This window comes from Paenibacillus ginsengihumi DSM 21568 (assembly GCF_000380965.1).
In the GTDB taxonomy this organism is placed as follows: Bacteria; Bacillota; Bacilli; order Paenibacillales; family NBRC-103111; genus Paenibacillus_G; species Paenibacillus_G ginsengihumi.
In genome coordinates, this window is record NZ_KB905588.1 from 1 (window position 1) to 46,411 (window position 46,411).

The following is a 46,411-nucleotide window of genomic DNA, read 5'->3' on the forward strand; positions in this document are numbered from 1 at the left end:
CCGGAACCGGGAACGTTACGTACAAGGACTTCTGGTCGAATGTAACCGTGAACGATTTGGTACATAAAGTCAAGCACTAACTTTGATGTTGAGCCTAAATTTATTGAAAATATCGTATACGCCGTTTTTTGAATCCTGTAAAATGGTAAGCAGGTATTATTTTGCTCATTCGACAATGCCGCTTGCGAATGTTCAGTAGCCGATCATTTTGAACCTTTTTCCTATTTGATCCGTTATATATAGTTAATGCGCTTTATTCCAACATTGTTGAGGAGGACAGGACATGGCGACGATCATCAGGGACGACGTGGAGGCCTTAAAACGCATCCAGGCCAATCTGGAGGCGTGCATCCTCGGCAAGCCCGAAGAAATCCGGCTGCTGTTGACAGCGCTTTTAGCCGGCGGACACGTGCTGCTCGAAGACGTTCCCGGCACCGGCAAAACCGTGCTGATCAAGGCTTTAGCCCGTTCGATACAAGGTACGTTCCGGCGTATTCAATGCAATCCCGATTTGCTTCCTACCGATATTACGGGCGTCTCCATCTATCACCCGCGGGATGAGGTATTCGTCTTCCGTCCGGGCCCGATCATGACCCATATTTTGCTGGCGGACGAAATCAACCGGGCAACGACCAAAACGCAATCGGCGCTGCTGGAAGCGATGGAGGAGCGCCATGTCACGGTGGACGGGGAAACGCATGAGCTGCCGCAGCCGTTCCTGCTGCTGGCGACCCAGAACCCGATCGACTTCGAAGGCACCTACACGCTGCCCGAGGCGCAGCTGGACCGCTTCATGATGAAGTTCAGCCTCGGCTATCCGGATGAGGCGACAGAGACGCGGATGATCGTCGCGCAAAGCGTCGCTCATCCGCTCGATGCGCTCGAGCCGGCGGCCAGCGTGGAGCAGATTCAGTCGCTGCAGCGGCAGGCGCGCGATGTTCACCTGGATGAAGCGGTGGCGAGCTATCTCGTATCGATGGTCCGCATGACGAGGGAGCATCCCGCCATCTTCCTCGGCGCCAGCCCGCGGGCGACGCTTGCCCTCGTGCAGGCTGCCAAAGCGCATGCCCTGCTGCAGGACAGGGATTACGTCATTCCCGACGACATCAAGTTTTTGGCCCCTTACGTGCTCGGCCACCGGATGATTTTGCAGGCGGAGGCGCGGATGGACGGGGCGACCGTGCCTGCCGTGCTGCAATCGATCTTTCAACAGCTTAAAGTTCCCGTACGATGGGAGCGATAACCGATGCTGAAGTCGCTGGCCCTAAGGAAATCGGCTGATCGGCCCCGGCTCAGCATGAAATTTTGGAGCGTTGCGGCCGCATTCGCGGCCAGCCTCGGCTTTATGCTGTTTCAGGGCGGTAAGCTGGCGTTAATGCTGTTTGTCATCGTTTCGATTTTATGCATTTATTTGCTGCTCGGCCAGTGGAGCGGCATCAAGAGAACCCAGGGGCAGCGGTCGCTGCAGCATTCGGGCGAATATACCGCGGCTCTGGAAGCGGGAAGCTCGCTCGGCGTCACCATACAGCTGCAAATTCCCGGCTTTTGGCCGATGCCGTATTTGTTCGTCAAGGACCGGCTGATCAGAAGGAACGGCGGCGAGATGGTTTTCGAAGCGACCGTCGTTCCGGATTGGCGCCGCCGCGGCGTCTGGGAATACCGGACGCCCGGACTGCGCCGCGGCTATTACAGCTTCGGGCATACGGAATGCGTGACCGAGGATATTTTCGGCCTGTTCGAGCACAGCGGCACGCTGCATCTGCCGACGAGCATTGCGGTGCTGCCCAAGACGGTGCCGATCCGCGAGTGGCAGCAGCACAACCATATGATGAAAGGCACGAATCACCATTCGACGACGACCCGCGCCGTCCGCGAGACAACGCAAATCAACGGGGTGCGGGAATACATTTACGGCGACCGGATCTCCCGCATTCACTGGAATGCGACGGCCAAGACGGGCACCTGGAAATCGAAGGAGTTCGAGCGCGAGTCGCTGCCGAAAACATTTCTCGTGCTGGACCGCGAGCTTGCGGCGTACGGCCATCCGGACCATTTCGAGCTGGGGGTGTCGACGGCCGCCTCGCTGTTCCAATACGGCGCCCAGCGGGGGCTGGCGCTCGGGCTTGTGTCGAGCGGAGCCGACGACGCCTATTTCGAACCGAAGATCGGACAAATGCAGTATAAAGCGCTGCAGCAGCATATGATCGATGTGGAAGCCGACGGCGTCAAGCCGCTGCGCCTCGTGCTGAAGGACAAGGTGAAGCAAATCCCGCCTGGCAGCTTCGTGACGGTCATCAGCCCGGGCTCGGGTGAGCCGATGTTGCAGCTGCTCGGCTGGCTGAAGCAGTCCCAGCTGAACCCGTGCCACATCTGGCTCTGCCCGCAGGCGGAGGCGGAGAGGAAGGAGGCGTGGATCGGCCAGCTGCGTTCCCGCGGAATGACGGGCTATGCCATATCTCATCTGGCCGAGCTGCCCGCGGCGTTAGGGGGGCGGGGAGCATGAACGGCATCCGCCGCTTCTGGAATTTGCTGCTGTGGCACGACTGGCCCCATCGCGCCGCCGTCCTGCTTGCGGGCCTGTTCCTCCTGCAGTTTGTGCTGTGGTTCGAGAAGGAAGAAGGGCTCTGGCTGCCGGAAACGGTGCGCATTGTTCAGCTGACGCTGCTCATCACGCTGGTGATCGAGCATATTCCGAAGCTTCACTGGCTGCTGCGCGGGGTATTCGAGCTGATCGGCATTATCGCGATCAACGTAACCGTGCTCGTGCAATACGATGTGATCGCGCCGATGACGCTCGGCAGCTTTTTTTCATCCAAATTGTTTCTGAACCTGTATCAGCTGACGCCCTACTTATGGTTCGCGCTGGGGGCATGGGTCGTTTACCTCGCGGTCGTCTGGTGGGTCGAGCTCAAATGGCGCATCTATGCGATGCTGCTGCTCAGCATTATCGCCATGTGCATCCGGGATTCGTTCTCCAGCATCTATCTGTGGCCGCAAGTGGCCGTCATCGTAGCCTGCGGGCTGTTCATGCTGATCCTCAGCCATTTCCAGCAGCTGCGCCGCAAGGACGCCGGAGCCTGGAAGCATCTGGCCGAATATCCGGCGTCGATCGCCGTGCCTGTCGTCTCGCTGATCAGCCTGACCGTCGCCGTCGGCGCGTTGATGCCGGAGATCGGCCCGCTGCTGACCGACCCGTATTCCGCCTGGAGAGCTTACCGCGGCGAGCCGCTGGCTTTCACGACGGGCAAAGGAGTGGCGGTGGCGACGCTGTCCCCGGGGGATTCGTCCTCCGGCTACAGCCGCGACGACAGCGCGCTGGGCGGCGGCTTCGATTTCGACTATTCGCCGGTCATGACCGTCGATACGACGCACCGCAGCTATTGGCGGGGTGAGGCGAAGTCGCTGTATACGGGCAAGGGCTGGGACAAGAGCGACAACGAGAGACGGTCGCCGCTGTCCGGAGTGCGCCCCGACGCCCTGCTGCCGCCTGATCCCCGTCAGCCGGCCGGCCGGCTCAAGACGGTCGAGGTCAAGCAGATCGTCACCATGCTGTCGGAGGAGCGTTTCCCCATTCTGTTCGGTTCGTACGCGATCCAGAAGCTGGAGGATGTCAACGACGCGAAAACCGATTTTGGAGGAATCGTCTGGTCCTCCCGGCAAGCGGAGCTGCGTTACGTCGACCGCGATCCGTATCCGAAACGATACACGATCGTATCCCAGATGCCGGTGATCGACGAGGATTTGCTGCGTCAGACGGGCTTTGTGCCGAATCGCGGGGAGTTCGCCGAATATCTCCAGCTGCCGGACCAGCTGCCTGAGCGCGTGCGCGAGCTGGCCGCGGAGATTACCGAGGATGCCGCCAACCCGTACGACAAGGCGAAGAGCATCGAGAAATATTTGCAGACGACGTTTACCTACAACAACCGGCCGGATTTGAGCAAAGGAAAAAGCCATGATTTGGTCGACCGGTTCCTCTTCGAAATGAAGGAAGGCTACTGCGACTATTTCTCCTCCGCGATGGCCGTCATGGCTCGATCCGTCGGCCTGCCGACGCGGTGGGTGAAGGGCTACGCCCCGGGCAGCACGATCATGGAGGAGGAGATGTTCGGCTGGACGCAGGACATGGGGCTGATCGACCCGAACGCTCCGGGGCTGTATACGGTTCGCAATTCCGACGCGCACAGCTGGGTCGAGGTGTACTTTAGCGGCTACGGCTGGATTCCGTTCGAGCCGACGGCAGGCTTCGCAATCCCGCAGCCTGTGCTGGAAGAGGAGACGGTCCCGGAGCTTGCGCCGGCTCCGACCCCGGAGGTCGAAGCGGCCCAGGAGGAAGAGCCGATCGTGCAGACGCGGCACATCGCCTGGGGCACGGTGCTTGTTTCCGCCGCCGCCATCTTGGCTTTCCTTGCCTGGAGATTCCAGCTGCTCGAGCTGCTGTCGGAGAAGGTGCGCCGCCGCCGGGCGTCGCTGCTGAAGCAGAAGGTTATCATCGAATGCGAGCGGCTGCTGCGCATTTGCCGCCGCAGCGGCTACGTCCGCGAGGAGCACGAGACGCTGCGCGAGGCGGTAATGCGGTGGACGCGCCAAAGCAAGTGGCTGAAGGACGACCTGGAGTCGGTGCTGAGCATATTTGAGAAGGCCAAATACGGAAAAACCGATATTACCGAAGACGACTTAAGGCGTACCGTCTCGATTGTCGAAAAGCTCCGTTCCCAGCTGTAGCCGAAGCCGCGCCCTGCCGGATGACGGCAATTCGCGCCGCGGGCCAGAGGCAATGCCCCGTAATACGAACAGCGCCCTTTCGGCTTCCTGCCGGGAAGCGCAAGGGCTGAGAAGTTTTCCCGACGCGGGCCCGTGCGCCGCAGGCGCCTGGGCCTGCCTGTTCTCGGCGCCGGGGCGCTTCGCGCTGTCAAGGAGGACGGCGAGCTTTGCAACAAAATGGACATCTATGGTATAGTTTGACGTATAAAGCACAAGGATCTAGAGGTGAAAGCGTTGCTCAAGAAGCTCATTCCGCGCCTGCAGGTCAACACGATCTACGATATCGATCTTGAGGCGCTGCGGAAGCAAGGGTATCGGGGCATCATTACCGACCTCGACAATACGCTGGTGGGCGCCAAGGCCCCGCTGGCTACGCCGGAATTGACCGCTTGGCTGAAGCGGGTCGGCGAGGCCGGGTTTCAGGTTGTCATCGTATCCAACAATGAGCGGAACCGGGTGAGCCGGTTCGCCGAGCCGCTGTCCATTCCTTTTATTTACAGAGCGAAGAAGCCGACGAGCGCGGCGTTTCGGCGGGCGCTGCGCATGATGAATTTGTCGGCCAAAGAGACGGTCGTCATCGGGGACCAGATGCTCACAGATGTGCTGGGGGGCAATCGGCTCGGACTTTACACGATATTGGTGCTGCCGATCTCGCGGGCGGACGAAGGCTTCTTCACCAAAGTGAACCGCCGCCTCGAGAAAGCGGCGCTGACGTTAATGAAAAGGTAGGTCGTATATCGCATATGACGGTTGAACATCCGTCCGCAGCCGCATGCAGCGGCTGCGGAGTGGCGCTGCAGACGGCATCGCCCGATCAGCTCGGCTACGTGCCGCAGAAGGCTTTGGGGCGGACGCCGGTCATTTGCCAGCGCTGTTTTCGCATCAGGCATTACAACGAAGCATCGAGCATTACGCTGAACGACGACGACTTCCTGCGGCTGCTTCATCAGGTCGGCACGACCGAGTCGCTTGTCGTCAGCATCGTCGACGTGTTCGATTTCGAAGGCAGCATGATTGCCGGCTTGTCGCGGTTTGCCGGGAAGAACCCGGTCATTCTGGTCGTCAATAAAATCGATCTGCTGCCGAAGGTAACCAATTATAACCGAATCGTGAACTGGGTGCAGCGGCAGGCGAAAGAGGCGGGGCTGCGGGTCGTCCAGGTCGTGCTTTGCTCGGCGAAGAAAAACATGGGCTTCGATCGGGTGATCGAGGCGATCGAGCGCTTCCGGGGCGGCCGCAGCGTCTATGTCGTCGGCGCGACCAATGTCGGCAAGTCGACGCTGATCAACCGGCTGATCCGGGATTACAGCGACTTGGACGCCGAGCTGACCGTCTCGCAGTATCCGGGGACGACGCTCGATCTCGTCGCCATTCCGCTGGACGACGGCGCCTCGATCATCGATACGCCCGGCATCGTGTACCGGCACCGGCTGACCGAGCTTGTCTGCAAGAAAGATCTCGGCGCGCTGCTTCCGGACAAGCCGATCAAGCCGCTCGTGTACCAGCTGAACGAGCGGCAGACGCTGTTTTTCGGCGGACTGGCGCGCTTCGATTTCGAGCGGGGCGAGCGCCAGTCGTTTACGGTAAACGTGTCCAATGCGATCGCAGGCAGTGTGCACAGGACGAAGCTGGAGAGAGCCGACGCCTTGTACGAGGAGCACCGCGGCGGGCTGCTTTCGCCGCCGGATAAGGAAGGGCTCGAGCTGCTGCCGCCGTGGACGAAGCATTCGATCCGCATTCCCCGCGGCATGAAGCAGGATATCAGCATCTCGGGCCTCGGCTGGATTGCCGCGAGCAGCGCCGTCGGCGCGGATATTACCGTTCATGCGCCCAAAGGGGTCAAGGTAACGGTGCGCGATTCGATCATTTAAGAATAGGAAAGCTTCGTCCGCGAAGCTTTCTTTTGCAGTATTTCGCAGTATTTTGGGGGAGGAACGCTGGGGTCATGGGGATAGATAAGCTGGACAGCCACACCGTCATGTACGGCGTATTCGGAGATCCGATCCGCCATTCGAAATCGCCGATTATGCTGAACCGGGCGTTCGCGGCGAGCGGGCTGAACGCGGCCTATGCCGCGTTTCATATTTTGCCGGGGACGCTGAAGGAGGCGGTGGCGGGAATTCGCGCGCTCGGCTTCCGCGGCGTGAACGTGACGATCCCGCACAAGGTCGAGGTCATGTCGTATTTGGACGAGATCGACGAAGGGGCGCAGGCGATCGGGGCGGTCAATACGATCGTCAACGAAGGCGGGAAGCTGATCGGCTACAATACGGACGGCATCGGATACGTCCGTTCGCTCAAGGAAGAAACGGGCATCCGCCTTAAGGGCAAGAAGGTGCTGATGATCGGCGCGGGCGGCGCGGCCCGCGGCGTAGGGTATGCGCTGGCCCGGGAAGGCGCGGCGCACCTGTTCATCGCCAACCGGACGAAAGCGAAGGCCGACGAGCTGGCCGCCTCGATGAGCGCGTTCGCCAGCGCCTCGAGCCATGGAACCGACGAGCTGCAGCAGCTCGCCGCCGAGGCGGATCTGATCGTCAACAATACGTCGCTCGGCATGCACCCGGACGTGGACAGCACTCCGATGCCGGCGGAATGGATTCGCCCGGGCACGGTAGCCAGCGACCTGGTGTATAACCCGCTGGTCACCCGTTTCCTGCGCGAGGCCCAAGCCCGCGGCGCCATCGCTCACAGCGGGCTTGGCATGTTCGTATATCAGGGCGCCTATGCCTTCGAATATTGGACCGGTTTGCCTGCTCCCGTTGCGGCGATGCGCGAGGTCGTCGAACGCTCTTTTAACGAAACTACGAATTGAGGTTGAATCTACATCATGCTGACAGGCAAACAGAAACGGTATTTGCGCTCGCTGGCGCATCATCTCAATCCGATCTTTCAGGTCGGCAAAGGCGGGGTGAACGATCATCTGATTCGCCATATCGCGGAAGCGATCGAGGTACGGGAACTGATGAAGGTGTCCGTGCTGAACAACTGTATGGACGACCCCCGCGAGATCGCCGACGAGCTGGCGCGGGGCGCGGAAGCCGAGGTCGTTCAGGTGATCGGCAAAACGATCGTGCTGTACAAGGAATCGCGCGATCACAAGACCATCGAGCTGCCGCGATAACGGTGCGAAATGGGGGATGGGGATGAAGGTCGGGCTGATGGGCGGAACGTTTGACCCGATTCATATCGGTCATCTCGTTGCCGCCGAATGCGCGGCCGAGACGGCCGGCCTCGACGAAGTATGGTTCATGCCGACGAACGTGCCGCCGCACAAGGACAGGGCGCCGGGGGCGACGCCCAAGCAGCGGCTGGAGATGGTTCGGCTGGCGACAGACGGACATCCGAAATTTCGGACGAGCGATATCGAACTGGCGAAGGGCGGCATATCCTACAGTGTAGAGACGGTGTCGCTGCTTAAGCAGCGCTATCCCGAGCACTCGTTTTACTATATCATCGGAGCGGATATGGTCCGCTATTTGCCCAAATGGTACAAGATCGAGGAGCTTGTGCGGATGGTCCGCTTTATCGGCCTGAACCGTCCGGGCTACGAGCCGGACCTGGCCGAAGCGGACGAGCTTGTGCGCCAGGCGGTGCAGCTCGCGGAGATGCCGCCGATCGACTTGTCCTCGACCTGCATCCGCAGCCGGAGCGCTTCCGCCTTAAGCATCCGGTATCTGGTTCCCGATCGGGTGAGGGAGTATATCGAGGTGAACCGTATTTATGAAACGTGAAGACATCATCGAGTCGGTCCGCTCGCAAATGCCCGAGCGGCGCTGGCAGCATACGCTCGGCGTCATGGAGACGGCCATCCAGCTGGCAAACCGGTACGGGGCCGACCCGGACAAGGCCGAGCTGGCGGCGATTTTGCACGATGTGTGCAAGTATTGGCCGGTGGAGGAGCAGGCGCGAATCATTCGCGAGCACGGATTGCCGGCCGAACTGCTGGATTATGACAAGGAGCTGTGGCACGCCCACGCGGGGGCTTTCGTCGCCAAGGACCGCTACGGAGTGGCCGACGAGGAAGTGCTGGATGCGATCCGTTATCATACATCCGGCCGCGAGCGGATGACGCTGCTGGAGAAGGTCGTCTGTCTGGCCGATTATATCGAGCCCGGAAGGGACTTCCCGAACGTGAATAATATCCGGGAAATCGCCGAACATAGTTTAGAGAAGGCACTTATTGCCGGATTTAGCGGCACGATTGCTTTTTTGCTGGAGAAAGGAAAAAAGATATATCCGCTGACGATGCAGGCCAGAAACAGCCTGATCGACGAAGTGAAGTTAAAGGAGGAGCATGCATGACCATTCACCCCGATGAGCTTATGAGCCTTGTTGTCGATGCGGCCGAGAATAAAAAGGCGATCGACCTGATCGCTCTCGATCTGCAGGGCATTTCGCCAGTGGCCGATTATTTCGTGATTTGCCACGGCAATTCCGAAACCCAGGTGCAGGCCATTGCCACCGAAATCCGCAAAAAAGCGGAGGAGCAGGGCGTGCGAATACGCGGGCTGGAAGGGATGGATACCGCGCGCTGGGTGCTCGTCGATCTCGGGGATGTAGTGGCGCATGTGTTTCACCGCGACGACCGGGAATATTACAACATCGAGCGTCTGTGGTCGGATGCGAAAGTGGTTGAACGAGTATGAAGCTTCAGACAGGGACGGTCGTTACGCTGAAGGTGGCGCGGGAAGTGTCGCCGCACGGTTTTTTTCTGACGGACGGCGGGCAGGACGTGCTGCTGCATTACAGCGAGGTCGTCGGCGAGGTGAAGCCGGGGGACGACGTGAGCGTATTCCTGTTCCACGATACCGAGGACCGGCTTGCGGCAACGATGAAGCAGCCGCTCATCCGCATGGGCGAGGTGGCGCTGCTGGAAGTGGTCGATATTCATCCGCGCTTCGGCTGTTTTCTCGAGATGGGGCTCGGGCGCAATCTGCTGCTGCCATACAGCGAGCTGCCCGAGCTTCCCGAGGTGCAGCCGCAGGTCGGGGACAAGGTGTTCGTTCAGCTGGACCGCGACAAGGCGGGCCGGCTGCTGGCCAAGCTGGCGGGGGAGGAGGCGCTCAAGCGGCTCTGCTTCCCTGCGCCGGCCAGCTGGCGCAACACCTGGGTAGCCGCCAGAGTGTACAAGCCGCTGAAAATCGGCACCTTCGTCGTCTGCGACGGAGGCGTCGTCGGCTTCGGCGTGATCGGCATGATCCATCCGTCCGAGCGGGTGCGGCCGCTGCGGCTCGGCGAGGAGGTGCAGGTGCGCGTTACCTTCGTTCGCGACGACGGCAACGTCAATTTGTCGATGCGCCCGCCAAAGCAGATCGGTCGGGACGAGGACGCCGAGCGTCTGCTCGCCTTTCTGCGGGAGCGCCCGAACGGGGCGATGCCTTACTCGGACGAGACGCCTGCCGACCTGATTCAGAAGCGCTTTGGGATCAGCAAATCGGCGTTCAAACGGGCGCTGGGCAAGCTGATGAAGGAAGGCGCCGTCTACCAGCAGGGCAGCTGGACCTATTTGAAGCAGCAGGAGCAGCAAGAGCAGCAGCCGGTTTCCGATTAAAGCGAAAAGGCCGGCTCGGTTGCGTTCGCTGTGAGTCAGGAGGATTCGCCAGTGGCATACCAGCGTTTCGCTTATCATTACGACCGTCTGATGGAAGATATGCCTTACCCCGACTGGATCGCCTTCGCGCGGCAGTGCTGGGACAAGTTCGGCCAGCCGCGCACCGTGGTCGATCTCGGCTGCGGCACGGGCAGCATCTCGATTCCGCTGGCCCGGCTCGGCTACGACGTCACCGGCATCGATCTGTCGGAAGATATGCTGGCCGTGGCGCAGCACAAGGCGGAGGAAGCCGCGAGGCGCGAGCCTTTTCCGCCGGGAGGCGCAGTTCGCTGGCTGCAGCAGGATATGAGGGAGTGGGAGCTTGGCCGTCCGGCTGACGCTGTCATCTCGTTTTGCGACTGCTTCAACTACTTGCTGGAGGAAGAGGACATCGCGCAGACGATTCGCCAGGTGTATGAGGGATTAAAGCCCGGGGGCGTGTTCGCGTTCGATATGCATACGCCTTATTTGCTGCAGCATTATTACGAGTCGCAGCCGTTTCTTCTGAACGAGGACGATATCGCTTATATTTGGACGTGCGATTTCGACCCGGGCCGCTGCGAGATCGAGCATGCGCTGACGATTTTCGTTCAGGAGAATCAGCTGTCTGAGCTGGGCTCCGACGACGCGGTCAAGCAGCGGTTCGAGCGGGTGGAGGAATATCACGTGCAGCGCGCCTACCCGCTGGAATGGGTGAGGCAGACGCTGAAGGACGCGGGCTTCAGCATAACGGAATGCGCGGCGGATTTCCTGTGGAAGCCGCCGACGGAGACGACGCAGCGTGCGTTTTTCGTCGCGGTCAAATGACGCCTTAAGAGCCGATGCCGTCAGCTAAGCCGCCAAATCAGCTGGGCGATGCTGAGAATGATGCCCCACAGCGGCAGGGAAAGCGCAATGCCGCTTACGATGCCGTTCATAAGGCCAACTCCTTCCCTGGTAAAATGGGGATGCGATTACTACCCAGTTTGCCCGGAACGGCCTGTTTCAAAACGTGTTCCTGCAGGAGCATGCCGCCAGCCGTCGCTTTAGGGCTGCCCGGCTTGTCATTTGGCGCATCGCCTTGCGGCAGACGTCATCCGCTACGATACTTGACAGCGGCATGGTGTTTGCATATAATCATAGCAATTGCAATATGTGCCAGCGGCGTTGACAGGAAGCAGTAACTCCGTGCCATGGAGACAGAGAACCGGCGTTCGGTGCAAGCCGGTCTATGGGCAGAGCGAACTCGTCCTGGAGCCAGAAGGGGAAAGGGAAGGCGATTTTGGCGTGTGGACGCGCGCTGCCGCCGCGACCGAGTAACCGGATCGCAGGCCCTGCGTTATAGGGCAAGAGTGAACGGGGGCGAAGCACGCCTGCCGTTAACTAGGGTGGTACCGCGGGATCAAACCTCTCGTCCCTAGCTTTGGCTAGAGATGGGAGGTTTTTTTGAATGTTGCGGAAAGTTCAACTTTGCTAAAGCGAAGGGAGACTTGCTGTACCAGGAAAAACTACCGTTAAACCGCGGTCGCTCTTCCTTGAATGGACGTCGATAGACGTTTTTCTTAACGTTGCAGAAAGGTTAACGGGAAAATCGCAAGCGTTGATATTGTCTGGAGGAGGACGTTCATCATCATGAGTCAGGAAACGAAAGCAGCAAGCGAGACGAGAGAGGCGCAGGGCTACAGCCCGCAAACGATCGAGCCGAAATGGCAGAAGTACTGGGAAGAGCATAAAACGTTCAAGGTGCTGGACGACGACAGCAAGCCGAAGTTTTATGCGCTTGACATGTTCCCGTATCCTTCCGGAGCGGGGCTGCACGTAGGCCATCCGGAAGGCTATACGGCGACCGACATCGTATCCCGTTACAAGCGGATGCGCGGGTACAATGTGCTTCACCCAATGGGCTGGGACGCCTTCGGCCTGCCGGCGGAGCAGCATGCGCTCGATACCGGGCAGCATCCGCGCGACATTACGATCAAGAACATCGACAATTTCCGCCGCCAAATCAAGTCGCTCGGCTTCTCTTACGACTGGGACCGCGAGTTCAGCACGACCGACCCGGATTATTACAAGTGGACGCAATGGATTTTCACCAAGCTTTATGAACGGGGCCTCGCTTATGTCGACGAGGTGCCGGTTAACTGGTGTCCGGCGCTCGGCACGGTGCTGGCGAACGAGGAGGTCATCGACGGCAAAAGCGAGCGCGGCGGCCATCCGGTCATCCGCAAGCCGATGCGCCAATGGGTGCTGAAGATTACCGAATATGCGGAACGGCTGCTCGAGGATTTGGAGGAGCTCGACTGGTCGGAAAGCATCAAGGACATGCAACGCAACTGGATCGGCAAATCGAAGGGCGCGGAAGTGACGTTCGCCATCGATGGACACGAGGGCAAGAGCCTCAAGGTGTTCACGACCCGGCCGGACACGCTGTTCGGCGCGACTTACTGTGTGCTTGCGCCTGAGCATGAGCTGACGAGCCTGATTGCGACGCCGGAGCAGGCGGAGGCGGTCAAGGAATATCAGGAACGCGCCGCTCGCAAGAGCGACCTGGAGCGTACCGACCTGGCAAAAGAGAAGACCGGCGTGTTCACCGGAGCGTATGCGGTTAACCCGGTAAACGGCGCGAAGGTGCCGATCTGGATCGCCGATTACGTGCTGGCCGGTTACGGAACGGGCGCGATCATGGCGGTGCCGGGCCACGATCAGCGCGACTGGGAGTTCGCCAAGCAGTACGACCTGCCGATCATCGAGGTCGTCAAGGGCGGAGACTTGCAGAAGGAAGCGTTCGCCGGCGACGGCGAGCATGTGAACTCGGATTTCCTGAACGGACTGAGCAACGAGCAGGCTATCGCCAAAATGATCGAATGGCTTGAAGCAAACGGCAAAGGGCAGGGAAAAGTATCGTACCGGCTGCGCGACTGGCTGTTCAGCCGCCAGCGCTACTGGGGCGAGCCGATCCCGATTCTGCATCTGGAGGACGGCACGATGAAGACCGTGCCGGAGGATCAGCTTCCGCTCCTGCTGCCGGAGGTCGACGAGATCAAGCCTTCCGGCACCGGCGAATCGCCGCTGGCCAACGTGACGGAGTGGGTCAACACCGTCGATCCGGAGACGGGGATGAAAGCCCGCCGCGAGACGAATACGATGCCGCAGTGGGCGGGCAGCTGCTGGTACTATCTGCGGTTTATCGATCCGAAGAACGACAAGGAGATCTGCTCCAAGGAGCTGCAGCGCAAATGGCTGCCGGTCGACCTGTATATCGGCGGAGCCGAGCATGCCGTGCTCCATCTGCTCTACGCCCGCTTCTGGCACAAGGTGCTGTACGATCTCGGCGTCGTGGAGACGAAGGAGCCGTTCCACAAGCTGGTGAACCAGGGCATGATTCTCGGCGAGAACATGGAGAAAATGAGCAAGTCCCGCGGCAATGTCGTCAATCCGGACGATATCGTCCGCGACTACGGCGCGGATACGCTGCGTCTGTACGAGATGTTCATGGGGCCGCTCGAGGCGACGAAGCCGTGGAACACGAACGGCGTCGACGGCGCGTTCCGCTTCCTGAACCGGGTATGGCGCCTGTTCGTCGCAGAGGACGGCTCGCTCAGCGCGAAAATTCGCGCCGACGAGGAGCTCGGCAGCGAAGCGTTCAAGCGGATCTGGCACCGCACGATCAAGAAGGTGACGGACGATTTCGAGCATCTGCGCTTCAATACGGCGATCAGCCAGCTGATGATTTTCGTCAACGAAGCGTACAAGACGGAGCGTCTGCCCAAGGCGGCTATGGAGAACTTCGTGCAGATGCTGTCCCCGCTCGCGCCGCATTTGGCGGAGGAGCTGTGGGAGAAGCTGGGGCATGACGGATCGATCACCTACGTGCCTTGGCCGAGTTACGACGAAGCCTGGACGGTGGACAACGAAGTGGAGATCGTCGTCCAGGTCAACGGCAAAATCGCCGAGCGCGCGATGATCGCCGCCGATGCCGACGAAGCCGCCATGCAGGAGCTGGCGCTCGGCTTGCCTAAGGTGAAGGAGCTGACAGCGGGCAAGACGATCCGCAAAGTGATTGCAGTCAAGGGCAAGCTGGTCAATATCGTCGCGAACTAATCGTCAAGCTGGATTTCCGGTCGGGCATCCGGACGCTTGACGGCAAACAAAAAACCGCTTCTCTTTTCCGTTCGGGAAAAAAGGGGGCGGTTCATATTCGGAAAAGCGTGAAAGCATCGCGTTTACTCGACCTTGGTGCCGAAAAATCGGGCTTCCACCTTTTCCACATCTTCTTCGTATTTCAAATGAGTTGTGCGAATCAGGTCGTGAAAAACCTCGCACAGCTCATTTTCCATTATACGGAGTCCTTCGGCGGTAATTCCGCCGGGCACTGTCACTTTTTTCTGCAGGGTAGCGGGGGTGAACCCTCCGGTCGTCAGCAGCTGGCCGGTGCCGAGCGTCATTTCGCTGGCCAGGCGCGTTGCCTCCTCCTCCGGGATGCCGGTAATGTCGACCGCCGCCTGAATGAATTTTTGCAGGAAAAAGGATAAGAAAGCGGGACCGCAGCTCGAAAGATCGGACGATACGCGGGTATAGTCCTCGTCAATGCGGACCGGCGCGCTGATATGAGAGAGCAAATTTTCGAGCAGCTCGATGTCCTCCGGAAGCATGCGGTTGCCGTAAACGCACAGGGTTGCGCCGCTCAGCACGTAATTGGTCACGCTCGGAATCACCTTGGCGATTTTGCAGCGCAGCATCTCCTCCAAGTGGCGAACGAGCACCGGGCTTGTGATCGACACGACGATCTGCTCCGGCCTGACTGCGGCGTGAATGTCGTCAATCACCGCTTTGTACTCGGAGGGCTTGATGCATAGAAAGATGACATCGGCGCTCGCGGCTGCTTCTTTATTGGAGCGGGCGACGTAAAGACCGGGATAGCTCTCGGACAATCGTTCCGCTTTGGCAATGGTGCGGTTGGTCGCCGCAATTTGTTCCGGAGCGACTGCGCCGGATCTGATGAACGCTTCGATGAGAATGCTGCCCATGCTGCCGGTACCGATGAATCCAATTCTCATGATCATCCCTCCTGGAAAATATTGCACCTTTTTGATTGTATGCTGCCGCAGCTTAAATCATGCCGATGAACATGTGAATGGCGATGAAGAAAATGCAAAAATGTGCGAAAGGAGCACAAAGCGCCGATGAAAGGAGAACGATACTGGATGCTGTGGGGAACGGGAATGCTGGCCGCCTTCCTGTTGATGGGCGGAATGTGGTCCGCCATGTCGATGACGGACGATGAGCAGCTCGGATGGAAGCCGGTGAACGAGGCGATGAGTGAGCTGCTGCAGCAGGGGCAGGGCGGCGAAGGGGCAGGAGGGCAGCCGAAGGCGGCGTCGCCTGCGGAGGTGCCGGCGGGCTCCGGGCAGGCGGGAAGTCAGCCGGCCGATCCGTCCGCCGGCAATCCTGGAGTGCCGGCAAACGGCGGGGCGAATACGGAGCAGCCGACGGGGGGCGAAGCGAAGGATGGCGCCGCAGCGCCGCCGGTGCCGGGGCAGCAAGCAGGGCTGCCAGGAAACGTCCAACCGGCTGTCGGCCAGGTGCAAGACGGTCAGCAGCCAACCGGCCAACCGCAAGTTACTCAGCCGCCAGCCGGTCAATCGCAAGGAAGTCAGCAGCCAACTGGCCAACCGCCGGCCGGTCAGCCTGCATCATCGCCGCAGCAGCAAGCAGGTCCCCCCTCAGCCGGTCAGCCGTCTATGGAAGCGCCTGCCTCATCCCGCGCGGACGACGGCAAAATCAATCTGAATACGGCGACGGCCGAGCAGCTCGACGCTTTGCCGGGCATCGGCGAGAGCCGGGCGAAGGCGATCCTGGAGGTTCGCGAGCGGCTGGGCGGGCGGTTTACGCGGGTCGAGCAGCTGCTCGAGGTCAAAGGCATCGGGGAGAAGATGCTGGAGAAGATCAGGCCGCACGTGACGCTCGATTAGCGGGCAGCAAGGCCGCGCGGAATAAGGGGATCCGGGCATGGCGGACGATCAATCTATGCTTTTGTTTTCTCGATATTTGTGAGAAAATAGATTAGATTTAGAATTCACTTCCAGATGTAAAGGGGAGGCTTATCCATATGTCGCAGGAGCGCAAGCTAGCGCTGGAAACGTTGGCCGTACATGGCGGCCAGGAAATCGACCCGGCAACGATGTCCCGCGCGGTGCCGATCTATCAGACGACGTCCTACGGCTTCAGAGATGCGGATCATGCCGCGGATTTGTTCGCGCTGAAGGAGTTCGGGAATATCTATACCCGGATCATGAACCCGACGAACGATGTGTTCGAGAAGCGCGTCGCCGCGCTGGAAGGCGGAGCCGCGGCGCTGGCCGTCTCGTCCGGGATGGCGGCGATCACCTATTCGATCCTGAACATCGCCGGGGCGGGAGACGAGATCGTGTCTTCCTCCAGCCTGTACGGCGGAACGTACAATTTGTTCGCCATCACGCTGCCGAAGCTCGGGATCAAGGTCCGGTTCGTCGATTCGAGCGATCCGAACAACTTCCGCGAGGCGATCAATGACAAGACGAAAGCCGTCTTTGCCGAGACGATCGGCAACCCGCGAGGCGACGTGCTCGATATCGCGGCGGTCGCCGATATCGCGCACGAGCACGGCGTGCCGCTCATCATTGACAACACGTTCCCGAGCCCTTATCTGTGCCGTCCGATCGAGCACGGGGCCGACATCGTCGTGCATTCGGCGACCAAGTTTATCGGCGGACACGGCACGTCCATCGGCGGCATCATCGTCGACGGCGGCAAGTTCGACTGGAAGAGCTCCGGCAAATTCCCGGGCCTGACCGAGCCGGATCCGAGCTATCACGGAGTCGTCTATACGGATGCCGTCGGCCCGATCGCCTATGTTATCAAAGCGCGCGTGCAGTTGCTTAGAGATATGGGGGCGGCGCTCTCGCCGTTCAATTCCTTCCTGCTGCTGCAGGGGTTAGAAACGCTTCATCTCCGCATGGAGCGCCACAGCTCCAATGCGTTGGAAGTAGCGAAATTCCTGGAGGCGAACGAAGCCGTCGAGTGGGTCAGCTACGCCGGCCTGCCGAGCCATCCTTCCTACGAGCTTGCTCAAAAATATTTGCCGAAGGGGCAGGGCGCGATTTTGACCTTCGGCATCAAGGGCGGCGTCAGCGCCGGACGCAAGGTGATCGAGAACGTGAAGCTGTTCTCGCATCTGGCGAACGTCGGCGATTCCAAATCGCTGATTATTCATCCTGCCAGCACGACGCATCAGCAGCTGTCTGAGGAAGAGCAGGTATCCGCAGGCGTATCGCCAGGCATGATCCGGCTCTCGATCGGTACGGAAGCGATCTCGGACATTCTGCACGATCTGGATCAGGCGATTCAGGCCAGCCAGCGCTAAGGTGGGCCTTATGGCAGCGCGAAAAGACTGGGATACGTACTTCATGGATATCGCTTACATGGCTTCAACCCGCTCGCAGTGCAACCGCCGCCATGTCGGCGCCGTGCTCGTGCAGGGCAAAAAGCTGCTCGGCACAGCTTATAACGGCGCGCCCATGGGCGTTCCCGATTGCTCGGAGGCCGGGTGCATGCTGGTGGAAGAAATCGAGCTCGAGGTGAAGGACGGGCAGGAGACGGTTGTCAAGAAGCAGCGCTGCATCCGCACGATTCATGCGGAGCAAAACCTGCTGCTGTTCACCGACAGGGAAGACCGCGAAGGGGCGACCGTCTACGTGACCGACCAGCCCTGCTGGACGTGCGCCAATATGCTTGCTAACAGCGGCATTGCCGAGATCGTGTTCCACCGTCCTTATCCGAAGGACGACGGCAAGGTTCGCCTGCTGATGGAGCAGCGGGGCATCGCGTTCCGCCAACTGTCCGGGTACGAGCCGCCGGCGGGCACGCTTGCGGAAGTCATCAATTAATACACGCCTATGCCGGGGCGATTCCTTCGTCATCGGTCGTCATTTGCAATATTGAAAATTCAGCGTGAGAATGCCGCAGAATTTCAAGATATATCGCAGAATTTTCAAGATATATTCAAGCCATTTTTTGTTGAGGAAGCACCTCCTGGATCCGCGTTTTAGCGCGGCGGGAGGTGCTTTTGCAGTTTTGGGGGAAAGGAGACGCCGCGTTGACACGAAGGCCTGTCGTATGGTTCGCCGTCTCATGGGCGGCGGGCTATGCCGCCGCATATGACTTGCAGCCGGCATGGGCCGGCATCTATTCGTCCATGCTGTTCGGCCTGCTGCTCTGCGCCGTCTGGCGCTGGCGGGCGGGAGCGGGCATGCTCGCCGCGCTGCGTGCCGGACTGGCCGCGCTGCTCGTATGCGCCGCCGCGGCCGGAGTGTATGCCGAGTACGATCGCAGCAACCAAACGACGGTGACGGCCTCCGAGGCAGACGCCGTCCGCTTCGTCGGGCGGATTGTGACGCCGGTAACGGTCGACGGAGACCGCGTCGCGTTTCGCGCGGCGGCCGGCAAGGGGATGGACTGGACAGCGGAAGGCGAGCAATTTCAAATCAACATCAGGCTGCTGCGCCAGGAGGAGCAGACGCTTGCCGCAGCCTGGAGGCGCGGAGATGCCGTCGTACTGGAAGGCACGCTGAAGCGGCCGGCGGAATCCCGCAACTTCGGCGGATTCGATTACCGCGAATATTTGCGTCTGCAGCATGTGCATTGGCAGCTCAGCGTCAAAGGGACGGAAGCGCTTGTCATTACTCCGCCGGCTCAAGGGGAATGGGGATTTTGGCGCTTGCTCCGCTGGAATGACCGCATTCGGGAAGCGATCGGGGAGCGGATCGAGCTGGTTTTTCCGGAGGAGCAGAGCGGGTTCATGAAAAGCATGCTGATCGGCCTAAGGGACGATATGGACCCACAGCAGTTCGACCGCTTCTCCAAGCTTGGAATGACGCACATTTTGGCCATTTCCGGCATGCACGTCGCCGTATTTCTCGGCTGCGTATTGTGGCTGCTGCGGCGGACCGGGCTGACCCGGGAGGCGTGCCTGAAAATAGGCATCGTCCTCGTTCCGGTGTATGTGCTGCTCACCGGGGCGGGCGCGTCCATCGTGCGCGCGGGCATCATGGCGATGATCGGCCTGTACGCATCGTACCGGAATCGGCTGAAGGACGGGCTCCATGTGCTGATGCTGGCCGGAACGATAATGCTTGTGTGGAATCCGTATTATTTGAGCGATGTCAGCTTCCAATTGTCGTTTCTGGTTACGCTCGGCCTGATCCTCGGCGTGCCGGCGCTAAACCGCTCGCTGCCTGCCCGCTGGAAGCCGCCGATTCGCGATGCGGTGTCGATTACGGTCGTCGCTCAGCTCGTCTCGTTCCCGCTGACCATTTATTACTTCAATCAGTTTTCGCTGCTGTCGTTTCCGGCAAATTTCCTGCTTGTGCCCGTACTGAGCCTGTTCGTCATGCCGGCCGGGAGCGTCGCGGTAGCGATTGGCGCGCTCACCGTTTCGGGCGGTCAGGCGGCGGCGTGGCTCGTCGCCCGGGTGAACGGCTTCGTGCTGGCGGTCGTCGAGTGGTTGAATGGCTGGGACGGCCCGCAAATGATTTGGCCGAAGCCGGGGCTGCCGTGGGTTGGAGCGTTTTACTGCCTGCTTGCCGCCTGCGCCGCCGTTCTGCCCGAGGCGCGTTCGCCGGATGCCGGAGGCGAGGAGGCCGGGCCGATGCTGACGCCCGTTCGTTCCCGGTTTGCCGAGCGGCTGCTGCGTCTTATCAAAGGGCCTTGGCCGCTCGTCCTCGCGGCTGCGGCCATGACCGGACTGCTGTGGTACGGCTATGCTCCCGACCGTTTCAGCCGCGAAGGACATGTGCAGTTTATCGATGTCGGGCAGGGCGACAGCATCTTGATCCGCTCGCCGATCGCGAAACGTCATGTGCTGGTGGACGGCGGCGGGACGGTCGTTTTTCGCAAGCCGGGGGAGGAATGGAAGCAGCGAAAGGACCCTTACGAGGTCGGCCGCAAGCTGCTCGTCCCGCTGCTTAGGCAGCGCGGTGTCCAGCAGCTCGATTATGTGGTGCTGACACACCAGGATGCCGATCACAGCGGAGGACTGCAGGCGGTGCTGGAGCACATTCCCGTGGAGCGCCTGCTGTTCAACGGCACGCTCAAACGGACGCCGCCTGTCGAGAAGCTGTTTCGGACCGCCTTGGAGCGCGGAACCGATCTTATTCCGGTATATGCCGGCGACCGGATCGAGCTGGACGAGGAAACTTCGCTGCATTTTTTGTACCCGCTGCCGCCGGAGCGAAGGGATGCGATCCGCATCGAGGAGGAGCAGAACTCGAGCTCCGTCGTCTTTCATATGACGATGTCGGGAACGCGCTGGCTTTTTACAGGGGATATGGATGAGAAGGCGGAGCGGCAGCTGCTTGCTTATTGGCGCAGCGACGAGTCGCCCGGCGCGTCTGGAGGGACTGCGCTGGACTGGAGTCGCGTCGATGTGCTGAAGGTGGCGCATCACGGCAGCAGATCGTCGACGTCCGAGCTGTGGCTTTCGGCCTGGAGGCCGGCACATGCCGTCATCTCCGCGGGAGTGAACAACATTTATCGGCATCCGAGCCCGGTCGTGCTGGACAGGCTGAACAGGTATGGCAGCACGATACTTAGGACCGATCTGCAAGGCGAGATTCAGGCTAAAGTGAAGGACGGACGATTGTATATGCGGACCAAACTGCAGGAGGCGGCGAGTAGTTCCGGATAAGGCCAATAATGCCAGGGAAGCCCGATAATCCCGGGAACGGCCAATGACACCGGGGGGGGCCAACGACACCGGGAACAGCCAATGAGGCTTCATGGAAGGCCAAGCGGAATCGGGAAGGCGGATCGCGCAACCAGGCAGCCTAGCCAGCCTGGCAGCGTCTCATTTCGCGTCAGACAGTCTTCCTTCGGAGCCGTTTTTCAAATTCCTTTAATTATTACAAACAATCTATAGTTGCTCTATGGCTTAGAAAATCGTTCGATATTATGATGGGGGAGAAGTCGGACTTCATTCAAACATTTGATACGGCCATGGCCAGCCTATGAAATGCGAAGGGGATGACCACAATGATTCGTGTTGCTGTCATTGGGATAGGCAGTATTTCCGATGCCCATATTCAAGCTTACCGCACTTTCCGGAATCGCTGCGAAATTGCCGCTTTGTGCGACATTTATGTAGACAAGGCGGAAAAGGGCAGGCAGCGATACCAGCTCGGCTGCGCAGTTTACCAGGATTATCAGGAGCTGTTGCAACGGGACGACATTGATCTTGTCTCGGTATGCACGCCTCCTTATACGCATGCCGAGATTGCTGTAAACGCTTTAAAGTGCGGCAAGCACGTCATTGTCGAGAAGCCGATGGCTTCTTCCCTGGAAGAGTGCGACCGAATGAATGAGGCAGCAGCGGCAGCGGGGAAAATCCTTTCGGTCATCAGCCAAAACCGGTTCGGCGACACGATCGCGAAGCTGAAGCGGGTGCTTGATTCCGGCCTGGCAGGAAACATCGTTCATGCCCAGGTCGATTCGTTCTGGTGGAGAGGGTATGTATATTACGATCTCTGGTGGCGCGGCACTTGGGAGAAGGAAGGCGGCGGCTGCACATTGAACCATGCTGTTCATCATATCGACATGCTCCAATGGCTGATGGGCATGCCGGAGCAGGTGACGGCCGTTATGAACAACACGTCGCACGACAATGCGGAGGTCGAGGATCTGTCGATCGCGATTCTCTCCTATCCGCGGGCATTGGCTCAAATTACGAGCTCGGTCGTGCATCACGGCGAAGAGCAGCAGTTGATTTTTCAAGGGGAAAAAGCCCGCGTATCGCTGCCGTGGCGAGTGACCGCCTCCACTTCCAAAGAGAACGGGTTCCCGCAGCAGAACCATGAGTTGATCGAAGCGATCAATGATCTTGCCAGCCAAGTACCCGCACTGTCCTACACGGGCCATCAAGGTCAGCTTGACGATGTTTTGACGGCGATCGAGAACGGCACAGGAGACGTTGTGGTTACGGGGCAGGAAGGGAGAAAAACGCTGGAATTGATTACGGCGATCTATCAAGCAGCCAGCACAGGCGCCTCGGTACGCCTCCCGCTGCCGCCGGACAGTCCGTTTTACACCCGAGACGGGATTATGGCGAACGCGCCCCGCTTCTACGAAAAGAAAACATCCGTGGCAGGCTTCAGCAAAAATGAAATCACCATCAGCGGCGAGACGAAATAGGAGGGCCGGAACATGACGAAGTCTGCTCCATTCAAGCTGTCGCTGACTATGAGCGCGAGCCCGTTTCCGCTTCCGACCGTGCTGAGGGCGGAGCTGGATGAACGGATATATAATGAGCTGGGGCAATGGGCGGGCCATGCGGATATTTATGCCGTCGAGGAGAGCAGCGGCCTCGAAATCGCCTGCCAGTTGAACCGCACCGCCAACTCCGCGACGCCGGCGGAAGCGAGGGGGGAATATGCGCTTTATTTGCTTGTGAAGGAAGCGCCGGCTTCTCTTCGCACGGTCCTAAGCCTGCATAAAAAAGAGAGAAGCCAGCTCGGCCCGAAGGACCGGCAGTACAATCCTTGGAACGGGCTGCCGGGCGTCTATCTCGATCATCAGGAGGATAGTGCCAGGGTCATCGTCAGCATCGAAGGCCAGCTGTTCACGCGTTATTTGTATTCGCCGATGAACGGGAAGCCCTATTACTACCCGCTCATCGGACCTGACGGCAAAACGCTTATTCAGGACGCCCCGGACGATCATCTTCATCATCACGGACTTTGGTGGGGCCATGACGATGTGAACGGGCACAAGCTGTACCACGAATTTCGCGGAGAAGGACGTCAAATTCACCGGAAATTTATGGCGCTCTTCGGAGGTCCGGTGTTCGGCCAACTGACGTCGCTGATCGATTGGCGGAGCGAGGACGGCGAGCTGCTGCTGCAGGAGGCGCGAAGCGTTCGAATCTTCAACTTGCCTCCGGAATCCAGATACATGGACCTGACCACGGAGCTTTACGCGGTAAACGGCGATGTTGCCTTCGGCGACACGAAGGAGGGAGGATTCCCGTTCATCCGGGTCAATGAACAGATCAACGGCCATCATACCGGCACAATAACCGCGGCTAACGGAAAGGTGGGGGAGTCGGAAATTTTCGGCTCCGTTACGGAATGGGTGGATTACAGCGGCCGGCTGCTTCGATCCATGAAGCGGGAAGGCGGCGCGATAACGAAGCAATATACCGCAGCAGGAATTTCTGTCTTCTCCCACCCGGAGAACGAAACCTGCGCCTCCCAATGGTTCGTGCGCGATTATGGGCCTTTTACTCCGGCCAACTTCCATTTTTGCGGGGGAAAAATGCTGGAGAACGGCCAATCGCTTTCTTTTAAACACAGGCTCTATCTCCATCAGGGAGACGTTCTGTCTGGTCAAGTAGCGGAACGATATCGCGAGTACGCCGATCCGCAGCATGCGAAGCTTGCCGTTATCGTATCGTCATAGGCGTGTATGCCAACGTCAGCGGACTTTCGTACAGCGGGCGATTGAGTTCCTTGACAAGGTATGTTATATTTTGAATTTGAGCGGCCTTCCTTCGTAAGGCACGCGGGTGGGTGAGGGAATGAACACAGGAGATTCGAATAAATGGAAGACGATCATCGCGCGAAGCTTCGGGCCATTGTGCTCGTGCTCGTCGGGGCAGCCTCTTACGGCGTCCTGTCGACGATCGTGAAGCTGAGCTACGCGGAAGGGTTCGGCACGGCGGAAGTGACGGGCAGCCAGGTGCTGTTCGCCTGCGCCGCCTTGTGGGTTTGCCGTCTTGCCGGGCTTGCGCGAACAGGGAGCGGCGGCAGCCGTACAGGCGATAGGCCGGCGACCTCGGCCGACAAGGTTAAGCTCGTTGCCAGCGGCGCTTTTACTGGTCTCACCGGGGTCTTTTACTATTATTCGCTGCAGTGGCTGGACGCTTCCATCGCCATTTTGCTGCTGTTTCAATTTACTTGGATGGGCCTTTTGCTCAGCTGGCTGCTGCACCGGACGAAGCCTTCTCCGAACCAGTGGCTTGCCTTGGCCGTCGTGCTGGCGGGCACGCTGCTGGCCTCGGGATTATGGGCAGGCGGAGGAAGCAGGCTCCATCTCGCAGGTCTCGGCTTCGGCCTTCTTGCCGCCGCCTGCTATACGCTGTTCATGTATTTCAGCGGCAAGGTAGCGGTTCATCTGCCCACGCTGCAGCGAACGACATGGATGGTGACCGGAGCGGCTGCAGCCGTATCGGTAATTTTTCCGCCGCTGTTTTTATGGAATGGCGCGCTGGGGCACGGGCTGTGGCGGTGGGGGGCGCTGCTCGGCTTCTTCGGCATGGTGCTGCCTCCGTTTCTGTTCGCCAAGGGAGCGCCCCGGCTGAGCACAGGCCTCACAACGATTCTCGGCTCCATCGAGCTGCCGGTCGTTCTGATCTGCTCGGCCTTGCTGCTTGGCGAACCAGTCGCGGCGGAGCAATGGATCGGCGCGCTGCTGATTTTGGCCGGCATTGCCGTGTCGGAACGCAGACCCGAGCGGGTGAAGACGAGTCCGACTCAAGCGGGGCCGTAGAACAAGCGCGAACAAGCGAAAAAGACCGAGTCCGCGAGCCTGCCGCCAGGCTTGCCGGGCCCGGTCTTTTGCCGTTAGCGGCCGTTCGGCGGAATTTCGCATTGAGACAACCCTGGCGGCGCCCCTGCTGCCGTTTCCTGACAACGATCCGGCTTCGGCTGCCAGCCAGTAGCCGGGCCAGCGGCCGAGAGCTTCTGGCTACGGAGCTCGCCTATTCGCCGCTTGCGGGCCGAATCGCCCTACAGCGCCCGCGGCAGATCCGGCTTGTCGAGCTGCTCAGGCCGCATCGCCTTCAGCTGCTTCTCGTACAGCTGGCGGTACAGGCCGCCCTTCGCCAGCAGCTCCTGGTGCGACCCTCGCTCGGCGATGCCGCCCTGATCCAGCACCAGGATTTGATCGGCCCGGACGACGGTTGCCAGCCGGTGGGCGATGACGAAGGTGGTGCGGTCCTTCATCAGCCGCTCGAGCGCCGAGGTGACCAAGGCTTCGGATTCGGCATCCAGCGCCGAAGTCGCCTCGTCAAGAATCAGGATGCGCGGGTCCTTCAGCAGGGCGCGGGCGATCGCGATCCGCTGCTTTTGGCCGCCGGACAGGCGCACGCCCCGCTCGCCGACGATCGTCTCGTAGCCGAGATCCATCTCGGCGATGAAGCTGTGCGCGTTGGCCGCCTCGGCCGCAGCGATCACTTCCTCGCGCGAGGCTTCCGGCTTGCCATACACAATATTTTCGTAAATCGTCCCCGAAAATAAAATGTTATCCTGCAGCACAACGGCGATCTGCCTGCGCAAATCGTCAAGATGCAGATCCTTCAGATCGATGCCGTCCAAATAGACGGTGCCTTCATCCGGGTCATAGAAGCGGGGAATCAGGTTGATCAGCGTCGATTTGCCGGCGCCGCTCGGCCCAACGAGCGCGATGACCTGTCCCGGCAAAGCCGTAAAGCTGACGTTCAGCAGCGCGGTTTTCTGCTCGCTGATCGTCGGCGGCGGGTCCGGACGCGTCTTCGGCGGAATCCAATAAAACGCTTTCTCCGGCTTCGCCATATCAACCAGGTCGGGATCGCCGCTCTTGCTCTGCGCCTGGGTCTGCGGCCGCTCCGTCACGTAAGTGAACGAAACGTTCTCGAACGTCACAAGCCCCTTCGCCGCGGGAAGACGCACCGGAGCTTGCTTTACGACGATATCGGGCTCGATGTCGAACACCTCGAAAACGCGCTCGATGTTGCTCAGCGAGTTTTGAATCGTGGCGTTCGCTTCGGCAAACCGCGAAATCGGGCCGTACAGCTGGGCAAGATACGCCTGAAAGGCGACCAGCGCTCCGATCGTAAATTCGCCCTTCAGGACGAGCAGCCCGCCGGCGAGCCAGATGATCAGGTTGCCGAGCTGCGAGAAGCTTTGGCTCATGATGCCCAGCAAGTTGCCCAGCAGGTGGGCCCTGTTCGCATGAGAAATATGCTGCTTCGCCTGCTTCTCGAACCGCTCCATCTCCTTGCGCTCCTGGCTAAACGCCTGCACCACCTTCATGCCGCCGATCCGCTCCACAAGCACGCCCTGCAGCCGCTCCATTTGCCGGTGCACGGAACGCCATGCCAGACGGATGCGCACATTCATATTGGCGAACGACAAGTAGTGCAGCGGCAGCAGCCACAGCGACAGCACGGCGAGCTGCCAATGCAGCTTAAACAACAGCGCTCCCGCGAAGACGATCAGAAACAGATCGATGACCAGGTTGATCACGCCGCCGTTAATCAAGTTTTGCGCGCCGTTGACGTCATTCATGATGCGGGTGACGATGCTGCCGACCTGCCGGTTGTCATAGTAGCGCTGCGACAGCTTCTGCATATGCGTATAGAGCTGGTGGCGCACGTCGTAGACCATCCGGTTGCCCAGCTTGAAGGTGGTTCTGTTGCGGATGAAGCTGACGGCGATGCCGAAAGCGTATACGAACGCCATCACGGCAATAACGCTGCCGAGCGTCCACGCCGTCTCATGGCCAGGCAGCACCTCGTCGATCAAAATTTTCGTCATCCACGGCCCGATCATCGGCACGCTGAACTGCAGAATGCCGAGCAGCACGATCAGCAGCAGCACATAACGGTACGGCTTCAGGAAAGCAAGGTAGCGGGCGACCAGCTTTTTGCCTTCTCTGGCGTCCGCCTTGGATGCAGACATTCGAATTCGCTCCTTCCGGGACCTTTGAACCGCGGCCCGTCCATCCTTGTTTAGACGTCGATAGATGTTTTTCTTATCGCTTGGCAAAAGTCCGTTTTCCACTGATATCCAAGATTAGCACATTGCCCCGAAAATAAAAATGAACAATTTCCTCATGAAACATAGACTATATTGCTCGCGGATTTCGCTGACGTGACAGCGAAGAGACAAGGCTTTCCTTAAAACACCGTGGCGGAATCTTCTAAAGCGTCATACACCTTGCCTGTAAAATCTGATATTCTAGTATCGACGAAAAGGAGAGGTGCAACATTTTGCGGGAACGGCACGTTTATAAGGTTGCAAGAGAGGGGGATCCCAGTGGTAGCGCCTGAATTAATCAAAGCTGCCCAGTCGGGCGATCGCGACGCTCTAATTACCCTATTGCGCGAAATTGAAACCTCCGTCTATCGCACTGCTTATTACATTTTGGGCAATGAGCAGGATGCGATGGACGCGGCTCAGGAAGCTTTGATCCGGATTTATACCAAAATCAACTCGTACGAGGAAAAAGCCCAATTCAAAACATGGGTGCAGCGCATCGTGACGAATTTGTGCATCGACAAATTCCGCCGAGCCCGCCCTACGGTATCTATAGAAGAGCACGATATGAATTTTGTGGCGCAGACTACCGTGGAAGACGAGGTCATGTCCGCTTACGTCGCCCAGGACATAAAGGAAGCGATCGACAAGCTGCCGGATCATCACCGCTCGGTGGTCGTGCTTCGCTATTTGCAGGATTTTACTTACAACGAAATTGCGGAATCTTTGGACCTGCCCATCAATACGGTGAAGTCTTATTTGTTCAGAGCGAGACAGCAGCTGCAAACGATACTTCGAGATTATCAGAAAGGTAGTGTTCGTGGATGACGGGGATGTTGTGTCAAGAGGTGATCGAACTGATGCAGAGATTTCTCGATCGGGATCTCGATGAAACCGAATACCGCCGCATGCTGGCGCATCTGAACGATTGCCCGGAATGCACCGAGCTGTTCGAACGGCTCGTGAACGTTTCCCACGAGCTGGAATTGCTTCCGAAAGTGACGCCGCCCTACAGCCTGGTTGACGCCATTATGCCCAAGCTGGCGCAGCTGGACGATGCGAAGGAGCAGCAGGCGGCCTCCGGAGCCGCCCCTTTGAACCGGCAGAACGGCAGCGGGCAGGAGCGGTTCGCCGAGCTGGAGCCGCAGTCCGAGCCGTCGCAGCGCAAGGAGAGAGGCTGGCGGTTCAAGCTGCGCGGGCTGATCTCTTACCCGCTTGCCGGCGGGGTGCTGGCTGCGGGATTGGTGATCGGATTTTTCATCTTTCAGCAGCAGGAGCAGCGCCAGACATCGTCGGCCAATGCGGACCGGCTTCTTTCGGCGTCGGAGAGCTTTCCGAAGCATGAGGAATCGGCTTCGCCCGCCGACGGGACGTCCGGAGTAAACAAAAATCGCCAACATGCTGCGGACGATAAAGCTGGGGACACTCTCGGCATAAATAAGGAGCAGGCAGGCTCCTCTGCGGAACAGGATGCGGCGGGCAGTGCGGAGCAGAATGAAGCGCTGCAGAAATCGCAGCCGCAGAGCTCCCAGCAAGAGAGCGCGCCCAGGTCTATCGCTCCGACGGCTGAGGACACGCCCTCAAGCCATATGAATGACCAGCGTGCTTCCGCTCCTCAGACGGCGCCGGAGGCGGCGGCTCCCGAAGCGGCTATGCCTCTGGTCGAGAAGGCGGCGCCGGCTCCGGACAACGCCCCGGCTGACCCGGCGAAAGAAGAGCCAGAGCTCGCGTTCGGCGCGGCCGGCGATTCAGGCCAGCCGCAAGAGGAGACGGCTCCGCCCCGGAAGCAGGAAAGCATTGCCGGACAGCGCAGCCTCGCCGGGGAGACTGGCAACCCGGCTGCTGGCATGGATGACGCGCCGGCGGCCTCCGGGTTGCCGGCGCCGGGGACGGCAGCCCCCGAACAGGAGGCGGACCGCCCCGGACTGCGATCGTTCGCGCCGGAGCGGGGGCTGGCAGCCGAGGAAGCGGCCCAGGAACTGACGAGCGGCGACGGCGCGTTTACCGCTTTCGTCACACAGGACCGCAAAGTGGCGGTTCGCGGCGCGGACGGAGCCTTGATCTTTGAATCCGGGCACGGATGGGCCGCGTCGGAGCGGATCGAATTCGTCGGCTGGTCCGAGGACGGCAAGCTCACTTATCGCGTCGCCACGGAAGCGGGCAAGCAGCGGGAATTCGTCATCGACGCAAGCGATCGGTCGGAGGCGGAAGTAGAGCTTGATCGATAACCGGACGGGGGCCGCCAACAGCGGCATCCGCGCAAATCGTTGCAGCGCTGTCACACATGAGAGCGATCCGGCGTAGTATAAAGCAACGAAACCCCGATACTCATGTATGACCGCCTGGCGGCATGTTTCTAGAGCTGCTTGCCGGGCGTTGATATAGATGGGTTGCGGGCAAAGGGATTATGTCGAGACTGGCTTAAAGCGGCCGGTTTTGACGTAATCCCTTTGTTATTGTTATGATAAACGTAAACTGGATTTTCGAATTGGCAAAATTTCCAATATAAACGATCCGGGAGACTAGAGGCTATGGATTACAGGACTGCCATCAAGCGTATCGACAAGGGCGAGTTCGCCCCGCTCTATGTATGCTACGGCGCGGAGACTTACCTGATTCGCGGGATGATCGAAAAGCTGACGAACCGCATTGTCAATCCGGACGACCGGACGCTCGCGGTAAGCCGCTTCGACTTGTCGGAAACGCCGCTCGACGCGCTGTTGGACGAGGCGGAGACGCTTCCGTTCATGGTGCCGCGCAAGCTGGTCATCGGAACGAACGCCTCCTTTTTGACAGGGGCCAAGGACAGCGGGAAGATCGAGCACCGCTTGGACCGGCTTGCCGCATATATGAGCAGCCCTGCCGAGTTTACGGTGATCGTGCTGACCGTCGAAGCGGACAAGCTGGACGAGCGGAAGAAGCTGGTCAAGAAGCTGAAGGAACTGGACGCGCTTGTCCCTTGCGCCCAGCTGTCCGAAGCCGAGCTGGTGCGCTGGATCGAGCAGCAGGCTGCCCAGGCGGGCTTCGCACTTGCGCCGGGCGTGGCCGAGCGTCTTATTTTGTATGCGGGAGCCGGGCTGCAGGGACTGTCCAAGGAGCTGGAAAAATGCGCCCTGTACGCCGGACAAGGCGGCACGCTGACGGAAGAAGCGCTGGAGCAGCTCGTGACGCGCACGATCGAGCAAAATATTTTCGCGCTGATCGAGCATATCGTGCAGCTGAGGATGGAGCAAGCGTTCACCATGTTAAGCGAGCTGCTGAGGCGGAAGGAGGAGCCGATCAAGATCGTGATGCTGATCGCCCGCCAGTTCCGCATCATGTTCCAGGTCAAGGATTTGTCCCAGCAAGGGTATTCCCAGCAGCAGATCGCCTCGCAGCTTGGCCTGCATCCTTACGCCGTCAAAGTCGCCGCCGGCCAGGCCGGACGGTTCGACGCCAGGCGGTTGGCCGCCATTCTTCAGCAGCTGGCAGATCTCGACTACCAGATGAAAAGCGGCAAAATCGATAAAGTGCTGGGCCTGGAGCTGTTTTTGCTGCGCCTCGCGGCTTGAGGTGAAAGACCGGCCTGCAGAGGCGATTTGATTCTCCCCGTTTTGCTGCACCTAATACAACATTGGCTAAAATTCGTCCCGACGGCACATTCCGGCGAAAACAAAAAGACCATGCTATCCTCGCTGACAGCATGGTCTTTTTGTTTTCCTGGCCCATCTTACGCCTGAGCGGTAAGCTTGTTGAGCTTCTTCGCGAGGCGGGATTTTTTGCGGGCGGCGGCATTTTTATGAATCAGGCCTTTGGATGCCGCCTTGTCCAGCTTCTTGCTGGCAGCAACCAGTGCGGCTTTAGCCTTTTCCAGATCCGTTCCTGCGGCAGCCGTTTCAAAAGCTTTCACAGCCGTACGAAGGGCGGATTTTTGGGAAGCGTTGCGCAGACGGCGCTTTTCGCTTGTTTTCACGCGTTTGATAGCGGATTTAATGTTCGGCACTTGCGTTCACCTCCTAGCACAATGCATCGATACGATTCGCACGCTTTTCTATTGACAACTCTTCGTATTTTAGCATGGTCCTATAGAAAATGCAACAGAACCGCGCGTTTTGCCCGCGCCGCCGGCCGATGCTTTGAAGCGGGCGGCCCGGGAGCCAGTCTCCCGAAACAGGCGTATAAGCATGAAACGGTTTAGCGCACAATAGGGACATGCCAGGTTTTTAACCGGAAAGGAGAACGCCGTCATGGAGCTTGATTTGAGCGCTTATTCCGTACGAACCGACCTCGCTCTGGAAGCGCGGGACATGGCGTCGCCTGCCGGCAGCCCGATTCCCGGCGTGCATTCCGACGTCTCTGAAGAGAACGGCATCAAGGTGAGCCGAATCGACGTCGTCACGGCCGAAGGCGCGCAGGCGCTGGGCAAGCTGCCGGGGCATTACGTCACGATCGAGGTGCCGGGGCTGCGCGGCAAGGACAGCGATTTGCAGGACCGCGTGGCGACGGTATTCGCCAAGGAGTTCGAAAGCTTCCTGCAAAAGCTGGACATCGGACCTAAAGCCAAAACGCTTGTCATCGGGCTGGGCAACTGGAACGTCACGCCGGACGCCCTCGGGCCGCTCGTCGTGGAGAACGTGATGGTGACCCGGCATTATTTCGAGCTGATGCCGGATCAGGTCAGTCCGGGCTACCGGGCAGTGAGCGCCGTCGCCCCCGGGGTGCTCGGCACGACCGGCATCGAGACGGGAGAGATTGTCCAGGGGATTGTGGAAAAATCGCGGCCCGATCTGGTCATCGCGGTCGATGCCCTCGCTTCGCGGGCGCTGGAGCGGGTGAACACGACGATCCAGATTGCCGACACGGGCATACATCCGGGCTCCGGCATCGGCAACAAGCGCAAAGGCTTGACCGTCGATACGCTCGGCGTGCCGGTCATCGCGATCGGCGTGCCGACGGTGGTGTACGCCTCGACCATCGTGAACAACGCCTTCGACATGATGCGCGCGCATTTTGCCCGGGAGACGGCCAATACGTCGCACATTCTCGGCTTGATGGACAGCCTGCAGGAGCAGGAGCGGCTGGAGCTGGTAAAAGAGGTGCTTAGCCCGCTCGGCCACGATCTGCTGGTGACGCCCAAGGAGATCGACCAATTCATCGAGGATATCGCCAACATTATCGCCAGCGGCTTGAACGCCGCGCTGCACGAAGCCGTCGACGCCGACAACGTATCGGCTTACACCCACTGACCGCGTCTTAGGGCCGGTGGCGGCTTTGGTCGTGGTCGACACTTCCGCGGCCATATCGCATCCCCATATCGCATCCGAATCAGGCAGCGGAGCCCGCACAGGGCTCTGTTTTTTTGTCGTGAGCGAATCGACGCCGTTCGATTTTTCGGCGAAGAGCGGTTCTATGTTCTATGTCTCTATCATAGATTGGTTACTAGACGAAGCAGACAGCAGGGCGGATGCAATGTTCCGCCGGCGGCGGGCCTCATCCTGCGGCTGGACAACCTGCTGGCAACCCGCAGAAACAGAGGAGGAATACGATATGAAGTGGCCGGAAATGGCGGCGAATTGGGGCAGACATCGCAAAACCGGATTGGATCTGGCCGTTTTCGTCAAAATGATCTCGATGCTCATGGTCGGCAGCGTCATGTTTTTTGTGGCGTTCGGCGTGCTTGGCTTTATTCATGCGAAATATGCGACTACGACGCCGTCTTCGTCGATGAAAGGCATGGCGGCGTCGGTGTCGAGCCAGTTTTTCATGGACATGATGGGAATGGAAGTGCCGGGCATGGCCCGGGGGGACGGGTTCACGTTTTCCCAGGCGAATGTGGCCAGCTTCCTGTTCGCGATGCTGACCGATCTGAGTCCGCACGATCCGAAAACATTGCTCGCCAGGGAAGTGCCGGGCATGGCTCAGGACCGGCCCGTCGTCCTGACATCGCCCTCGGGGACAAGCGACGGTCCGCTCGATTACGGACCGAAGGGCGGCGTGATCGGCGGAGATAAAGTCGGCGAGGCGGGAACGATCACGGCCAACCCGCAGTTCCCGGACCCGCAAGGGCCGTCGCTGCCCGAATCCGAGCCGGCGGCCGAGCCTCCCAAGACGGCGGGGAAGAACGTCGCCTTCATCTATCAAACGCATAATCAGGAATCGTACTTGCCCGAGCTGCCGGGCGTGACCGATCCGGACAAGGCGTATGATCCGGAGAAGAACGTGACGCTGGTCGGCCTGCGGCTGGCGCAGATGCTGGAGAAGGAAGGCATCGGCGCGGTGCACTCGAACAAAAACTACCCGGCGATCGAGCCAAACTTCAACTACAACTATTCCTATAAATATTCGTTCAAAACGCTGCAGGAAGCGAGCGTCGCTCATCCCGATCTGAAATTTTACTTCGATATTCACCGCGACTCCCAGCGCCGGGACAAGACGACGATCAAGCTGAACGGGCAGGATTATGCGCAAGTCTACTTTATTATAGGCGGCAAAAACAAGCACTGGCAGGCCAACCACGATTTTGCCGAGCAGATTCATCGCGCCCTGGAGCAAAAGTATCCGGGCGTGTCCAAAGGCATCTACGCTAAAGGCGGCGAAGGCAACGGCCTGTACAATCAGCAGTTTTCGCCGAATACGGTGCTGATCGAGGTCGGAGGCGTCGACAATACGCTGGAGGAATGCTACCGCACTGTCGATGCGCTGGCCGTGGCGATCGCGGAAGTGATCAACAATGTGGAAAAAGTCGACGCGCCTGCCGGACCGGAGGAAGACGCGAAGCAAGGCTAAAGGGGGAACGGGACGATGCGGAGATACGGATGGGGCTTCGGCCATACCGCGCTGCTGCTGTTTGGCATGGCTGCCTGCGTCATGTTCGGCGTAGCGCTCGCCACCCAGGGGACGGAGCGCATCCACGGCTCGCTCGATGCGCGCGCATCGAGCGCGGCAAGCGGCGGCAAAGCGGACGTCGCCCGCAGGCCCGGAATCGGCCCGGCGAACGAGGCGGCGCGGCTGGCTGCGGAAGCGAAGCTCGGCGCCGCTGCAGCGGGCGGCGCTGCGCAGCCGGCCGGCCAGAAGCCGTCTCGGCCTGCCGGCGTCAGCGAAGCCGCCGGACTGAACCGGCTTGGCAACAAGCTCGGCGAGCTGCTGCAGATTGCCGCGTATCACGGCATCCAGCTGCTGGTCAAGCTGTTCGAGGTGCTCGTGCATTGACCGCGACGAAAGCGGATTGCCCGCTTGCCCTGCCGCCATCGCGGATCATAGCCGATCAGGGCCAACCGTCATTGCTGCCCCCGTCTTTTCGCATCGTCCTTTTGCTGCCGCTGCCACCGCATCGTCCGCGACCGCAGTCGTCCACGGCCGCATCGTCCGTGACCGCAATCGTCTGCAGCCGTATCGTCTGCAACCGTCCATTGCTGCAAACCGGCGTAGCTGTTATAATTAGTAGTATTGTAAATTTGCAGGTGAGCGAGGTTTGCGTACGATGGACAGCCATTCCCGACAAAAGAAAATTAGAAACTTCTGCATTATTGCCCATATCGACCATGGCAAATCGACCTTGGCCGACCGCATCCTGGAATATACCGGCGCGCTTTCCTCGCGGGAAATGCAGGAGCAGGTGCTCGACCAGATGGATCTGGAACGGGAGCGCGGCATCACGATCAAGCTGCAGGCCGTCCGGCTGAACTACCGGGCCGACGACGGAGAAGAATATATTTTGAATCTGATTGATACGCCCGGGCACGTCGACTTCACGTACGAGGTGTCGCGAAGCTTGGCCGCCTGTGAAGGGGCGCTGCTCGTCGTCGATGCAGCCCAGGGCATCGAGGCGCAGACGCTGGCCAACGTATACCTGGCGCTGGACAACAATCTGGAAATATTGCCGGTCATCAATAAGATCGACCTGCCGAGCGCTGACCCCGACCGGGTGAAGCAGGAGATCGAGGACGTCATCGGTCTCGACACGAGCGAAGCGGTGCTGGCCTCGGCGAAGGCGGGCATCGGGATCAAGGAAATTTTGGAGCAGGTCGTTCAGAAGGTGCCGGCGCCGAGCGGAAGCTCGGACCAGCCGCTGAAGGCGCTCATTTTCGATTCTCATTACGACCCGTACAAAGGAGTTATCGTCTATGTGAGGATCATGGACGGCTCTATCCGCGCCGGCTCGAAAATCAAGTTCATGGCTACGGACAAAACGTTCGAGGTCATCGAGGTCGGCGCCTTCAAGCCGCGCATGACGATCGTCGACTCCCTGGAAGTCGGGGACGTCGGCTTTATCGTCGCCGGGATCAAGAACGTCGGCGACACCCGCGTCGGCGATACGATAACCGATGCGAAGAATCCGACGCCCGAGCCGCTGCCGGGGTACCGGCGCATCAACCCGATGGTGTTCTGCGGCTTGTATCCGATCGAGACGAGCGACTACAACGACCTGCGCGAGGCGCTGGAGAAGCTGCAGCTGAACGACGCCTCGCTCAGCTTCGAGCCGGAGACGTCGTCCGCGCTCGGCTTCGGCTTCCGCTGCGGATTCCTCGGACTGCTGCACATGGACGTCATCCAGGAAAGAATCGAGCGCGAGTTCAACATTCCGCTCATCACCACGGCGCCGAGCGTTGTCTTCCGCATTACGAAGACGAACGGCGAAGTCATCAGCATCGAGAACCCGTCGCTGTTCCCGGAGCCGGGCAAAATCGACTATGTCGAGGAGCCGTATGTGAAGGCGTCCATCATCGTGCCGAACGATTTTGTCGGGGCGATCATGGAGCTGTGCCAGGGCAAGCGCGGCGAATTCGTCGACATGCAGTACCTGGATACGACCCGCGTCACGCTGACGTACGAAATTCCGCTGTCCGAGATCGTCTACGATTTCTTCGACCAGCTCAAATCGAGCACGAAGGGCTATGCCTCGTTCGACTACGAGCTGTCCGGCTACAAGCGCTCCAATCTCGTCAAGATGGACATTCTGCTTAACGGCGAGCAGGTGGACGCGCTCTCCTTCATCGTGCACCGCGACCGCGCGTATCAACGCGGCAAAATCATTTGCGAGAAGCTGCGCGAGCTCATCCCGCGCCAGCAGTTCGAGGTGCCGGTGCAGGCGGCGATCGGCCAGAAGATCGTCGCCCGGGAGACGGTCAAGGCGCTGCGCAAAAACGTGCTGGCCAAGTGCTACGGCGGCGACATCAGCCGGAAGCGGAAGCTGCTGGAGAAGCAGAAGGAAGGCAAGAAGCGGATGAAGCAGGTCGGCAGCGTGGAAGTGCCGCAGGAAGCTTTCATGGCTGTGCTGAAGATCGACGATAAATAGGAAGAATCACGATTCAGGCAGGCGATGCGCCCTAAAGCGATGCCAGGCGTCAGGGAACCGGCAGCGGACTGACGTGTCGGCGTTGGCGAGGAGGCGGCCGCCTGCTTTTCGCTTGCCCGCCGCCTGCCGGGACGGCAAGAGGCTAGCGCAGGGCGGCAGGAGACTACCCGCGATAAGGAGGCGGAGAAGATGCGGCACAAAAGCGAGACGCCAACGTCGGTGTACATTCATATCCCTTTTTGCACGAACAAATGCCATTACTGCGACTTCAATTCCTACGTGCTCAAAGGTCAGCCGGTGATGGACTATCTCGATGCGCTGGAGCGGGAGATGGAGCGGACGGCGAGCCTGGTGCCGCCGGGACGGATCGAGACGATTTTCGTCGGCGGCGGGACGCCGACGGTGCTGCTGCCGGATCAGATGGAGAGCTTCCTTCGGCGGGTGCGGACGTATTTTCCGAATTGGGCGGACGGAATGGAATTTACGATGGAGGCGAATCCGGGGACGACCGATCCGGACAAGCTGGCCGTCATGAAAGAAGGCGGCGTGAACAGGCTCAGCTTCGGCGTGCAGTCGTTCGACAACGGGCTGCTGGAGAGAATCGGCCGCATCCACAATACGGATGACGTATACCGGAGCCTGGACAATGCGCGGGCGGCGGGCTTCTCCAATATTTCGATCGACCTGATGTTCGGGCTGCCGGGCCAGACGGCCGGGCTGCTGCGGGCGTCGGTGGAGCGGGCGCTGGAACTGCAGCTTCCCCACTATTCCATCTACAGCCTGAAGGTGGAAGAGAACACGCTCTTCCATACGCTCTACGAGCGGGGCGAGCTTCCGCTGCCAGAGGAGGAAGAAGAGTACGAGATGTTTCTCATCATCCTCGAGCAGATGCGGGCCGCCGGGTACGAGCAGTACGAAATCAGCAATTTCGCCCGGCCCGGCTTCGACAGCCGCCACAACAGCGCCTACTGGCTCAACCGCAGCTATTACGGCCTGGGGGCGGGGGCTCACGGCTATATGCGCGGCGTGCGGCACGTCAATATCAAGGGCATTCAGCCGTACATCGAGGCGACCCGCAGCGGGCTGCCGATTCTGGAGCGGCACGAGGTGGAGCCGGCGGAAGCGATGGAGGACTTCATGATGGTCGGCCTGCGTCTTCTAGGCGGCGTCAGCGGCGAAGAGTTCGCCGCACAGTTCGGCACCCGGCTCGAAGCGGTGTTCGGGGGAGTGCTGCATCGCCTGATGGCCAAAGGGCTGCTGGAGCGGACGGAGCGCGGCTATCGGCTGACGAAAGAAGGGCTGCCGCTCGGCAACGAAGTGTTCGCGGAATTTCTGGGGGAAGCAGGGCAAAAAATGTATTGAATCTAATATGCGTTATGTTGTATATTTATTCATAGTCAACGAAGCGATCAACGTTGCATAATAACAGGCGATGCCGCAAGCGAATGGTGGGAACTCCAATGACCGTAACAACCAGAAGGGCGACGGAGCAGGACGTCGATTCATTATACGATATTATTCAGGGATACGCTGAGCAGGGCATCATGCTCCCGCGCTCGAAGGAGACGCTGATGGACCAGCTGGAGACGTTCGTCGTAGCGGTCCACGAGGGAAAGCTGGTGGGCTGCGGCTCGCTGACGCGGCTCGGTCAAGATTTGGTGGAGATCCGCTCGCTCGGCGTTTCCGAAGGATATAAAGGGATGGGCATCGGCAAGGCGATCGTCCGGCGACTGATCGAGGAGGCGCAGGCACAGCGCATTCCGAAGGTGATGGCACTGACGTACGAGGTCGCTTTTTTCGAAAGAAACGGATTCGAGGTCGTGCCCAAGGAGATCTTCCCCGAGAAAGTATGGCGCGACTGCATCCACTGCAAAAAGCAGCACTGCTGCGACGAAATCGCCGTCCTGAGACGGCTTGACTGACTTGACACAGACCCTTGGGGTCTGTTATTTTTGTAATATATGTTAGCACTCAATAAGGTGGAGTGCTAACGACGGCCCGCAAGCTTAACCGGTAGGGAGGGTTGGGTTATGTTGACCGAACGTCAACGTCAAATTTTGAGCGCTATCGTAGATGACTATATTCGTTCAGCAGAGCCTGTCGGCTCCCGCAGCATCTCCAAGAGAGGCAATGTGGGATTCAGCCCTGCCACCATTCGCAACGAAATGTCCGATTTGGAGGAGATGGGCTATCTGGAGCAGCCGCATACGTCTGCAGGCCGGATTCCGTCCCACAAGGGTTACCGATATTACGTGGATCACCTGATGAAGCACGGTTCGCTGGCGAAGCAGGACGTCGAGCTGATGAAGGTCTTTTTCACCGACAAAATGCAGGAGATGGAGCGGGTCATTCAGCAGGTTGCGACTATCCTGTCGAACTTGACCAGCTACACATCGATCGTGATGGGGCCGGAGGTGTACGGCACGACGCTGAAGCATCTGCAGATCGTTCCGCTGAACGATCGTTCGGCCGTGGCAATCATCGTGACGAACACGGGGCAGGTCGAGAACCGGACGGTGACGATCCCCGAGGGCATTCCGATGTCGGAGGTGGAGAAGTTCGTCAACATCTTGAATGCCCGTCTGAAGAACGTGCCGCTATTGCAATTCAGGGCGAAGCTGTATAATGAAATTTCCGCAGAAATGTCCAGCTACGTGTCCGGTTACGAGGAGCTGCTCACGATGCTTGATGGCGTCATCCATCATGACGAGGACGAGCGCATCTACTTGAGCGGGACGACGAACATGCTGACGCAGCCGGAGTTCAAGGACGTCGATAAGGTCAAGAGCATTCTCGACCTGCTCTCGGAGCGGCCGAAGGTGGTGCGGCTGTTCGACGGAACTACCGAATCCGTAGGCGTTCAGGTGCGCATCGGCACCGAGAATGCGATCGAGGCGATCAGCGATTGCAGCCTGATTACGGCCACCTGTCAAATTAACGGTCAGACGCTGGGGACGATCGGCATTTTGGGGCCTACCCGGATGGATTATGCCAAGGTGACCCAATTGATGGAGCACTTGTCGAAGCTGTTGACTAAGTCGATGGAGCGTTGGTACCGATGAGCCAGACACGTCCCGGCAGCCAGGAGGGCGAAGAAGCCAATGTCACGCTGCTGAACAATGCGAATGCCATCCGCGCGATCTGCTCGGCGGTCGAAGGCACGCTCGGGCCTAAAGGGCTCGATACGATGCTGGTCGGACCGAACGGCGACGTCATTATTACGAATGACGGCGTGACGATTTTGGAACGGATGGACGTGACGCATCCGGCCGCCCGTCTGCTTATTCAAGTCGCCCGCTCGCAGCAGGAGAGCATAGGCGACGGGACGACGACGGCGACGGTGCTCGCCGGGGCGCTGATCGCTGAAGGCTCCGCCCAGGTGCTGCGCGGCGTGCCGGTGGCCAAGGTCGTGCAGGGCATCCAGGAGGGCGTGCGGGAAGCGCTGGCGAGCCTGCTCGCCCGCAGGCGCCCGGTCGAAGGGCTGAATGACCCGCTGCTGTACCGGATCGCCTACGTTGCCGGCAGGGAGAACCGCGATCTGGCGGAGCTCGTGCTCGAGGGAGCGCGGCGCATCGGCCCGGCCAAGCTGCGCGAGGAATCGTTCCGCTTCGCCGACGCGGTGCTCTCGCACCACCGGGCCCCGTCCGGAGAAGTGTGGCCGGGGCTGCTCGTGGCGAAGCGGCCGCTGAACGCGCAGCCGGACATGCCGCCTGCCCCGGCGAACGTGCTGCTGCTTCACGACGCCTTCGAGCCCGAGGCGGTGGAGGACGAGGCGCTGATGACCGACGCGGGCTTCCGGCGGCAGCAGCAGCTGCGCGAGCAGTTCCGCGGCGCGCTGGAGCAGCTGGCCGAGCTGCGCGTCGGCCTGATCGCCGCCGAGCGCGGCGTGTCGCCGGAGGCGGAGCAGTTTTGCACGGACCATGGCATCATGGTCCTGCAGCGGCTGCCCCGCGCGGATCTGCGCCGCCTGGCGGAATATACCGGCGCGCGGCCGGTCCGCCGCAGCGCGCTGGCCAAGCCGGCCCCGGAACTGGCCGGCTGCCTCGGCTTCGCCGCGCACGTCGCTTACGACGATCGGCTCGAGTGCGTCCGCCTGGCCGAAGGCCGCGGCCGGGGGCACGTGTCGATCGTCGTCGGCGCCAGCACGGCGGAGGTGATCGGCGAGCGGCTGCGCATCGCTCGCGACGCGGCTTCCGCCGTGCAGGCGGCGCTGCGCGGCGGCGTGCTGCCGGGCGGCGGCGCGGCCGAGGTGGCCGCCGCCCGCGAGCTCGAGCGCTACCGCGAGACGGTGCAGGGCATGGAGGGCTTCGGCGTCGCCGCCGTCGCCCTCGCACTGCGCAAGCCGCTGGCGCAGATCGTCGTCAACGCGGGCTACAATCCGCTCGAGAAGGTGGAGCAGGTCAAGGCCGCGCAGACGGCCAGCGGCTCCGCCAGCCTGGGGCTGGACTGCGACACCGGCGAAGTCGTCGACATGTACGAGCGCGGCATCGTCGATCCCGCGCCGGTCAAGCTGCACGCGCTGCAGGCGGCGGGCGAAGTGGCCGCAGCCGTGCTGCGCATTCATACGGTCATCAAGATGAAGTCATCCGGCGGTTCGGAGGCATAGGCGGCGCCGCTGCAGAATTGCGGCAGGTTTCCCCTGGCCTTGGCATGGATACACTAGACACTGGCGCGGTGACCGCAAGCTGTCATCCGGTTGAATGAGGCGGTTGATCCGCTGCGTTATCGTTGTCCAGCGGGTCAAAACGCCGGTAAAGGGGAGGGGCGCGGGAGACGGCGCTTGAAGAAGCCGGCGTCCTCCGTCCGCACCTCTCCCGAAGCTGCAGCAGGCGCTGCGGCGCATCGTTTAAGGAGGTGACAGACCAATGAATACGGAACAAAAGGACCAATATACTTACGATCCGAAGGAGCAGCAGCGCTCGGAAGGAGCGGCTGCCGCGGAGACGGAAGCAAGCGAAGCGGAGACCGCCGAAGCGGCCGAGGCGCAATCGGCAGCGGAGGCCGGGCAGGCGGACGCAGGCGAATCGGTCGAAGTCGACGCCCTGCGCCAGGAGCTGGAGCAGGCGAAAAAACAGGCGGACGAGAACTACCAGCGCTATGTGCGGACGCAGGCCGACTTCGATAATTTCCGCAAGCGGACGCAGAAGGAAAGGGAAGAATTCGCGCAGTACGCTTCCGCGAAGCTGCTGGAGCAGCTCCTGCCGGTTATCGATAACTTCGAGCGGGCGATTGCCGCAAGCAAGGACGGCAAAGACTACGACGCCCTGGCCAAAGGCGTGGACATGATTTTCCGCCAGTTCGTGCAGGTGCTCGAAAGCGAAGGGCTGAAGGCGATGGAGACGGTAGGCCAGCCGTTCAACCCCGATTATCACCAGGCGGTCATGCAGGTGGAATCGGAAGAGCACGAGGAAGGCACGATCGTCGAAGAGCTGCAGAAGGGCTATACGCTTAAGGACCGCGTGCTTCGTCCGGCGATGGTTAAGGTTAGCTCCTGATCCGGGCGCGAAGCTTGCCTGGCTCGGGCCGGCGCAGCACACCTTTAGGCCCGCCCTACCATTACACATAAACGATCATAGATGGATCATTGCGAGATATGACTAACGACGAATGAAGATCGAAGGAGGCACATTCCTTATGAGCAAAGTCATCGGCATTGACCTTGGCACAACGAACTCTTGCGTAGCCGTGATGGAAGGCGGCGAAGCCGTCGTTATCCCGAACCCGGAAGGCAGCCGCACGACGCCCTCCGTCGTCGGCTTCAAAAAGGACGGCGAGCGCATCGTCGGCGAATCCGCCAAGCGTCAGGCGATTACGAACCCGGACCGCACGATCATTTCGATCAAGCGCCATATGGGCACGAACCACAAAGAGACGATCGACGGCAAAGAATATTCGCCTCAGGAAATTTCCGCGATCATTCTGCAGAAGCTGAAGGCTGACGCGGAAGCGTACCTGGGCCAGCCGGTCACCAAGGCGGTCATTACTGTCCCGGCTTACTTCAACGACAGCCAGCGGCAGGCTACGAAGGATGCAGGCAAAATCGCCGGTCTCGAGGTGCTGCGGATCGTCAACGAGCCGACGGCTGCGGCGCTGGCTTACGGGATGGAGAAGCAGGAAGACCAGACGATTCTCGTGTACGACTTGGGCGGCGGCACGTTCGACGTATCGATCCTCGAGCTCGGCGACGGCTTCTTTGAAGTAAAAGCGACGAGCGGGGACAACCACCTCGGCGGCGACGACTTCGACCAAGTGATCATCGATTACTTGGTGGCGGAGTTCAAGAAGGAGCACGGCGTCGATCTGAGCAAGGATAAAGCTGCGGTGCAGCGCCTTAAGGATGCTGCGGAGAAAGCCAAGAAAGAGCTGTCCGGCGTGCTTACGACGACGATCTCCCTGCCGTTTATCACGATGGTCGACGGCGTGCCTCAGCACCTGGAGATGAACCTGACCCGCGCGAAGTTCGAGGAGCTGTCTGCGCACCTGGTTGAGCGGACGCTGGGCCCGACTCGCCAGGCTTTGTCCGACGCCGGATTGACCCCGGATCAAATCAACAAGGTCGTGCTCGTCGGCGGTTCGACGCGGATTCCGGCCGTGCAGGAAGCGATCAAGAAGCTGACCGGCAAAGAGCCGCACAAGGGCGTTAACCCCGACGAAGTCGTGGCGCTCGGGGCAGCGGTGCAGGCCGGCGTATTGACCGGCGACGTGAAGGATGTCGTGCTGCTGGACGTCACGCCGCTTTCGCTCGGCATCGAGACGGCCGGCGGCGTGTTCACGAAGATGATCGACCGCAATACGACGATTCCGACCAGCAAATCGCAGGTGTTCTCGACCTATGCGGACAACCAGACCAGCGTCGAGATTCACGTGCTCCAGGGCGAGCGGGCGATGGCTGCGGACAACAAAACGCTGGGCCGCTTCATTCTGAGCGACATTCCTCCGGCGCCGCGCGGCATTCCGCAAATCGAAGTCACCTTCGATATCGACGCCAACGGCATCGTGAACGTCTCCGCGCTTGACAAAGGTACGGGCAAAAGCCAGAAAATTACGATCACGTCGTCCAGCGGCTTGACTGACGAAGAGATCGACCGCATGATGAAAGAGGCCGAAGCCCATGCAGAGGAAGACCGCAAGCGCAAGGAAGCGGTCGAAATCCGCAACCAGGCCGATCAAATGGTATATACTGCGGAGAAGACGCTGAAGGATCTCGGCGACAAGGCGGATGCGGCCGACGTCGAGAAAACGAACGCAGCGAAAGAGAAAGTGAAAAAAGCGCTGGAGGGCACGGACGCCGAGGAGATCAAGAAGGCGACCGAAGAGCTGACGCAGGTCGTTCAGCAGCTGTCCGTGAAGCTCTACGAGCAGGCCCAGCAAGCCCAGCAGGCGCAGGAAGGCGCGGAAGGTGCGGCGCAGGGCGGCGCCAAAGGCAAGGACAACGTCGTCGACGCGGATTACGAAGTCGTAGACGACAAAAAATAATCGGTTCCCGCCTTCGGGAACGGCTGACATGAGAGACGGAGGTCAAAGCCGGCATTCGGCTTTGACTTTCCGTTTGGTTGTACAGAAATCGGCATTGCCCCAGGCAGGCGGCAAGGCCGGCGGAACCGATGATTCCAGTCAGCTATAGCATGGGAGTGGAACGATGAGCAAACGCGACTATTACGAGGTGCTCGGGGTCGGAAAAGACGCTTCGCCGGACGACATCAAAAAAGCTTACCGCAAGCTGGCGCGTCAGTACCATCCCGACGTCAACAAGGCGGCTGATGCGGAAGAGAAGTTCAAAGAAGTGAAGGAAGCGTACGACGTGCTCAGCGACGATCAGAAGCGGGCGCGCTACGACCAGTTCGGCCATGCGGACCCGAATCAAGGCTTCGGCGGCATGGGAGGCCAAGATTTCGGCGGCTTCGGCGATATTTTCGACATGTTCTTCGGCGGCGGAGCCCGGCGCAATCCGAACGCTCCGCAGCGGGGCAACGATCTGCAGTATACGCTGACGATCGAGTTCAAGGAAGCGGTTTTCGGCAAAAAGACGGAAATTCACATTCCCCGCACCGAAACGTGCGACACATGTCATGGCAGCGGCGCCAAGCCGGGCACGCGGCCGGACACATGTACGGTCTGCCACGGCACCGGCCAGCAGGAGGTCGTGCAAAATACGGCGTTCGGTCGGATTGTCAACCGCCGGATATGTTCAGCGTGTCAGGGGCAAGGCAAAATCATTAAGGACAAATGCGGCACCTGTCACGGCACCGGCAAGGTGAAACGGCGGCGGACGATCAGCCTGAACATTCCGGCAGGCGTCGACGACGGCGCGCAGCTCCGCGTGTCGGGCGAAGGGGAAGCCGGTACGCGCGGCGGCCCTTCGGGGGATTTGTACGTCGTCATCCGGGTCAAGCCCCATGATTTCTTCGAACGGGAAGGCGACGACATCTACTGCGAGGTGCCGCTGACGTTCGCGCAGGCGGCGCTGGGCGACGAGATCGAAATTCCGACCTTGACCGAGAAGGTCAAGCTGCGCATCCCGCCGGGCACCCAGACGGATACGTATTTCCGCCTGAAGGGCAAAGGCGTGCCGCGGCTGCGCGGTTACGGGCAAGGGGACCAGCACGTCAAGGTCGTCGTCGTGACGCCGACCAACCTCAGCGAGCGGCAGAAGGAGCTGCTTCGCGAATTTTCCAAGCTGAGCGGCGAGCATACGCACGAGCAGCAGCAGACGATCTTCGAGCGAATGAAGAAGGCTTTTCTGGGGGACTGATCCTTCGGCAAGCCGCCTGTGAAACCCAGTCAATAGCATTGGCAAGCTGGGCCGGTTTCGTTACCGGCTGTAGCGCCAATGCTTTTTTTTGCATGGATCGCTTTTGCCGCCGCGCTTTTGCCGGAGCCGGGAGCTTGCCACGGCTGGCCTTGCTGCATCGGCCTAGGTCCGCCTTCCGCCGACGTTCAGCCTGGACGCTGGCCGGGCCTGTGCATAGCCTGAAGGAAAATTGCGGACAATGAGACAAGGCTGCATGCCGCTTTGTTGATCCAATATAACCGGAAGGAGGCACGTCCTCATGAATCGACCATCCGGCCGCAAGGAAGCTTCGGGCATGCCGATCGGCAAAAAAGAGGATGTCGAGTTTTCCCGGGAGCTGGCCGATCAAGACGATCTTAAGGCGCAGGAGCGCGCCGCCGCGGCGGACACTCGCCAACAACAAGAGTAAGGAAGGATGTCGCCCTCGATGGCAGAAAGAGCGATTTTGGCTTACTTCAATTCTCCCGAGCAGGCGCGCCGCATCGTGCCGAAGCTGAAGGCTTTGCGCGGCACGGGCATCTCTGTGGACCGCGTCGGCCGGGACGAGGCGAGCGGCGTCGGCATGTCGGCGAACTCGCTCGACAACGATTTTCCGGGGCTGGCGTACTTGACGCTCGGCTCGACCAGCCCGCCGGATACGAACGAGCGAATCCTGCTGGCCGCCGATGCGGACGCCAGCGGCCTCAGCAATCAAGGGGCGGGATTCGCCGCCGGCAGCGATCAGGACGCTTCCCGCCTGGATACGCTGCTTACCGTAAGCGTCGATGAATCCGCCTATGAGCAGGCCGTCCGCGTCATCCGGGAAGCCGGCGGCCGCTTGTAGCCTTTAACGGTCCTTCGTCTCAGCGAAGGGCCGTTTTGTTTTACCCCTGTGTAAAATTATTGTATACTGTTTGTGGCTCAACATCAAAGTTAGTGCTTGACTTTATGTACCAAATCGTTCACGGTTACATTCGACCAGAAGTCCTTGTACGTAACGTTCCCGGTTCCGGGTGAAGTAATGTCGGCGTTGAAAGGCTTTCATTCGGTTGTTTCTTCCTTCAACCGCCGCATTGGTCCACCGACAGGAGTGATAATTGACGATCTCCGTTCGCCAGTTTCGCATCGTTTTGATGCAGGTGGCTACTGCCGGATGCTGAAAATGTTCCCCTTGTCCCAGCCAGCGGTCAAACCAGATGGCAGCTACTTTG

41 protein-coding genes are annotated in these 46,411 nt (G+C 60.0%); 37 read left to right on the top strand and 4 right to left on the bottom strand.

Annotation, left to right across the window (positions count from 1 at the left end; translation table 11 throughout):
• Positions 1 to 283: 283 nt before the first annotated feature.
• The 14 genes from F591_RS0118205 (at position 284) to leuS (ending at position 14,431) form a co-directional block, all read left to right on the top strand.
• Complete coding sequence (locus tag F591_RS0118205) at positions 284 to 1,243, top strand: AAA family ATPase (protein ID WP_019536053.1); 960 nt, start codon at positions 284 to 286, stop codon at positions 1,241 to 1,243.
• A 3-nt stretch (positions 1,244 to 1,246) separates the two neighbouring features.
• Positions 1,247 to 2,503 (top strand): DUF58 domain-containing protein, encoded by a 1,257-nt coding sequence (locus tag F591_RS0118210; protein WP_019536054.1) that lies wholly within the window; start codon positions 1,247 to 1,249, stop codon positions 2,501 to 2,503.
• Positions 2,500 to 4,722, top strand: a complete 2,223-nt coding sequence (locus F591_RS0118215; RefSeq protein ID WP_019536055.1) for a transglutaminase TgpA family protein — start codon at positions 2,500 to 2,502, stop codon at positions 4,720 to 4,722. Before F591_RS0118210 ends, F591_RS0118215 begins: the two co-directional genes overlap by 4 nt.
• Before the next feature lie 273 nt (positions 4,723 to 4,995).
• The gene (locus tag F591_RS0118220; protein ID WP_026326713.1) at positions 4,996 to 5,490 is read left to right on the top strand and encodes a YqeG family HAD IIIA-type phosphatase; all 495 of its coding nucleotides are present in this window, start codon (positions 4,996 to 4,998) and stop codon (positions 5,488 to 5,490) included.
• A 14-nt stretch (positions 5,491 to 5,504) separates the two neighbouring features.
• On the top strand, positions 5,505 to 6,632 hold the full coding sequence (gene yqeH / locus F591_RS0118225) for a ribosome biogenesis GTPase YqeH (protein WP_019536057.1): 1,128 nt from the start codon (positions 5,505 to 5,507) through the stop codon (positions 6,630 to 6,632).
• 74 nt (positions 6,633 to 6,706) lie between these two features.
• Positions 6,707 to 7,573, top strand: a complete 867-nt coding sequence (locus F591_RS0118230; RefSeq protein ID WP_019536058.1) for a shikimate dehydrogenase — start codon at positions 6,707 to 6,709, stop codon at positions 7,571 to 7,573.
• A 15-nt stretch (positions 7,574 to 7,588) separates the two neighbouring features.
• A complete protein-coding gene (gene yhbY, locus F591_RS0118235; protein ID WP_019536059.1) occupies positions 7,589 to 7,882 on the top strand; it encodes a ribosome assembly RNA-binding protein YhbY in 294 nt (97 codons plus the stop codon).
• Positions 7,883 to 7,904: 22 nt separating this feature from the next.
• Positions 7,905 to 8,492, top strand: a complete 588-nt coding sequence (locus F591_RS0118240) for a nicotinate-nucleotide adenylyltransferase (RefSeq protein ID WP_019536060.1) — start codon at positions 7,905 to 7,907, stop codon at positions 8,490 to 8,492.
• Positions 8,482 to 9,063: a bis(5'-nucleosyl)-tetraphosphatase (symmetrical) YqeK gene (gene yqeK / locus F591_RS0118245; RefSeq protein WP_019536061.1), complete on the top strand. Its 582-nt coding sequence runs from the start codon at positions 8,482 to 8,484 to the stop codon at positions 9,061 to 9,063. Before F591_RS0118240 ends, yqeK begins: the two co-directional genes overlap by 11 nt.
• Positions 9,060 to 9,407 (top strand): ribosome silencing factor, encoded by a 348-nt coding sequence (gene rsfS, locus F591_RS0118250; protein WP_019536062.1) that lies wholly within the window; start codon positions 9,060 to 9,062, stop codon positions 9,405 to 9,407. The genes yqeK and rsfS overlap by 4 nt, the downstream gene beginning before the upstream one ends.
• Positions 9,404 to 10,312, top strand: coding sequence for a CvfB family protein (locus F591_RS0118255; protein ID WP_019536063.1), 909 nt, complete (start codon positions 9,404 to 9,406; stop codon positions 10,310 to 10,312). Before rsfS ends, F591_RS0118255 begins: the two co-directional genes overlap by 4 nt.
• Before the next feature lie 51 nt (positions 10,313 to 10,363).
• The gene (locus tag F591_RS0118260) at positions 10,364 to 11,158 is read left to right on the top strand and encodes a class I SAM-dependent DNA methyltransferase (RefSeq protein ID WP_019536064.1); all 795 of its coding nucleotides are present in this window, start codon (positions 10,364 to 10,366) and stop codon (positions 11,156 to 11,158) included.
• Between the two features lie 360 nt (positions 11,159 to 11,518).
• Positions 11,519 to 11,650, top strand: coding sequence for a hypothetical protein (locus tag F591_RS33315; RefSeq protein ID WP_281166712.1), 132 nt, complete (start codon positions 11,519 to 11,521; stop codon positions 11,648 to 11,650).
• Positions 11,651 to 11,962: 312 nt separating this feature from the next.
• Positions 11,963 to 14,431 carry a leucine--tRNA ligase gene (leuS, locus tag F591_RS0118270; protein ID WP_019536066.1) on the top strand — a complete coding sequence of 823 codons (2,469 nt, stop codon included), beginning with the start codon at positions 11,963 to 11,965 and terminating at the stop codon, positions 14,429 to 14,431.
• Between the two features lie 122 nt (positions 14,432 to 14,553).
• Here leuS and comER read toward each other — a convergent pair whose 3' ends face one another.
• Positions 14,554 to 15,387, bottom strand: a complete 834-nt coding sequence (gene comER, locus F591_RS0118275) for a late competence protein ComER (protein ID WP_019536067.1) — start codon at positions 15,385 to 15,387, stop codon at positions 14,554 to 14,556.
• Between the two features lie 126 nt (positions 15,388 to 15,513).
• On the opposite strand from comER, the gene F591_RS32375 reads away from it, so the two are divergent.
• From F591_RS32375 to F591_RS0118310, 7 genes are all read left to right on the top strand, one after another.
• On the top strand, positions 15,514 to 16,302 hold the full coding sequence (locus F591_RS32375) for a ComEA family DNA-binding protein (protein ID WP_211217603.1): 789 nt from the start codon (positions 15,514 to 15,516) through the stop codon (positions 16,300 to 16,302).
• Between the two features lie 137 nt (positions 16,303 to 16,439).
• Complete coding sequence (locus F591_RS0118285) at positions 16,440 to 17,732, top strand: homocysteine synthase (RefSeq protein ID WP_019536069.1); 1,293 nt, start codon at positions 16,440 to 16,442, stop codon at positions 17,730 to 17,732.
• A gap of 10 nt (positions 17,733 to 17,742) precedes the next feature.
• Entirely contained in the window at positions 17,743 to 18,255 is a 513-nt protein-coding gene (locus tag F591_RS0118290) for a deoxycytidylate deaminase (RefSeq protein WP_019536070.1), read from the top strand.
• 209 nt (positions 18,256 to 18,464) lie between these two features.
• Positions 18,465 to 21,053: a DNA internalization-related competence protein ComEC/Rec2 gene (locus F591_RS0118295; RefSeq protein WP_019536071.1), complete on the top strand. Its 2,589-nt coding sequence runs from the start codon at positions 18,465 to 18,467 to the stop codon at positions 21,051 to 21,053.
• A gap of 344 nt (positions 21,054 to 21,397) precedes the next feature.
• Positions 21,398 to 22,552 carry a Gfo/Idh/MocA family protein gene (locus tag F591_RS0118300; protein WP_019536072.1) on the top strand — a complete coding sequence of 385 codons (1,155 nt, stop codon included), beginning with the start codon at positions 21,398 to 21,400 and terminating at the stop codon, positions 22,550 to 22,552.
• Positions 22,553 to 22,564: 12 nt separating this feature from the next.
• Positions 22,565 to 23,818 carry a DUF6807 domain-containing protein gene (locus F591_RS0118305; protein ID WP_019536073.1) on the top strand — a complete coding sequence of 418 codons (1,254 nt, stop codon included), beginning with the start codon at positions 22,565 to 22,567 and terminating at the stop codon, positions 23,816 to 23,818.
• Positions 23,819 to 23,959: 141 nt separating this feature from the next.
• Complete coding sequence (locus F591_RS0118310; RefSeq protein WP_019536074.1) at positions 23,960 to 24,907, top strand: EamA family transporter; 948 nt, start codon at positions 23,960 to 23,962, stop codon at positions 24,905 to 24,907.
• 239 nt (positions 24,908 to 25,146) lie between these two features.
• On the opposite strand, the gene F591_RS0118315 is transcribed toward F591_RS0118310, so the two are convergent.
• On the bottom strand, positions 25,147 to 27,078 hold the full coding sequence (locus F591_RS0118315; protein ID WP_019536075.1) for an ABC transporter ATP-binding protein: 1,932 nt from the start codon (positions 27,076 to 27,078) through the stop codon (positions 25,147 to 25,149).
• A gap of 357 nt (positions 27,079 to 27,435) precedes the next feature.
• Here F591_RS0118315 and F591_RS0118320 point away from each other — a divergent pair, with 357 nt between their 5' ends.
• The 3 genes from F591_RS0118320 to holA all read left to right on the top strand — a co-directional run bounded on the left by F591_RS0118320 (position 27,436) and on the right by holA (position 30,707).
• Positions 27,436 to 27,984: an RNA polymerase sigma factor gene (locus F591_RS0118320; protein WP_019536076.1), complete on the top strand. Its 549-nt coding sequence runs from the start codon at positions 27,436 to 27,438 to the stop codon at positions 27,982 to 27,984.
• A complete protein-coding gene (locus tag F591_RS29660) occupies positions 27,981 to 29,384 on the top strand; it encodes an anti-sigma factor family protein (RefSeq protein WP_019536077.1) in 1,404 nt (467 codons plus the stop codon). Before F591_RS0118320 ends, F591_RS29660 begins: the two co-directional genes overlap by 4 nt.
• A 303-nt stretch (positions 29,385 to 29,687) precedes the next feature.
• On the top strand, positions 29,688 to 30,707 hold the full coding sequence (holA, locus tag F591_RS0118330; protein WP_019536078.1) for a DNA polymerase III subunit delta: 1,020 nt from the start codon (positions 29,688 to 29,690) through the stop codon (positions 30,705 to 30,707).
• A 158-nt stretch (positions 30,708 to 30,865) separates the two neighbouring features.
• On the opposite strand, the gene rpsT is transcribed toward holA, so the two are convergent.
• The gene (gene rpsT / locus F591_RS0118335) at positions 30,866 to 31,138 is read right to left on the bottom strand and encodes a 30S ribosomal protein S20 (protein ID WP_019536079.1); all 273 of its coding nucleotides are present in this window, start codon (positions 31,136 to 31,138) and stop codon (positions 30,866 to 30,868) included.
• Between the two features lie 244 nt (positions 31,139 to 31,382).
• On the opposite strand from rpsT, the gene gpr reads away from it, so the two are divergent.
• The 13 genes from gpr to F591_RS0118400 all read left to right on the top strand — a co-directional run bounded on the left by gpr (position 31,383) and on the right by F591_RS0118400 (position 46,044).
• Positions 31,383 to 32,381, top strand: coding sequence for a GPR endopeptidase (gene gpr, locus F591_RS0118340; RefSeq protein WP_019536080.1), 999 nt, complete (start codon positions 31,383 to 31,385; stop codon positions 32,379 to 32,381).
• 301 nt (positions 32,382 to 32,682) lie between these two features.
• Positions 32,683 to 33,921 carry a stage II sporulation protein P gene (spoIIP, locus tag F591_RS0118345; RefSeq protein WP_019536081.1) on the top strand — a complete coding sequence of 413 codons (1,239 nt, stop codon included), beginning with the start codon at positions 32,683 to 32,685 and terminating at the stop codon, positions 33,919 to 33,921.
• A gap of 15 nt (positions 33,922 to 33,936) precedes the next feature.
• Complete coding sequence (locus F591_RS0118350) at positions 33,937 to 34,344, top strand: hypothetical protein (RefSeq protein WP_019536082.1); 408 nt, start codon at positions 33,937 to 33,939, stop codon at positions 34,342 to 34,344.
• A 271-nt stretch (positions 34,345 to 34,615) separates the two neighbouring features.
• Positions 34,616 to 36,430 (top strand): translation elongation factor 4, encoded by a 1,815-nt coding sequence (gene lepA, locus F591_RS0118355; protein ID WP_026326715.1) that lies wholly within the window; start codon positions 34,616 to 34,618, stop codon positions 36,428 to 36,430.
• A 189-nt stretch (positions 36,431 to 36,619) separates the two neighbouring features.
• Complete coding sequence (gene hemW, locus F591_RS0118360) at positions 36,620 to 37,792, top strand: radical SAM family heme chaperone HemW (RefSeq protein ID WP_019536084.1); 1,173 nt, start codon at positions 36,620 to 36,622, stop codon at positions 37,790 to 37,792.
• Positions 37,793 to 37,890: 98 nt separating this feature from the next.
• Positions 37,891 to 38,352: an N-acetyltransferase gene (locus F591_RS0118365; protein ID WP_019536085.1), complete on the top strand. Its 462-nt coding sequence runs from the start codon at positions 37,891 to 37,893 to the stop codon at positions 38,350 to 38,352.
• Positions 38,353 to 38,460: 108 nt separating this feature from the next.
• On the top strand, positions 38,461 to 39,492 hold the full coding sequence (gene hrcA, locus F591_RS0118370) for a heat-inducible transcriptional repressor HrcA (RefSeq protein ID WP_019536086.1): 1,032 nt from the start codon (positions 38,461 to 38,463) through the stop codon (positions 39,490 to 39,492).
• Positions 39,489 to 41,036: a TCP-1/cpn60 chaperonin family protein gene (locus F591_RS0118375; protein WP_019536087.1), complete on the top strand. Its 1,548-nt coding sequence runs from the start codon at positions 39,489 to 39,491 to the stop codon at positions 41,034 to 41,036. The genes hrcA and F591_RS0118375 overlap by 4 nt, the downstream gene beginning before the upstream one ends.
• Before the next feature lie 259 nt (positions 41,037 to 41,295).
• Positions 41,296 to 41,925, top strand: a complete 630-nt coding sequence (gene grpE, locus F591_RS0118380; RefSeq protein WP_019536088.1) for a nucleotide exchange factor GrpE — start codon at positions 41,296 to 41,298, stop codon at positions 41,923 to 41,925.
• A 139-nt stretch (positions 41,926 to 42,064) separates the two neighbouring features.
• Complete coding sequence (gene dnaK / locus F591_RS0118385) at positions 42,065 to 43,906, top strand: molecular chaperone DnaK (RefSeq protein ID WP_019536089.1); 1,842 nt, start codon at positions 42,065 to 42,067, stop codon at positions 43,904 to 43,906.
• Between the two features lie 163 nt (positions 43,907 to 44,069).
• Positions 44,070 to 45,182, top strand: coding sequence for a molecular chaperone DnaJ (dnaJ, locus tag F591_RS0118390; protein ID WP_019536090.1), 1,113 nt, complete (start codon positions 44,070 to 44,072; stop codon positions 45,180 to 45,182).
• Between the two features lie 298 nt (positions 45,183 to 45,480).
• Positions 45,481 to 45,630 carry a YfhD family protein gene (locus F591_RS30585; protein WP_019536091.1) on the top strand — a complete coding sequence of 50 codons (150 nt, stop codon included), beginning with the start codon at positions 45,481 to 45,483 and terminating at the stop codon, positions 45,628 to 45,630.
• 18 nt (positions 45,631 to 45,648) lie between these two features.
• Positions 45,649 to 46,044 carry a hypothetical protein gene (locus tag F591_RS0118400; RefSeq protein ID WP_019536092.1) on the top strand — a complete coding sequence of 132 codons (396 nt, stop codon included), beginning with the start codon at positions 45,649 to 45,651 and terminating at the stop codon, positions 46,042 to 46,044.
• Positions 46,045 to 46,146: 102 nt separating this feature from the next.
• Here the strand turns inward: F591_RS0118400 and F591_RS30590 are convergent.
• Positions 46,147 to 46,411: transposase (locus F591_RS30590; protein WP_211217604.1), on the bottom strand; the 265-nt coding region annotated here is incomplete at its 5' end.

What these genes read in the sequence shown, in the direction of transcription:
- F591_RS0118205 (WP_019536053.1), top strand. Translation starts at nt 284, where the DNA reads ATGGCGACGATCATCAGGGACGACGTGGAGGCCTTAAAACGCATCCAG.
- F591_RS0118210 (WP_019536054.1), top strand. Translation starts at nt 1,247, where the DNA reads ATGCTGAAGTCGCTGGCCCTAAGGAAATCGGCTGATCGGCCCCGGCTC.
- F591_RS0118215 (WP_019536055.1), top strand. Translation starts at nt 2,500, where the DNA reads ATGAACGGCATCCGCCGCTTCTGGAATTTGCTGCTGTGGCACGACTGG.
- yqeH (WP_019536057.1), top strand. Translation starts at nt 5,505, where the DNA reads ATGACGGTTGAACATCCGTCCGCAGCCGCATGCAGCGGCTGCGGAGTG.
- F591_RS0118230 (WP_019536058.1), top strand. Translation starts at nt 6,707, where the DNA reads ATGGGGATAGATAAGCTGGACAGCCACACCGTCATGTACGGCGTATTC.
- yhbY (WP_019536059.1), top strand. Translation starts at nt 7,589, where the DNA reads ATGCTGACAGGCAAACAGAAACGGTATTTGCGCTCGCTGGCGCATCAT.
- F591_RS0118240 (WP_019536060.1), top strand. Translation starts at nt 7,905, where the DNA reads ATGAAGGTCGGGCTGATGGGCGGAACGTTTGACCCGATTCATATCGGT.
- yqeK (WP_019536061.1), top strand. Translation starts at nt 8,482, where the DNA reads ATGAAACGTGAAGACATCATCGAGTCGGTCCGCTCGCAAATGCCCGAG.
- rsfS (WP_019536062.1), top strand. Translation starts at nt 9,060, where the DNA reads ATGACCATTCACCCCGATGAGCTTATGAGCCTTGTTGTCGATGCGGCC.
- F591_RS0118255 (WP_019536063.1), top strand. Translation starts at nt 9,404, where the DNA reads ATGAAGCTTCAGACAGGGACGGTCGTTACGCTGAAGGTGGCGCGGGAA.
- leuS (WP_019536066.1), top strand. Translation starts at nt 11,963, where the DNA reads ATGAGTCAGGAAACGAAAGCAGCAAGCGAGACGAGAGAGGCGCAGGGC.
- comER (WP_019536067.1), bottom strand. Translation starts at nt 15,387, where the DNA reads ATGAGAATTGGATTCATCGGTACCGGCAGCATGGGCAGCATTCTCATC.
- F591_RS32375 (WP_211217603.1), top strand. Translation starts at nt 15,514, where the DNA reads ATGAAAGGAGAACGATACTGGATGCTGTGGGGAACGGGAATGCTGGCC.
- F591_RS0118285 (WP_019536069.1), top strand. Translation starts at nt 16,440, where the DNA reads ATGTCGCAGGAGCGCAAGCTAGCGCTGGAAACGTTGGCCGTACATGGC.
- F591_RS0118290 (WP_019536070.1), top strand. Translation starts at nt 17,743, where the DNA reads ATGGCAGCGCGAAAAGACTGGGATACGTACTTCATGGATATCGCTTAC.
- F591_RS0118300 (WP_019536072.1), top strand. Translation starts at nt 21,398, where the DNA reads ATGATTCGTGTTGCTGTCATTGGGATAGGCAGTATTTCCGATGCCCAT.
- F591_RS0118305 (WP_019536073.1), top strand. Translation starts at nt 22,565, where the DNA reads ATGACGAAGTCTGCTCCATTCAAGCTGTCGCTGACTATGAGCGCGAGC.
- F591_RS0118310 (WP_019536074.1), top strand. Translation starts at nt 23,960, where the DNA reads ATGGAAGACGATCATCGCGCGAAGCTTCGGGCCATTGTGCTCGTGCTC.
- F591_RS0118315 (WP_019536075.1), bottom strand. Translation starts at nt 27,078, where the DNA reads ATGTCTGCATCCAAGGCGGACGCCAGAGAAGGCAAAAAGCTGGTCGCC.
- F591_RS29660 (WP_019536077.1), top strand. Translation starts at nt 27,981, where the DNA reads ATGACGGGGATGTTGTGTCAAGAGGTGATCGAACTGATGCAGAGATTT.
- holA (WP_019536078.1), top strand. Translation starts at nt 29,688, where the DNA reads ATGGATTACAGGACTGCCATCAAGCGTATCGACAAGGGCGAGTTCGCC.
- gpr (WP_019536080.1), top strand. Translation starts at nt 31,383, where the DNA reads ATGGAGCTTGATTTGAGCGCTTATTCCGTACGAACCGACCTCGCTCTG.
- spoIIP (WP_019536081.1), top strand. Translation starts at nt 32,683, where the DNA reads ATGAAGTGGCCGGAAATGGCGGCGAATTGGGGCAGACATCGCAAAACC.
- F591_RS0118350 (WP_019536082.1), top strand. Translation starts at nt 33,937, where the DNA reads ATGCGGAGATACGGATGGGGCTTCGGCCATACCGCGCTGCTGCTGTTT.
- lepA (WP_026326715.1), top strand. Translation starts at nt 34,616, where the DNA reads ATGGACAGCCATTCCCGACAAAAGAAAATTAGAAACTTCTGCATTATT.
- hemW (WP_019536084.1), top strand. Translation starts at nt 36,620, where the DNA reads ATGCGGCACAAAAGCGAGACGCCAACGTCGGTGTACATTCATATCCCT.
- F591_RS0118365 (WP_019536085.1), top strand. Translation starts at nt 37,891, where the DNA reads ATGACCGTAACAACCAGAAGGGCGACGGAGCAGGACGTCGATTCATTA.
- hrcA (WP_019536086.1), top strand. Translation starts at nt 38,461, where the DNA reads ATGTTGACCGAACGTCAACGTCAAATTTTGAGCGCTATCGTAGATGAC.
- F591_RS0118375 (WP_019536087.1), top strand. Translation starts at nt 39,489, where the DNA reads ATGAGCCAGACACGTCCCGGCAGCCAGGAGGGCGAAGAAGCCAATGTC.
- grpE (WP_019536088.1), top strand. Translation starts at nt 41,296, where the DNA reads ATGAATACGGAACAAAAGGACCAATATACTTACGATCCGAAGGAGCAG.
- dnaK (WP_019536089.1), top strand. Translation starts at nt 42,065, where the DNA reads ATGAGCAAAGTCATCGGCATTGACCTTGGCACAACGAACTCTTGCGTA.
- dnaJ (WP_019536090.1), top strand. Translation starts at nt 44,070, where the DNA reads ATGAGCAAACGCGACTATTACGAGGTGCTCGGGGTCGGAAAAGACGCT.
- F591_RS30585 (WP_019536091.1), top strand. Translation starts at nt 45,481, where the DNA reads ATGAATCGACCATCCGGCCGCAAGGAAGCTTCGGGCATGCCGATCGGC.
- F591_RS0118400 (WP_019536092.1), top strand. Translation starts at nt 45,649, where the DNA reads ATGGCAGAAAGAGCGATTTTGGCTTACTTCAATTCTCCCGAGCAGGCG.